Origin of the sequence: Halorubrum sp. SD626R (assembly GCF_001261915.1) — an archaeon.
GTDB lineage: Archaea > Halobacteriota > Halobacteria > Halobacteriales > Haloferacaceae > Halorubrum.
In genome coordinates this window covers 1-52,105 of the sequence record NZ_CVRT01000053.1, presented here as the reverse complement: position 1 = coordinate 52,105, position 52,105 = coordinate 1, and the positions used below count along the sequence as shown (strand labels likewise).

Sequence of the window (52,105 nt, the reverse complement as noted above, 5' to 3'; positions counted from 1 at the left end):
CGAGCCCGTGACTCGCTAGCGTCTCGTCAAGCGCGATCGGGACCGCGGAGTCGGTGCCCTCGTCGTCGCCGTCGCGATCGCCGCGGTCTCCCCGGAGCGCCGCCGCGCCGTCGAGGTCGTCGGCGGGGAGCGGCTGCTCGACGTACGCGAGGTCCAGCGACGCGAGGCGGTCGAGCGCGTCGCGGGCGGTCGCCCGGTCCCAGGCGCCGTTCGCGTCGGCCCGAAGCGCGACCCCGTCACCGACCGCCTCCCGGACCGCACGCAGGCGCTCGACGTCGGCGGCGAGCGAGCGCGCGCCGACCTTCACCTTCACGCAGTCGAACCCCTCGTCGACGGCGCGCTCGACCGCGGCCGCGGTCGTCTCGGGGTCGCCGTCGCCGACCGTCGCGTTGACCGGGACCGCGTCGGTCGGCGTCGGGAGGCCGCGCTCGGCCGCGAGATGCGAAGCCAGGGACCGGTCCGCCTCGCGCGCCGTGGCGTCCGCGAGCGCGAGCGCGAGCCCGTGGCGCGCCGCCGGGGTCTCGACCGGATCGAGGCGGTCGAGCGCGTCGGGGAGGAGCGCGCCGTCGTCCGTCCTGACAGCCCGCAGCGCCGACTCGCACGCCGACAGCGACTCGGTCCAGCCGGGGAGCGGGGCGGCCTCGCCGAGCCCCGGTGCGGAGACACCGTCGCCGTCGACGCGGTCCTCGGATCCCACGCCGACGAGGAACCCCTCGCGCTCCGCGATATCGCCGCGGGCCGTGCCGAGCGGCCTCGTCAGACCGACGGCGAAGGGGCGGAGCCGCACGGTCAGAGCGCGAGGCCGACGGCGAACGCGACGGCGTACGCCGCGAGGAGCTTCCCGGTCGACTCCAGCGCGGGGTTGAGCGCGTCGCCGGCGGTCTCCGTCAGGACGGTGCGCGCGACGGCGGCCGCGAGCGGGAGCGTGACGAGCGGGAGCAGCACCGCTGGGCCGTCCCCGCGGGCGAGGAACCAGACGGGAGCGAGGTAGGCGAGCGCGAGGAGCCCGACGTACTGGGCCCGCGAGAACCGGTAGCCGAACCGGACCGCGAGGGTGCGCTTGCCGGTCGCCGCGTCCTCCTCTAAGTCGCGCACGTTGTTGACCACGAGGATATTCGTCGACAGCGCGGCGATCGGGAGGCTGGCGACGACGGCCGCGAGCGTGACCGTGCCCCCCGGGAGCCACAGTGGGAACGCCTCGCCGACGAGGGCGGCCGCCTGCACGTAGTAGGTCCCGGTGACGGCGATCACGCCGAAGAAGACGAAGACGAAGAGATCGCCGAGGCCGTGGTAGCCGAGGGGGTACGGCCCGCCGGTGTAGGCGATCCCCGCGGCGACGGACGCCAGGCCGATCACGAGGATCGGGACGCCCCCCACGTAGACGAGGTACGTGCCGACGAGGATCGCGGCCGCGAACGTCAGCCACATCGCCCGCTTCACCTCGGCCGGTTCGATGAGGCCGCTGGCGACGACGCGGGTGAACCCCTCGCGGTCGTCCGTGTCGGCCCCCTGGATCGCGTCGTAGTAGTCGTTCGCGAAGTTGGTGCCGACCTGGATCAGCGCCGCGCCGACGAACGCCGCGAGCGCCGGGAGCGGGGCGAACGCGCCGGTCCGAAGCGCGAGACCGACGCCGACGATCACCGGCGCGGCCGCCGCGGGCAGCGTCTGCGGCCGCGCGGCGATCACCCACGCCCGCCGCCGCGACACCTCGGTGCTCATTGGAGGAGTTAGGCGCGTCGCATCCCTTAACCTTGCCATCCCGGACCGATCCGCGCTCCGAATCGACTCCCTCCCGAACCGATCCGGCGGAGCCGTCCGCGACACCCAGAGCTATCCCGACCGACGACGACTCCCCCACATGGCCCGCGTTCCATACGTCGACGCGTCGGACGTGGCCGCGGAGTACGAGGAGCTGCTGGAGTCGTCGCTCCAGGGGAAACCGCTCCACGTCTACCGGTCGCTCGGAAACAATCCACAAGTGCTCGCCGGGCTGCGCTCGTTCCTGAGCTCGCTGTGGACCGACAGCGGGCTCTCGGAGCGCGACCGCGAGCTCGTGATCCTCGCCGCCGCGAGCGAGACGCGCAACCGCTACGAGTGGCACCAGCACGTCAACATCGCCCGCGGCGTCGGGATCGACGACGAGGTCATCGCCGGGATCGGCACCGACGACCTGTCACCCCTCGATGGCGACGAGACGACGCTCGTCGACTACGCGATCTCGGTCGTCCGCCGCGAGGTCGACGCGGTCGCTCACGACGAGATCGCCGCCCTGTACGACGACGAGACGATCGTCGGGATCGCGGCGCTCGCGCAGGGGTACGCCGGGCTCGGCGGGATGATCGACGCGTTCGACCTCGAACTGGAGACCGGCGGCGAGTTCCACGGCTGGGACCCGCGATAGGGCGAGACGACGGATCCCCGCCCCCGTCCCAGTCACCGCCCTCGACGACCGACAGATACGACAGGCATCGGTCCCTACCCGAAGTATGACCGATACGACGGCCGACGGGGAGGCCGACTCGGAAGGGGTCGAGGCCGAGTCCACCGAAGCGGAAGCGAACGGGATCGCGGCGCGCTACGAGGTGGCCGACGGCGAGCGGCGGATCACGTTCTCGACGGGGGGCGACGAGGCCACCGTCGCACAGAACGTCGAGGGGTACGCGATGCTGAAGGTCCGACCCGGGCCGACCGGCGACGAGCTGGAGCGGTACTACGGGTTCGACATGGCGCTCGACCACGCCGCGGAGCTGCTCGGCGTCGCCGTCAACGACCTCCCGGTCCCCGACGCGGCCGCCGACATGGGGATGTGACAGGGCTGGCTACGACTATTCATAAGTAGAATGCGGTGGCGTGCGCCTGCGAGCGCCCGGTAGGGCGCGAGCAGCCCGCACGAGGGAGCCCGCGGCCGCCGCCGGCCGCGGCAGCGAGGCGCGAAGCGCCTCTGGCAGCCGGCGCACAGCGCCGGCGACGAGGCTGGGGCTTTGGAGGGCTTCACTGTCGATCCCTTGTCGATTGTATATGAACGATCGGCTGTGCCTTCGGAGATGTGTCTGACTCGTCCAGCGTCGACTGTTTATAAACGAACACCGAAGACGAACGTTTATTCGCTCACTTCGACCGTAATCTCGTCGCGCTCGACGGCGAGCTTGAACGTCGGGACGGTCCGGTAGACGACCTCGACGACGTTCTTGCGTTCGAGGGTCCGGAGCGCGCGCCGCACCTCGTCGACCTCGGGGTCGACGTCGAACGCCTCGCGGACGGCGTTGAGCACACTGACGACCGACTGCGAGCGCTCGTCGGGGCCCGCCACGACCTCGGACACCTGTGCCACGAGCTCCGGGACGCGGATCGTCTCCGGCGCGCCGCCCTTCGCCACCGCGTCGGCCTCGATCCCGGGCTCGACGTCGACGAGGTCGTTCGCCTCCGCCGTCGATCGGATCAGGCTGTCGTCGTCGCGGTAGTAGTACTCCTTCAGATGGTTCTGCAGGTACTGGTGCACCTCGCTGCCGCCCTCGAGCCCCCACGCGTCCTGCAGCTCGCCGTTCTTCGTCGGCTGGAGCCGGACGATGTCGGCGAGCCGGCTCCGCTCTTCGTCGGTCAGCGCCATACCTCCCCGTTCACCGGGGCGGGTATGGACGTTCCGGATCGCGCTCCGGGAGCCGGAGCGGCGACTCGCTCAGGTACGCGGCCCGGTCGGCGCGCTCGACCGGTCCGCCTCAGGAGCCCGTCGGCTCGCCGCCCGGCCTCCCGCCGTCCGACTCATCTTCCGATCCATCGCCGTTCGACTCGCCGCCGTCCGCCGCTCCGAACTCGTCGGCGACGCCCCACCGCTCCTCGATCGAGTGTCCCTGCGAATCGGCCGCGTCGATCCCGGTCGCGGACCGGTCGGATTCGCCCTCGGTCGTCGCCGTCTCGTCGCCGTCCGCGTCGTCCCCGCGACCCTCCGCCGATTCGGGCTCGATCACGCGGTCGGCGACGAGCGTCGAGAGCGGGTCGACCGTCACGGTCAGCCGCGCCGCGACGAAGACGAGCGGGACGAGCGACGCGACCAGGAACGCGGCGTCGTACGCCCACGCGAACCCGTCGGGCAGCGGGACCACGGCGCCGGCGAACCCGCGGTGCGCGACCAATACGGCCGCGAGGACGACGAGCCAGTAGGCCAGCGCGGCGCCGTTCTCGGCGATGCGCTCGACGCGCTCCGCGGCGTCCGTCCGGTAGAGCGCGGCCCGCGTCAGCGAGGCGACCCTCGGCGCGGCGAACAGGAGGAGCGCGACGACCGCGGCCGTCGCCACGGCGCCCGCGACCGCGGCGAACGTGACCGGCGTGAGCGGGACCAGCCGGTCGACGCCCGGCAGCAGCGTGAACAGGGACAACACGCCCACCAGCGCGAGCGCCGCGACGGCGACCCGACTGGCGGAGCGAACGGTCTCGCGGTCGAACGCGTCCGTCGCGGTCGACTCGGATTCGGTCATGGTGCGCCCGGGAGAACGGGCGGGAGACACAAAACCGGGCGAGACGCTCAAGTCGGTTTAACGTGGATTAAAAGCCGTCGACGGCGGCCCTCAGCTGGCGTCCTCGACGGCGCTCGCGGCCCGGATAACCGTCTCCTCGTCGAACTTCGACCCGACGAGCTGGAGCCCGACCGGGAGCCCGTCGGCCTCGCCGGCCGGCACCGATACGGCCGGGAGGTTCGCGAGGTTGACCGGGGTCGTGTTCGCGTCCGCGAGGTACATCCGCAGCGGGTCGTCGAGACTCTCGCCGAGCTCGAAGGGGAGCACGGGCATCGTCGGCGACGCGATCACGTCCACGTCGGCGAAGGCGTCCTCGAAGTCCCGCCGGACCCACGCGCGGGCGTCCTGCGCCTTCTGGTAGTACTTGTCGTGGTAACCCGCCGAGAGCGCGTACGTGCCGAGCAGGATACGGCGCTTGACCTCCGCGCCGAACCCCTCCTCGCGCGTTTCCGCGAACGACTCGTTCCAGTTGCCGTCCGACTCGGCGCGGTTCCCGTAGCGCACGCCGTCGAACCGCGCGAGGTTCGAGGAGGCCTCCGCCATCGCGATGACGTAGTACGCCTGGACCGCGTGCTCGACGGAGGGCAGCGAGATCTCCGTCGTCTCCGCCCCCCGCGCCTCCAGGTCCGCGATCGCGGCCTCGACCGTCTCGACGACGCGCTCGTCGGCGCCCTCGAACAACTCGGTCGGGACGCCTATCGTCAGCCCGTCGACGTCGCCGTCGGCGGCCGCGGCGTAGCTCGCGTCGGGATCGGCGCCCTCGACCTCGCCCAGGTCGCGGGTCGTCCCGTCGTGCGGGTCGGGGCCCGCGATGGCGTCGAGCGCGGCGGCCGCCTCCTCGACGGTGCCCGCGATCGGCCCGATCTGTTCGAGGGAGTTCGCGTACGCGACGAGCCCGTACCGCGAGACGAGCCCGTACGTGGGCTTGATGCCGACGACGCCGCAGAACGCGGCCGGGCAACGCACCGACCCGCCCGTGTCTGAGCCGAGCGCGAGATCGGCCCCGCCCGCGGCGACCGCGGCCGCCGACCCGCCGGAGGAGCCGCCGGGGACGCGCTCCGGATCGACGGGGTTCCGCGTAGGGCCGAACGCGGAGGTCTCGGTCGTCGTCCCCATCCCGAACTCGTCCATGTTCGCCTTGCCGACGACGGTCGCGCCCGCATCCGTGAGGCGGTCGACGACCGTCGCGGAGTACGGCGGGACGTAGTCGGCGAGCATCTCGGAGCCGCAGGTCGTCCGGATCCCCTCGGTGGAGATGTTGTCCTTGACCGCGACGGTCGCGTCCGCGAGCGGCCCCTCGGCGTCCGCGTCGCCCTCGATCGTCGCCTCCGTAATGAAGGCGTTGTGGTCGGCCGCCATCTACGACACCTTCGGGCCGACGAAGTAGCCGTCCGCCGTCTCCTCGGCGTTCGACAGCGCCTCCGCCTGCGTGAGTCCCTCCTCGACCTCGTCGGGGCGCATCACGTTGACGAGGTCCTCCTCGCGCTCGGTCTCCGGGACCTCGTCGAGGGCCTCGAAGTACTCCAGGATGTCGCCGAACTGCGCCGCGAACTCGTCGACCTCGTCGTCGTCGAGCCGGACGCGGGCCAGTTCCGCGACGTGACGGACCTCCTCGGCGTCGACTGCGGTCGCGTCCTCCCCGTCGTTCGACGCTGCGGTGTCGCTCATACCCGAACGTACCACGCGGGCGGCGAGTAAGGGTTTCGGAAGGGGGTCGACGACGGAGCCGCGTGGCCTCCGGGTCGCCCTACAGCAGGTCGTTCGAGACGAGCCGGTCGACCGCCTCGCGCAGGCGCTCCTCGTTCGCGGCGTACGAGATGCGGGCGTGACCGGGCGCGTTGAACGCGCTCCCCGGGACGCACGCGACGTACGCCTCCTCGATCGCGGCCTCGCACCACGCCTGGTCGTCCTCGTCGACCGGGATCATCATGTAGAAGGCGCCGTCGCCGACGTCGACGTCGACGCCGTGCTCGTCGAACAGGTCGACGAGGAGGTCGCGGCGGTCGGCGAACGCCCGCCGCATCTCCTCGACCGACTCGTCGGTGTTCTCCAGCGCCTCGACGCCCGCGCGTTGCACGAAGTTCGTGGCGCAGGAGACGGAGTGCGAGTGGAGCTTCCCCGCCTGCCCGACGAAGTCGTCCGTGGCGTGCAGGTAGCCGAGCCGCCACCCGGTCATCGAGAACGCCTTCGAGAAGCCGTTGATCGTCACCGTGCGGTCGGCCATCCCGTCGAGGCTCGCGAGCGAGACGTGCTCGGCGTCGTAGATGATGCGCTCGTAGATCTCGTCGGAGATCACGGCGACGTCGTGCTCGACGGCGAGGTCGCGGACGCCCTCCAGCGCGGTTTCCGAGAAGACCGCGCCCGTGGGGTTCGACGGGGAGTTGACGACGAGCAGCTCGGTGTCGTCCGACACCGTCTCCGCGAGGTCGTCGAGCGCGGGCTCCAGCTGGAAGCCGTGCGGCGCGAGGTCGACGCGCGAGAGGTCGCCCCCCGCGAGCTTCGCCATCGCCTCGTAGGAGACCCACGCCGGATCGAGGAGGACGACCTCGTCGCCGTCGTCGATCAGCGTCTGGAACGTCTCGTACAGGGCCTGCTTGCCGCCGGGGGTGACGATCACCTCGTCGGCGTCGGCGTCGATCCCGGTGCCGCGGAGCTTCTCGGCGATGGCCTCCTTCAGCTTCGGGATCCCGTTCGAGGAGGTGTATCCCGTGTGGCCCGCGTCGAGGGCCTCTTTGCCCGCCTCGACGACGTTTTCCGGGGTGTCGAAGTCGGGTTCGCCGACCGAGAGGTCGACGATGTCGGCGCCCTCCGCCTCCTTCTCGGCCGCCAGGTTCGATATCGCCAGCGTGGCGCTGGGCTCTACGCGTCCGATCCGCTCTGAGAAGTCGTATGCGTCGCTCATTGTCGTTGGGTCCGTCTGTCGTCTCCACCGCTCATTCGAGCTCCTCCGCGAGGTCGATCGCGGCGGTCGCCGCCTCCGCGCCCTTGCCGATCCGCTCGCGGGCCTCCGCGCCGGACATCCCCGGGCCGCTCACGCCGAACGTGACCGGGGTGTCGCGGTCGAGGCTCACCCGCGTGAGCTGTTCGGCGGTCGCGCTCGCGATGACGCGGTCGTGGTCGGTGTCGCCGGTGACGATGGCGCCGACGACCGCCACGGCGTCGACGTCGTCCCGGCGCGCGAGCCGGTCGGCGGCCAGGGGGCTGTCGTACGCCCCCGGCACGCTCACCTCGTCGACGACGACCGCGTCGCGGTCGGCGGCCGCCTCGCGGGCGGCCTCGGCCATCGGCTCCGTGACGGAGTCGTTGAACCGCGCCACCACCAGTCCCAGCGAGACCATACTATCGGTCGCACCGGGGGCGGCAAAGGTCTACCGTTCCGGGGCCGGGTCGCCGGGCGAACTGATTCGGGAATGGTGGGGAAACGGGTGATTGTTGCTTATAAATGGCCGAGGCGGTGGCGCGCGCCTCCGAGCGGGCCGAAGGCTCGCGAGGTGCGCGTGCGAGGGAGTCGCTGGCGCCGACGGCGCCAGCGACGAGGCTGGGGAGGCGTGAGGTGCTGTGCGGGGCGGTCGGGTGGGACTCAAAGGGGCAGTCGCGAGGACGAAGCACGACGACGCAAGCACCGCAGGAACGAGTGGAGCGAGTGACGAGGAGCGCAGCGAGGCGCGCGAGTCCTCGCGGCTGGGGCTTTGACGGTGTTCACTGCAGGGTCATCGATCACGCATCGCCGAGCGGCTGGGGCTTTGACGGTGTTCACTGCAGGGTTATCGATCACGCATCGCCGAGCGGCTGGGGCTTTGGAGGCCTTCGTCACCGATTCGATCTCTGCTACTTATAAGCGATTGACTGGGGCTTCGGAGCTGTCCACTGACCTACTCTCGACGATCGCCTATAAACAGTCGTTCTGGACCTCGAACTCGCAAACCTCTTACTTCGCGACCTTCGCCTCGAACTTCTCGCGCACCTTCTCCATCTTCGGCTTGGCGTGGAAGGTGCAGTAGGAGTCGTTCGGGTTCTTCGCGAAGTAGTCCTGGTGGTGTTCCTCGGCGCGGTAGAACGTCTCCAGCCGGTCGAGCTCCGTCACCACGTCGTCGTCGTACTCCTCGTCGAGCGCCTCGATGTAGGCCGCGGCGGCCTCGCGCTGGGCCTCGCTGTGGTAGAGGACGATCGAGCGGTACTGGCTCCCCACGTCGGGGCCCTGTCGGTTGAGCTGGGTCGGGTCGTGGATCTCGAAGAACGCTTCGAGCACCTCGTCGTAGGCAATGGCGTCGGGGTCGAACTCCACCTGCACGACCTCGGCGTGGCCGGTGTTGCCGGAGCAGACCTGCTTGTACGTGGGGTTCTCGACATCGCCGCCCGCGTAGCCGGACGTGACCGACTCGACGCCGGCGAGCTGTTCGAGCGCCGCCTCGGTACACCAGAAGCACCCGCCGCCGAGCGTCGCGGTTTCGAGTTGATCGGACATATTCGATGTAAGGGCTCGGAGACGTATTAATGGCGCGCGCTTATGAGGGAGACGTGGTCTATCCAGCGGGACCCCGTGTATAAATCGTCGAGACAGAATCGGTGAACACCTCCAAAGCCCCAGTCGTCGAGGCGGGCGCACGCTCGCCTCGACGGCTGCCCCTTTGAGTCCCACTCCGCACCGCAACCGCAGCCTCACGCCTCCCCAGCCTCGTCGGTCGTCCTCCGCGTCGCTCCGGACGACCGACTCCCTCGCACGGCGCTCCTCGCGAGCCTTCGGCCCGCTCGGAGGCGCGCGCCACTGCGATCAACTTATAAATGCCATCTGCACACTCAGTTTTTAAACGGCTGAGCGCCGACCCGACCGTATGAACGAACTCGCGGATCTGACCGAGAAACTGGTCGCGATCCCGTCGCACGAGGACGAGGCCGCCGCCGGCGACGCGATCGAGGAGTGGCTTCGCGCGGAGACCGACGCGCGGGTCGAGCGCGACGAGGTCGGCAACGTGATCGCCCGGAAGGAGGCCACAGGAGACCCCGACGCCGACGCCCTCGACTTCGTCGGCCACCACGACGTGGTCCCGCCGGCCGAGCGCCAGACGACCGGCGACGGCAACGCGGGCGACTACGTCGTCGAGCGCCGCGACGGCCGGATCCACGGCCGGGGTGCGGCCGACATGAAGGGCGCGGTGGCCGCCTGCATGCTCGCGTTCCGGGACGCGGAGCCGCCGGCGGGCCGCGAGCTTGCCTTCGCGTCGTTCGTCGGCGAGGAGGTCGGCGGGGAGGGGGCGCGCCACGCGATTAGCGAGGGGTTCGCCCCCGACCGCGCACTCGTCGCGGAGGGGTCGACGAACTACTCGAAGCCGGGCGTGACCGATGTCGTCGTCGCGCACAAGGGCCGGCGAGCCTCCACGCTCGTCGCGCGCGGGACCGCGGCGCACGCCTCCGAGCCGGAGGCGGGAGAGAACGCGATCTACCGCGCGAGCGACGCGATCGACGTGGTCCGCCGACTGGACGCTCCGGGGGCGACCGTCTTCGGCGAGTCGGTCACCGGGTCGCTCGCGGTGACGATGGTCCACGGCGGCGAGACGTGGAACGTGGTCCCCGAGCGCTGCGAGGTGACGATCGACGAGCGGACGGTCCCGGGAGACCGCGCCGACCTCGCTCGCGCCGCGGATGCGGTCGCGGGCGTCGAGTGGGAGGTCGAGCAGGACCTCCCGCCGATGGCCTGCGGCGACGACGCGTTCGCGGAGGGTGCGCTCGCGGTCGCCCGCGAGGCCCACGACGAGCTCGGCCTCGACGCCCCCGAACACGTCGTGAAACCGCACGCGACCGACGCCGGCTGGCTCGCGGAGGCCGGAACCGAGACGCTCGTCTGCGGGGCCTCGGAGCCGGGGGAGGCGCACACCGACACGGAGAGCGTCGGGATCGACGTCCTCGACCGGTGTTACCGGATCTACGCGGGCGTCGCCGAGCGGGCGTTCTGACCGGACGGGTCCGGGTCGATTTCGAGCCGTCGGCGCCGCGAGCGACGCTGTATGGAAGGGGTTTTATGCGCCCCGCGGAAACTGTGGGCTACTATGGGAGACAAGTCGAAGGCTCAGAAGAAGCGTCTGGCGAAGGCGGAGCGCCAGAACACCCGCGTCCCCGCGTGGGTCATGATGAAGACGGACATGAACGTGACGCGAAACCCCAAGCGGCGCAACTGGCGCCGGAACGACCTGGACGAATAGATGAGCACCAGCGACTTCGAGGAGCGCGTCGTCACCATTCCGCTCCGCGACGCCAACGACAAGCCGGTCCAGGAGCGCGCCGACTTCGCGATGCGGATCGTCCGCGAGCACCTCGCGCAGCACTTCTCCGTCGACGAGGACGACGTCGTTATCGACACCTCGGTCAACGAGGCCGTCTGGACGAACGGGCGCCAGAACCCCCCGAGCAAGGTCCGCGTCCGCGCCGCCCGGTTCGTCGAGGACGGCGAGCCCGTCGTCGAAGCCGAGTACGCCGAATAACGTGTTACGGGCGACCTTCACCGGCTCGTCGTACGTGGGCGTGTTCGCCCGCGCCATCGACGACCTCCTGTTGGTCCGGCCGGACGTCGACGAGGAGCTCGCCGAGTCGCTCGGCGAGGAGCTGGGCGCCGAACCCCTCCTCACGACGGTCGGCGGCGCCAACACCGTCGGCTCCCTCGCGACGGGCAACGAGAACGGCGTGCTCGTCTCCGCGCGGGCGACCGACCGGGAGCAGTCGCGGATCGCCGAGGCCGCCGACCGCGAGGTGGGCGAGCTCCCCGGCGAGATCAACGCGGCCGGCAACGTCGTCCTCGCGAACGACTACGGCGCCTATGTCCACCCGGACCTCCCGCGCGAGTCGATCGTGACGATCAGGGACACCCTCGGCGTCCCCGTGGAGCGCGGCGACCTCGGGGACGTCCGCACCGTCGGCACGGCGGCGGCCGCCAACAACGCGGGCGTCCTCTGTCACCCCAACTCGACCGAGTCGGAGCTGCAGGCGGTCGAGGAGGCGCTCGACGTCCGCGCCGACCTCGGCACGATCAACTACGGCGCGCCGCTCGTCGGCTCCGGCCTCGTCGCCACCGACGAGGGGTACGTCGTCGGCGAGGACACCACCGGTCCCGAACTCGGGCGCATCGAGGAGACGCTCGGGTTCATCGAGTGAGTCCGATTCCGTCACCCTCCGTCGTCTCCGAACCCGGTCTCTCCCGCGTCGATCCGAACCAGTCTGATGTCGCCGACGGCGCGACTCCTCCGGCCGTCGCTTCGCCGCTCGCGTGCTTCGGTGCCGATCGCGTATCCCCTCCGTATTCCGGTCGTAACCCCCGAACGAGGCGGATTCGGTCCGCGACTCGGCTCCTCGCTTTTTAGGAAGATACTTCCCTGTCCCTGCCGGATCGGAGAACATGAGTACCTACACGGTGAGTGGACGGTTCCAGAGTCGAGGCGACTACCAGCCGTTCACGAAGGAAGTCGAGGCCGAGAACGAGGACCTCGCCCGCGAGCGCATCTACACCACGGTCGGGAGCCAGCACAACCGGAAGCGCACCCAGATCGAGATCGAGGAGGTGACCGCGGCATGATGGGCGGCGGACAACAGCAGCTCCAGCAGCTCTCCCAGGAGCTCCAGGAGCTCGACGAGGAGATCGAGGTTCTGGAGGAGGAGATCGCCGACTACCGCGAGGAGCAGTCCGACATCGACGACGCGATCGAGGCCATCGAGACCCTCGACACGGGCGCGACGGTGCAGGTCCCGCTCGGCGGCGGCGCCTACGTCCGCGCCGAGGTCCAGGACATCGACGAGATCATCGTCTCGCTCGGCGGCAACTACTCCGCGGAGCAGAACGAGGAGGACGCGATCGACGTGCTCCGGCGCAAGCAGGAGGCGCTCGACGACCGCATCGAAGAGACGGAAGAAGAGGTCGACGAGCTCGAGTCCGAGAGCCAGGAGCTCGAACAGCAGGCCCAGCAGATGCAACAGCAGATGCAGCAGCAGCAGATGCAGCAGATGCAGCAGGGCCAGGACGACGGGGAGTAAGGTAGACCGTGTTCGACGGACTGAAGGACAAGCTCTCGGGGTTCCGCGAGGACGTCGAGGAGAGCACCGACGTCGAGGAGCCCGCCGAGGGCGACGAACCGGACGCGGACGAGACGCCCGCGAGCGACGGTGCTGACCCCGGAGGCGAGGGAGGCGCCGCCGCGTCGGCGGCGGCCGAGCCCGAGACGACGGACGACACCGCGGACGATTCCGACGACGAGCCCAGCACCTTCCAGCGCGCGAAGGCGTTCGCGACCGGCCGGATCATCATCGAAGAGGAGGACTTAGAGGAGCCGCTGTGGAACTTGGAGATGGCCCTCCTCGAGAGCGACGTGGAGATGAGCGTCGCCGAGCGGATCCTCGATACCGTCCGCGAGAAGATGCTCGGCGAGTCGCGCAAGCAGGTCGAGACGACGGGCGAGCTGGTCGAGTCGGCGCTCCACGACGCGCTCCTCGACGTGATCGCCGTCGGCCAGTTCGACTTCGAGGAGCGGATCGCCGAGGCCGACAAGCCCGTCACCATCGTCTTCACCGGCGTCAACGGCGTCGGGAAGACGACGAGCATCGCGAAGCTCTCCGAGTGGCTCGCCGACCGCGGCTACTCGTCGGTGCTGGCGAACGGGGATACCTACCGGGCGGGCGCGAACGAGCAGATCGCGGAGCACGCCGACCGGCTCGACCGGGAGCTGATCTCCCACGACCAGGGCGGCGACCCCGCGGCCGTCATCTACGACGGCGTGGAGTACGCCGCGGCGAACGACGTCGACGTCGTGCTCGGCGACACGGCCGGGCGGCTCCACACGAGCGACGACCTGATGGCGCAGCTGGAGAAGATCGACCGCGTCGTCGACCCGGACATGACGCTGTTCGTCGACGAGGCGGTCGCGGGCCAAGACGCCGTCAACCGCGCGAAGGAGTTCAACGACGCCGCCGAGATCGACGGCGCCATCCTGACGAAGGCCGACGCCGACTCCTCCGGCGGCGCCGCCATCTCCGTGGCGTACGTCACCGGGAAGCCGATCCTCTTCCTCGGTACCGGACAGGGGTACGACGACCTCACCCTGTTCGAGCCAGAGGCGCTCGTCGAGAGCCTGCTGGACGAGGAGTGAGCCGGCTTTTCTAAGCTACCCCTCGCCGACCATCCGCTCCTCCTCGTCCCACTCGCGCTCGCGCAGCTCGTACTTCTGGATCTTCCCCGTCGCCGTCGTGGGGAGCTCGGCGACGAACTCCACCTCGCCCGGCGTCTTGTAGTCGGCGACGCGTTCGCGCACGAACGTCTTGAGTTCCTCGGGCGTCGCGCCCGGGTCGTCGAGGTCGCCGCTCTCGGGGACGACGAACGCCTTCGGAGTCTCGCCCCAGCGCTCGTCTGGAGCGGGGATGACCGCGGCGTCTGAGACGGCGTCGTGCTCGAAGAGTGTGTCCTCTAACTCGATCGAGGAGATGTTCTCGCCGCCGGAGATGATGATGTCCTTCTTGCGGTCCTGGATCGAGACGAAGCCGTCCTCGTCGACGACCGCCAGGTCTCCCATGTGGTAGTACCCCTCCAGTCGCTCCGAGAACGCCGCCTCGGTGGCATCGGGCTTGTTCCAGTAGCGGTCCATCACCTGGTTCCCGCGGACGACGATCTCGCCGATCGTCTCGCCGTCGGCGGGCACGTCCTCCCCGTCCTCGTCGACGACGCGCACGTCGGTGCCGAGGTAGCCGATCCCCTGGGTCTTCTTCACCGCGAACCGGTCCGGCGAGTCCGCCTCGAAGTGCCGCTTCGCGTCCGAGGTGGTGATCAGCGGGCCGGTCTCGGTCGCGCCGTAGACGTGTTTGAGCTCCCAGCCGAACTCCCCTTCGACGGTGCGGATCGTCGCCTCCGGCGGCGCCGCGCCCGCGGTCGCGACCCGCACGTCGCTGTCGCCGGTCGTCGCGCCGCCGTGCTCGGCGTGGTGGTCGCCGAGCATGTTGAGCACCGTGGGGGCCGCACAGAAGTACGACACGTCCTCCTCGCGGATCCGGTCGAACGTCTCCGCCATGTCGACGCCGCGGGTACAGATGTGGCGGGCACCCATTCCGGTGATCGCGTAGATGTGTCCCCACCCGTTGACGTGGAACATCGGGAGCGTCCAGAGGTAGACGTCGTCGTCGGTGATCTCTTGATGGATCGAGATGAGGTACGCGTGGAGCGTCTCGGCGCGGTGGGTCCGACAGACGCCTTTCGGATCGCCCGTGGTCCCCGAGGTGTAGTTGATCGTGATCACGTCGTCCTCGTCCATCTCCGGGCGCTCGTAGGCGTCGGGGTCCGCGTCCGCGAGCGCCGCGTCGACCGACTCCCAGTCGCCGTCGACCGCGTCGACGTCGTTCGTGAGGAACGTCTCGGTCGGCACCTCCTCGCGGACCGCCTCGATCCGGTCGGCGTACTCGGCGTCGGCGTAGATCGCGTCGACGCCCGCGTCCGAGAGCATGTACGCGAAGTCGTCGGGCGTGAGGCGGTAGTTCAGCGGGGCGTGGACCGCGCCGACCTGCATCGCGCCGTAGGCCGCTTCGAGGTGGTAGTGTGTGTTCGGATCCAACACCGCGACGCGGTCGCCCTTCTCGATCCCGCGGGCCTGCAGGGCGGCCGAGAACCGATCCGCGCGCTCGCCGAGCTCGGCGTACGTGTACCGCGTTCCGTCTGTCGCGAGGACGGCCTCCTCGTCCGCGTAGTGCCGGCGGGCCCGGTCCAGGAAGTCGGTCGTCAGTAGCGGTTTTCGCATCAGTTTATCACTATTTATGATTGATAAAAGCGTTTGCGGCCGACGCAAGCAAGCCACGGGACGGCGTCGTGGTTTCCCTCGTCCGGCTCCGGCGCCCTCCGTCTCGGCGACTCGGGGTGTGGGGTCGGTGTTCGGAGCGTCGGGGCTCGGCACCTCGCCCCGGGAGCGGGGGTTTACACGGCGCCCACGCTACAGGGAGACCATGAGCGACGGATCCGGTCGGACGACGTTCGCCGAGGAGTACGTGGTTCCCATCGCGGGGCTGATGGCGCTGCTGTTCGCCCTGATGGCCGGACTGACCGCCGGTCGCGCGATGTCGGGCGACCCCGCCGACGCCGCGCTCCCCGTCGCGTTCGCCATCGGTGCGCTCGCCGCGATCCGGATCCGCGGGCGATACGCCGCCGACTGACGCGAACGTCGTCGCCGTCAGGGCAGAGGACCCCGCCGAATTCGGGGGATTCCGCCGCGATCGGTATATAAGTCGCGCGTGGCCGAATCGCATACGGGCGACGGGATCAGAACCCTTAACAGTCGCAACGGGTTTTGATATGATAGCGGGATGGGATAGCCAGGAGATTCCGCCGGGCTCATAACCCGGAGATCGGTAGTTCAAATCTACCTCCCGCTACTTCTGGCAGGTCGTTGCCCTCGTAGCGTCACCGCTCCCGTTCTGACCCGCCGTCACCCCGAACCCGGAAGCGATTTCCGTCGCGCTGTCGTTTCCTCGCGTATGGATTACGAATCGAGCCTCGACCGCGCGATGGAGGAGGTACCGGACCTCGGCGGCTCCGACGAGCGGCTGTCGGTGCCCGACCCGGAGACGCAGAAGGACGGCGCGTTCACCCGACTGACGAACCTCTCGGCGATCGCCGACGCCCTGAGCCGCGAGCCAGAGCACGTCCACTCGAAGATCCAGCAGGAGCTCGGGACCGCCGGCCAGTACGAGTCGGGACGCGCCCGCTACAGCGGGAACTTCCGCGAGCGTGACTTCCAGGCCGCGGTCGACTCGTACATCGAGTCGTTCGTCACCTGCTCCGAGTGCGGCCTCCCCGACACCCGGCTGGAGACCGAGAACCGCACTCCGATGCTCCGGTGTGAAGCCTGCGGGGCGTTCCGACCGGTCGCGAAGCAGAACACCTCGAACACGCAGCGTCAGGAGGAGGCCATCGAGTCCGGGAAGACGTACGAGCTCGAGATCGTCGGCACCGGCCGCAAGGGCGACGGGGTCGCCGAGCGCGGCGAGTACACCGTCTTCGTTCCCGGCGCGCAGGAGGGTGAGACGGTCAAAGCCTACATCAAGAACGTCTCGGGGAGCCTCGCGTTCGCCCGCCGAGAGGACTGAACGACCGGGCCGATCCGGCTTAGGCGCGGCCTAGACGCCGCGTCCACGCGAACGCGGCGTGAGCTACCTCACGCGCCCGATGACGACCCGGTGTCCGGTCTCCTCGGCGTGTGTTCGCTCCAGCGCGGTCGCGTCGTCGCCGGTTCCGAACAGGCGTTCGACTGGACACTCCCGACAGACGACGTGGTACTTCGGTTCGTTCTGTGCGGATCGCATGAACGTCGCCACGGCCTTTTCCGACGTAGTTACACGCACCGTACCCGCGGTTAAACGAGACGTTATCCGGCGGTATCGGGACGCTCGCCGCCGAGATCGACCGGAGCCGCCAGCGCTCAGTCGCCGCCGGCTCGGCGTTCGAACCGATCGAGCGCGAGTCCGAGCATGTCCGGGCTCACGGGCTGGTACTCCTCGCGCTCGTGTTCCGGGAGGTACTCTCGGACGCTGTTCCACGACTCCCGGGCGTACCGCGCGTCGAGCAGGACGCGAACCCCGCGTTCCTCCGGGCCGCGGATGACCCGACCGACGGCCTGTCGGGCCTTCCGCACCGCCGGCACCGTGAGCGCGGTCTCGAACCCGGAGTCGAACCGGCGGTCGTAGGCGGTTATCACGGCTCGGGTCCGCGGTCGCGCCGTGTTGATGATCGGGACGCCACAGACCACGGCGGCCGACAGGCGGTCCCCGCGGTAGTCGACGCCCTCCGTGAGCGTCCCGCGGAGGCTCGTCACGAGCACCTTCCCCTCGCCGGCGAAGAAGTCGTCCTTCAGCGACTCCGTGGCCCGGTCGCCGGAGGACTCGTCGAGCAGGACGGGCTTGTCCAGCCGCTCCGCGAGCGACTCCGCCATCCACGTCGCCTCCGCGTAGCTCGGCGTGCCGACGAGGACGTTACTCTCGTGGGCCGCCACCGTCGCCGTTGCGTCGAGGTACGCGAGGCGGGTGTCGTTCTCCTCGTCCGGCGCGCCGCGGTTCTGGTGGGTGAATTTGGGCGCGTCGACCGCGAAGCTCGCGCGGTTCGGTTCGGGGAAGGATAGGCCGTACGTCCGCTCGACGACGGGCCGTCCCCGCGCTTCGAGGTGGTCGAGCCCGGTCACCTCGCGGAACACGTCCATCGGCTCCAGCGTCGCGCTCATGAGGACACCGCCGCCGAACTCGGCGAGCCGGTCGCCGATCGGCTCGCTCGGGAGGCAGTTGTACAGCGCGAGGCTCGCGTTGTACGCGCGCCGCCACGAGTCCGGCGGTTCCGTCTCGTCCCACGTCCGTTCCAGGTCGATCGCCCGGAAGAACTCCTCGTGGTCCTCGCGGTACCAGGCGTTGAGGGTGCGCCCGACGCCGGGCGCGGCCCGCTGCTTGTCCTCCTCCTCCAGCGAGTCGAGCGCGCGCTTGACGACCGCGCCGACCTGCTGTGCGCGCGCCCAGACGCGGTCGCCGTACCCCTCGCGCTTCGCCCACGCCGTGATCTCGTCCTCGGCCGGCTCCTCCGGGTCCCGGAGGGCGATCTCGTCGTCGTCGAGTTCGCGCATCGACGCCCGCCAGTCGGGGCGCTCGCGGTCGAGCCGTTCGGTCACCCGCCTGTCGAGCTCGCCGCGGAGGTCGGCGTAGAACTCCCGGACGGAATCGATCTCCTCGACGGTCACGTCCGCGTCTTCCAGTTCGCCGCGCACGAGTTCGGCGTCGTCCGACTCGGCGCCTGCCGATTCGAATGAGAGCGGCTGGACGACGCGGGTGAGTTCGTTCTCGGCGTCGCGGAGGCTGGCGTCGGCGACCGCGTCGCTCACGAGGTCGCGGACGCGCGGTTCGAGCATGTGCGCCTCGTCGCAGACGACGAACGTCGCGTCGTCTAAGAGCGCACCGGTGAACGTGCCGGTCGTCACCGGGTCGAACGCGTGGTAGTAGTTGCCGATGACAACCTCGACCTCGGGGACGAGCGCGCCCATGATCGAGTGCGGACAGGAGCCGTGGCCGGCGGCGAGCCGGACCAGTTCGTCGCTGTCGACGTGGCCGAGCTCCGTCACGTCGAACGGGACGGCCTCCGCGGGATCGCCGTCTTCGGGGAGGTCATCGAGGAAGCCGGCGTAGAACGGGCAGAACTCGGTCCCCTCGAACTCCTCGGTGTCCGGCCGGTAGGGGGTCGGCTCGCCGTCCACGGAGAGGTAGTCGGCGGCGTCGGCGTCGTCGCCGGGCGAGCCGGCATCGCGTCCCGAGTCCATCAGTCCCACCTGCTGGCTCCGCGCCTCGCTCACGAGGTTCGACGTCGTCGTCGCGCCGCCGTCGCCGACGAGGTTCCGGGTGCGCTCGCGGAGCCCCTCGCAGCGCTCGTACACGTTCTCGCGGTCGATCCCGCCGCGGTTCTCGCGGGCGTAGGGGCAGACGTCGGCCTTCCCGACTAGCGTCAGGCCGGAGACCGGGTCGAAGTCGCTCGGGAGGTCGTCGTTTATCGTCCGCAGGTCCGTCTCGAACTGTCGGAGCTGCTGTTTGACGCTCGTGAGGACGAAGACGCGCTCGAAGTCGGAGTCCGGATCGCGGACGCGGTCGAGCCCGGCGGTGAGCGCGAGCATCGTCTTGCCAGTCCCGCACGCGCCCTCCAAGGCGAGGAAGCCGCCGTCCTCGGCGGCGTCGACGGCGGCGTCGATCCCGTCGGCCTGCTCCGGATACGGCTCTGCGTGGCCGAAGATGTCGGCCCACGGCGGGGGGTCGGTCACTGTGACGCCGTAGCTCCCCATCGGAGTTAAACCTTGAGAGAGCGGGGCGGCCGCGGGGCGTTCCGACCGACGCGCGTCGGTCGATCCCGCCTCACCCGACGATGTCGTGCAGGTCGGAGAGCCGCTCGATCTCCCAAGTCGGCCAGACGTTCAGCTCCCAGTCGCGGCGGTGGGGGCGACGGATGAACGCGGAGTCGATCCCGGCGTTCTCGGCCGCGCGCACGTCGGACTCGTTGTCGCCGACGAACAGGGCGTTGCCGGCGTCGAGGTCGCCGAGCGCCTGCTCGATGTAGTGGGGGTTCGGCTTGCGGAGCTGGAGCGAGTGGATCGTGGGCTCGCGGCCGTAGGCGGCACCGAACCGCTCGAAGCCGTCGAAGTGCTCCACGAGGAAATCGACCGTCGCCTGCTGGTTCGAGGAGACGATTCCCATCTCCACGTCGAGGTCCTCCAGCTCGTCGAGGTCGTCGTACGGGGTCTTGCGCCCCTCGCGCGCCTCCTGCTGTTGGGCCTTCGAGACCACGTCGTCGCGGGTCCGCCAGAACGACCCCGGATCGAGGTCGTACGTCTGACAGACGGTCCCCACGCTGCCGGGGGTCGCACCGATGGTCATGCGCTCTACGTCGTCCGGATCGGGCTCCTCGATGCCGCACTCCTCGAACGCGTTCCGGGTTGCGTCCCGGAGCACGTCGAAGCGCGTGCGGCCCACGAGGACACCGTCGTTGTCGAACACGACGGTATCGTACGTCATACAGTCCGGAGTCGCCCAGCAGTTAAAAGGGTTTCACCACCGCTCCGTCGTGACCGTCGGCTCTTTTATATACATCCGCCGCCCGTCCCGCGGTATGCGCGTCAGCGTCATCGGCGGCAGTTCGGTCTCGTCAGCGACGGCTGCGGTCGCCGAAGATCTGGGAACAACGCTCGCGAACCGGGGCCACGCGGTCGTCTGCGGCGGCCTCGGCGGCGTGATGGAAGCGGTCTGTCGCGGGGCGCGGGAGGCCGGGGGGGAGACGATCGGCATCCTCCCGACCGACCGTCGGGCGGACGCCAACCCGCACGTCACGGTACCGATCGCGACGGGGATGGGCCACGCGCGCAACGCGCTCGTGGTCATGAACGGGGACGCCGCGGTCGCGGTCGACGGCTCGCACGGCACGCTCTCGGAGATCGGGATGGCGCTCGCGCAGGGCCGCCCGGTGGCGGGGCTCGACACGCACGACGCGGCCGGCGTGGAGGCGGTCGAAACCCCCGTCGAGGCGGTCGACTACGTCGAGGACGCGGTGCGGTAGAAACGGAACCGAGCGGCTGCGGCCGCGCTACCAGGTGTCGTGGAACGTGTCGAACTCGATCGAGTCGAGCGGCTTCTCGCCGATGGCGGCCTCGTACTCGCCGGGCGTCAGCATCGGCTTGTGGAACCGCGGGCCGTCGTCGGTCGTGATCCGGGGGCAGCCGGTGTTGACGAACGCGTCCATGTCGAAGTTCCGGAGGCGGTCCGGCGTCACCTCGTCCATCGTGATCAGGTAGGCGTTCTCGTTGTTCTCGACGATCTCCTGGGCCGTCTCCCAGCGTCCCTGCCCGATCTTCGTACAGAAGATGACGCCCCACTTCTCGGCGCCCATCGCCTTGTGGACGGAGGCGTAGCGCTGCTTGAGGAACTGGTCGTGCTCGGCGACCGAGACCGCGTTGTTGACGGGGTCGGCGATGACCACGCGCTTCTCCGGGTGCTCCATCGCGAGCCCGACTGGGTGGAACTTCCCCCCGCCGACGTACAGCACCTGATCGGCCGGAATATCGGCGGAGGCGTAGTTGCAGCCGAGCACCTGCCCCTCCTTGGTGAGCCGGTCGTCGCCGCGTCGGGTGTGGACCTCGTAGCCGCGCTCTTCTAACCAGTCGGTCATCTCCTCGAACCGGTTCATATGCTGGGCCGTGGTGACGAGGCCGACATCGGGGTTCTCCTCGGGGTCGTCGAGCTCTTCCGCCAGCGCGTCCTCCATGATCGGGAACGGGTCGACGTTCGAGAACAGCGGGACGTAGACGATGCTGTCGGACTCCTTCATCGGCGTGTGGCCGAAGTGGACGAACACGTCCGTCCGGCGCATCAGGTAGGTGTCGAGGTCGCAGGCGCCGTAGCAGGGCTGGCCGGAGAGCATGAAGGTGACGTCGTCGGGCGCGACCTCTCGGAGGTCGTCGGCGACCTTCGGGCCGCGGCGCTTGAGCCCCTCGGGGAACTGGAGGCCGACCTTGGAGGCGTCGCGTTCCTCGATGGCCTCGACGATCCGGTCGAGTTCGTAGTCCCACTCGCGGTCGTGTTTCAGGGCCATCCCCGTCTTGGTGAGGTCGCCTTCCGTGGAGCCGCTCATGAACTCGATTTACGCGGGGGGACGGTTAAACGGCGCGCTCGGCGGTCATTCTCGTGATCGTTCGGGATCGAGTGCGGTCGAACCCTGCCGCGGCCGACGGATACAACCCCCGAGCCGACGAACCGGGGAGCCATGAGCGACATTCCGCTGGAACACGTCCACGTCGCCCCCGACGACGCCCCCGAGAACGCGCCCGCCGTCTTCGTGCTCCACGGCCGCGGCGCCGACGAGGAAGACCTGCTGCCCGTCGCGCGACACCTCCCGGACGACCTGCACGTGATCAGCCTTCGAGCGCCCGACCCGCTGCAGGGCGGGTACACGTGGTACGAGCTCGACCTCTCGGCCGGCGGCCTCGAATCGAGTCAGCCGGACGCGGCCGACTTCCGACGCAGCCTCAACTTGGTCGCCGAGAGCGTCGACGCCGCGACGGAGGCGTACGCCCTCGACCCCGACCGGATCGGCCTGCTCGGCTTCAGCCAGGGCGCGATCACGAGCCTCTCGCTCGTCTTGGAGGCGCCGGACCGCTACGCGTGGGTCGTCGCGCTCCACGGCTACCTCGCGGACGCCCACGCCGACCTCGAACCCGACGGGATCGAGGGCAAGCCGGTGTTCGTCGGCGCCGGGGCCGGTGACCGCGTGATCCCCGAGTCGCGCTCGGCCGCCGCCGCCGACCGCTTCGAGGAGATTGGGGTCGCTGTCACCCGCGGCAGCTACCCGGGCGGCCACGGGATCGGTCAGGAGGAACTGACCGATGTCGTCGCGTTCGTGGAGTCGCAGATCGAGTGAACGAGCCGGAAGACCCGGGACCGATCCCGGGGAGCGCCCCCGGCTCCGGCAGGTTGAAACCGGTTCGTCTCGAAGAACAGCCATGAGCGTCGAACACGCCTCTCCCGACGAACAGGCGACTATCGAGGACCTCGGCCGCCAGCTCGGCGATCGGATCGCCCAGACGCAGGAGTACGAGCGATTCGAAGAGGCGCGCGAAGCGGTCCAGCGCGACGAGGAGGTTCAGGCGAAGATCGACGAGTTCGAGCAGCTCCGCGCGGAGTTCATGCAGGCCCGAGAGACCGGACAGGCGACGAACTCGGGGCTCCAGAAGGTGCAGGCGGCGCAGGACGAGCTCCACTCGATGCCGGTCATGCGGGAGTTCCTCGACGCGCAAGAGGAGCTGAACGACACCCTCGAGACGGTCAACGAGGCCATCTCGGAACCCCTCGCGGTCGACTTCGGCGGCGAGGCCGGCGGCTGCTGTCAGGACTGACGGCCGACCCGACGGACCGTCGCATCCACTTCTTTTTCACACATAGCGACGCAGTCCGGCGCGTGATCGCAGTCGCCGGCGGCAAGGGCGGCAGCGGGAAGACGACCACGACCCTCGGGCTCGCCCGGGCGCTGTCGCGGCGGGGCGAGCTCGCGGTCGCGGTCGACGCCGACTGGGACCTCCCGAACCTCGCCCGACTGGCGTCCGAGACGAGCGACGGCGCCGCGACCGGCGGAAACGACGGCAGAACCGTCGTCGACGCGGCTCGTGACGGATTCTCGCCGGACCGCTCGGGCCCCGCGGTGATCGCCGCGCCGGACGACGCCGAGACCGTCGACCCCGCCCCGACGTTTGAGGCGCTCCGGAACGCGGTCCCCGACGACGCGCCGACGCTCCTCGACTGCCCGGCGGGCGCGTCGCCGGACGCCGCGGCCCCGCTCCGCGCCGCCGACCGGTCGCTCCTCGTGACGCCGCTCCGGCGGTCGGCCCTGCGCGACGCCGTCAAGACGGCCGCGGTCGCGCGGCGGCTCGACTGTCCGCCGCTCGGCGTCGTCGCCGTCCGCGCGTCGTCCGTCCCGGAGCCGGTGGCCGACCTGCTCGGTTGCCCCGTGCTGGGTCGGATCCCGTCCGCGGCGCCGGCACCGCTCTCGGACCCGTCGGTCGAATCGGCGTACGACGACCTCGCGAGGCGACTCGCTCGCGAGCACGGGGCGGAACGGTGGCGCGTCGCGTGACCGTCGACCTCGACGCCGATCCGCCGATCGGCGGGCACCGACAGAGCCAAACCTCCGGAGACGGCAGTGCTCGTATGGAGCCGCTCCCGACGGGGGTCTCGGTGCTGGACAGGGAGTTCGGCGGCGGGATCCCGAGCGGCAGCCTCGTCGCGCTGACGGCCGACCCCGCCAGTCAGTCGGAGCTCATCCTGGACCGGTTCTCGCGGGTCCGGGAGTGTCGATACCTGACGACGGTGCGCTCGGCCGACGCGGTGGAGGCGAGCCTCACGCTCGACGACGGGGACGACGAGAGGGTCGTCCGGGACGCGACGGGTGACGATCCGTTCGGGACCGTACTGGACGCGGCCGCGGAGCTTCCCGACGAGGGAACGGTCGTCGTCGACTCCGTGGGACCGCTGGAGGCCGGCGACCGCGAGGGGTACGGCGAGTTCCTCGGCGAGCTCCGTCGGCACGTCAACGACGCCGACGGGCTCGCGGTCCTCCACGCGCTCAAGGGCGCGGCGGCGGACCGGAACCGAATCGTCACCGAACAGGTCGCGGACGTCGTTTTCGACCTCCGCACCACCGTGACCGGAACCGAGATCGCGAACCGCCTCGTCGTGCCCAAGTTCCGCGGCGGCGCGGCGTTAGAGGAGCCGCTCAAGCTGAAGCTCACCGACTCTGTGTCGGTCGACACGAGCCGGGACATCGCGTAACGCGGCCGCGCGTCCCTCGCTCCGAATCACAGCGCCGCGCTCGCGGCGACGACCGCCACGCCCGCGAGCACAGCGGCGATTCCCCAGTTCCGCGGCTCGTCGAGCGTCCCGTACGGACCGCCCTTCCGCGAGAAGAGGTAGACGGCGTACACCGCGAGCGGGGCGAGCGTCGGTAGCGTCCCCACCTCGACGACGCCGACGACGCCGGACAGCAGCGCGACCGCGATCGTCGCCGCCCCGGCGCTCGCGGCGACGACAAGGTCGTCGCGCGCGCGTTCGATCTCCATCTCAGCCGCCCTCCGCGTCCCTTTCGGTCGCCCGGTCGCGTTCCATGTCTCTGGCTGGGTCGAGCGTCGTTCAAAAGGGATCGATCTTCCTCGGGTCGGGAGGCCGCGGATCGAGCGTTACTCCTCGTCGAGCTCGTCGACGATCTCGTCGGCGTCGACGTCGACGTCTTCGAGCGCGTCCTCGATGTCGCCCGCGCCGGCGCCGCCCATGCCGCCCATCATACCGCCGAGGCCGCCCATCCCGCCGCCCTCGATGACCTCCTCGACCACGACGCGGTCGAGGTCGAGCCGGCTCATGAGGTCCTGCGCGATCTGCTGTTTCTGGAACATCCACTGCTGGTTCATCTGCATCGCCTGCGTGGCCGTCACGTACAGCACGTCCTTCTCGACTTCCTCGGTCTCGACGGTCTCCTCGCCGTCGTCGTCTTCGGTGACCGTCTCCTCCTCCTCGGTGACGGTCTCGATGCGGACCTCGGGCGCCTCCTGGAGGTGCATCCCGAGCATGCCGGCGGCCTGCTGCTCGCGGTCGTCGATCTTCTCGAGGATCTCGTACTCGTACTCGAGGTCCTCGCCGGCCAGCGGGTGGTTGAAGTCGACCCGGGCGCGGCCGCCGATGATCGTTTCGAGGTACCCCTGCTGGTTGTCGATCTGGACCTGCGCGCCGGGGTACCGGCTGTCCTCGGGGATCCTGTCGGCCTTGACCGTCTCGACCTCGTCGGGGTCGTACGCGCCGAACGCGTCCTCGGCGGGCACGTCGACGACGCCCTCGTCGCCGACCTCGGCGCCGACGAACGCCTCGTCGACGGCCGGGAAGACGTGGCCGGCGCCGAGCGCGATGACGCGCGGCTCGAACTCGTGCTCTTCGGTGTCGATCTCGGCCTCCTCGGCGGTCTCCTCGTCGGTGGTGTCGATGACCCGGCCGTCGTCGGCCGTTCGGATCGTGTACGCGACCCGCACGAAGTCGCCGTCCGCCAGTCCGGCGCTCTCGGTCTCGGCTTCGGTCTCGGCCTCGTCGGCGTCCTCGGCCGCGTCCGCTTGCTCCTGATCGCTCATACCCTGAACGTCACCTGTTACACCCTTAAGGCGCACGGTTCGACGCGGCGGCGGCCGCCTCGCGCCGGAGTCCGCGTCCCGCGGCGCTTAAGAACGCGCCCGGCGGATTCCGGGTATGTTCGAGGTCGAGATCAAGGTCCCGGCCGACGTCGACGCGGTCCGCGAGCGCCTGCGCGAGGCCGGCGCCGAGCGCGTCGACGCCCGCCGCCAGCGCGACGCCTACTACGACGCGCCGCACCGCGACTTCGCCGAGACGGACGAGGCGCTCCGGGTGCGCCGCGAGGCGCCGCTCCCGGACGGGATCGATTCGAGAGCGGCCGAGGCGAACGACCGCGACTCGCCCCCCGAAACGACCAAGATCACGTACAAGGGGCCGCTGCTCGACGAGGAGTCGAAGACCCGCGCGGAACACGAGACCGAGGTGGCCGACCCCGAGGCTGCCGCCGGAATCCTCTCTGGGCTCGGCTTCGAGTCGGCGGCGACCGTCGAGAAGCGACGCGAGTTCTGGGCGTACGACGGGTTCACCGTGACCCTCGACGCGGTCGACGGCGTCGGCGAGTTCGTCGAGATCGAGCGAGCGGTCGACGACGAGGCCTCGATCGAGGCCGTCAGGGACGACGCCCTCGACGCGCTCGACCGGCTCGGGCTCGACGGCGCGGAACAGGTCCGCACCTCCTACCTCGGGCTGTTGCTGGCGGGCGGAGACGCGAGCGACGCGGACTGAACCCCGCCCCGGCTACTCGTCGCCGTCCGGCCGCTTCTCCGAGAGCGCGGTCCGGTCGAACTCGCAGACGAGCACGTCGTCGCCGTCCTCGACGAGCTTGAACGCCTCGACGTGCATCGTGACGACGCCGCGCTCCCCGTCGCTCGTCTCCCGCTTGTCGGTGACGGTCGACCGCGCGCGGATCGTGTCGCCGTGGAACACCGGGTTCGGGTGCTCGACGTTATCGTACGAGAGGTTCGCGACGATAGTGCCGTCCGTAGTCTCCGGGATCGACACGCCGACGGCGAGCGACAGCGTGTACAGCCCGTTGACGAGCCGCTCGCCGAACTGGGTCTCCCCGGCGAAGTCGGCGTCGAGGTGGAGCGGCTGCTGGTTCATCGTCATGTCGCAGAAGCGCTGGTTGTCGGCCTCGCTCACCGTCCGCCGCCGCGCGTGTTCGATCGTCTCCCCGACCTCGAACTCCTCGTAGTAGCGTCCCGTCATGGACCGACCCTCTACCCGACGCGGCAAATCGGTACCGCTCCGGCCGGTCCGGTTACTTATGTCCGGCCGCGAGGATCCCCCGACATGGCCCGACGAAGCCTCTTGTTCTCCCCCGGCGACCGCCCGGAGCTCATGCGGAAGGCGCCGGCGACGGGCGCGGACGTCGTCTGCTTCGACATTGAAGACGCCGTCGCCCCCGATCGGAAGGACGAGGCCCGCGCCGCCGTCCGCGGCGTGCTCGCGGACCCCGACTTCGACCCCGACGCCGAGGTGTGCGTCCGGCTCACGGCGTCGGACCCCGGCGTCGACCTCGACGCCATAGTCGCGACGGACGCGGGGGACGCGTCCGCGCCCGGTCGGGCGCCCCGCCTCGACGCGGTCATGCTCCCGAAGGTCGAGGACGCCGACCGCGTCGAGCGCGCCGCCGCGCTCTGTGCCGACCGCGGGCTCGATCCGGCGGTGTTCGCCTTGGTCGAGACCGCGGGCGGCGTGCTCGCCGCCGAAGCGATCGCCGACGCGGCCGCGACCGACGCCCTGATCTTCGGCGCCGAGGACCTCGCCGCCGACCTCGACGCGACCCGCACCGACGAGGGGACCGAGATATTGTACGCCCGCGAGCACGTCGTTCTCGCGGCCGGAGCGGCCGAGGTCGACGCGCTCGACACGGTGTACACGGATTTCTCCGACACCGAGGGGCTCCGCGAGGAGACGGCGTTCGCGCGCACCCTCGGCTACGACGGGAAGCTCGCGATCCATCCGTCGCAGGTCGACCCGATCAACGAGGCGTTCACGCCGGACCCGGACGAGATCGAGTGGGCGTCGCGCGTGCTCGACGCCCGCGACGAGGCCGATCGCGAGGACCGCGGCGTCTTCAGCGTCGACGGCGAGATGATCGACGCGCCGCTGGTCGCGCAGGCGGAGCGGATCGTCGAGCGGGCGGCGGCCGCGGGGATCGACGCGCGGTAGCGACCCTGTCCGCCCCCGATCGCGCTCGCCGCGTCCCGCTGATCGTCCGTCACAATTAACCCCGACCCCCGGGGAAGTTCCCCCATGACCGATCAGGCGAACCCGTTCGAGAGTCTGCGGGAACAGGTCGACGACGCCGCGGCGCACCTCGACGCCCCGCCGGGCGTGCTCACCCGACTGAAGAACCCGGAGCGGCTGCTGGAGACGAACCTCACGTTCGAGCTCGACGACGGGTCGCTGGAGACGGTCCGCGCGTACCGGTCGCAGTTCAACGGCGACCGCGGGCCGTACAAAGGCGGAATTCGGTACCACCCGGGCGTCACCCGCGACGAGGTGAAGGCGCTGTCCGGGTGGATGGCGTACAAGTGCGCCGTCGTCGACGTGCCCTACGGCGGCGGGAAGGGCGGGGTCGCGATCGACCCGAGCGACTACTCCGAGAGCGAGCTGGAGCGACTGACGCGCGCGTTCGCGACGGAGCTCCGGCCGCTCATCGGCGAGGACCGCGACATCCCGGCGCCGGACGTCAACACCGGCCAGCGGGAGATGAACTGGATCAAAGACACCTACGAGACGCTGGAGAACACGACCGCGCCCGGCGTCATCACCGGGAAGGCGCTCGACTCGGGCGGGAGCGAGGGACGCGTCCAGGCGACCGGCCGCTCCGTCGCGCTCGCCGCGCGCGAGACGTTCGACTGGCTCGACCGCGACCTCGCGGGCGCGACCGTCGCCGTACAGGGATACGGTAACGCCGGCTCGGTCGCGGCCGCCCTCATCGACGACCTCGGCGGCGACGTGGTGGCCGTCTCGGACTCCTCCGGCGGGATCCACGACCCGGACGGGTTCGACCCCCGAGCCGTGAAAGCGCATAAGACGGAGACGGGCGCCGTCTCGGGCTACGGCGACGGCGCGTCGATCACGAACGAGGAGCTGCTGACGCTCGACGTCGACCTGCTCGTCCCCGCGGCGCTGGAGAACGCGATCGACGGCGATCTCGCCGCCGACGTCGCGGCCGACGTGATCGTCGAGGCGGCCAACGGCCCGCTCACCCCCGACGCCGACGACGTCCTCGTCGAGAAGGCCGTCTACGTCGTCCCCGACATCTTCGCCAACGCCGGGGGCGTCACCGTCTCGTACTTCGAGTGGGTCCAGAACCGACAGCGGTTCAGCTGGACGGAGGAGCGCGTCAACGAGGAGCTCGAACGCGTGATCACGGAGGCGTTCGACGGGATCGTCGAGGCGTACGAGGGCCGCGACGTCCGGGACCTCCGCACCGCCGCCTACGTCGTCGCCATCGGCCGGATCGTGGACGCCTACGACCAGGCCGGCAACTGGCCGTAACGGTCCGCGCTCACCCGCTCGGTCGAGCGGTCACTCCAGCCGCGCGCCGCGGACCTCGACGTGGCCGCGGTCCCCCTCCCACACCGCGTCGTACTCGAACTCGATCCGGCGGTCCATATGTGGCCCGTCGACGACGTACGTCTCGAACTCCCCGCCCTCGCCTAGGGGGTGAACCCCGTACTCCTCGCGCAGGTCGAGCAGCTCCGCGAGCGCGTCCGCGTCGTAGCGCCGGCCGAGCCACGACTCGTCGAGCCCGTACGCCGCGACTTGCACGATCCGAATCTCGAAGCCGGCGTCGAACATCGACTCCGCGAGCGCGACCGGGTCCTCGCCCCACAGCGGGGCGAAGAGGTCGATCCCGAGCCGGTCGCACATCGCCCGGATGCGGCTGGTCTGGTACTCGCTCTCGACCGCGCCGGCGGTGACGCCCGCGAGGTCGACGTCGTCGCTCGCCGCGAGCTCCCGGAGCGCCGCCTCCATCGGCTCCAGCTCGGCGTCGCCCTGCGCGCCCGCGTCGTCGACGTCGTCCGCGCCGAAGTCGTCGGGCGAGACCTCGACGAGGTCGATCCCGACGCTCTCGGCCGCGAGTCCGGCGAGCTCCGTCGCCGGCGTGTGGTACATGTACGAGTCGCCCGCGGGGTGGACGGTCAGGAGCCGCGAGACGTCGAGGCCCGCCTCCAGGGCGCGGTACAGCGCCCACGAGGAGTCCTTTCCGCCCGAGAAGAGGCTCACCCAGTCGTCGGTCATTGGCGGGGGCACGCCCGGAGCGCCTAAAGCGTCGGCGGTCCGGGACCGATCTCAGTCCGAGATGAACTCGTTGTCGCGCCAGTTGACGCCGCCGTCGCCGTCGCCGGCGCCCTGCGGGCTCTCGACGACCTCGATGCTCGCGGGCCGCGGCTCACCCTCGACGATCCGCGTCGCTTCGAGCTCGTCGTTTTCCTCGGTGATCGCGGTCAGCGTCCCCTTCTCCGAGAGCTGCGCCAGCTCGCGGAGCACGAGGAACATCGGGTACTGGAGCGCGGAGTTCTGGAGGACGGTCTCGCGGTCGCCCTTGAAGCAGGCGAACTCGACGAGCTCTGACGGGATCTCCTCTTCCTCGTCGTCCATCCACTGCGGGCCGCCCGCCCGCGGCGGCTCCTCCTCCCAGACGCGCGTCTCCGTGACGGACGCCTTCAGCTGGGCGGTCGGCGTGTACTTGCTGATCGACTCGTCGTCGGACAGGGCCTTGATGATGAGGGTGTTATTTCGACGCGTGATATCGATATCGTCAATCTCCGGGGGGAGGTCTGGGTCTTCTTCGAAGTACGTCTCCACGTCTTCGAGGGGCAGTTCGAGCGTCGAATGAAGTCTGAACACGCGGCCTGTCATTGTTGGTTGGGTGAGATGGGTCGAGACGGTCGGCACGGCGGCAGCGGCAACGACTGCACGTGGTTCAATTAGGCACCGTAGGTTTATATGGCCTGCCCTTCGACGCTCAAGATCGGGCATCGACACGCCCGGCGATGGCGCCGGGACCTACTCCGCATCGGGACCTACTCCGCGCCGAGCTCGGCCGCCAGTTCGCCGCGCTCCTCCAGCTCCGCGAGCACGTCGCTGCCGCCGACGAACTCCCCGTCGACGAACGTCTGCGGGATCGTCTCCCAGCCGCTCTCGGCCTCCAGCGCTTCGCGGTAATGGTCGAGCGCGGGTAGCACGTCGACGGTCTCGAACTCCTCGACGTGCTGACCGATCAGCTCGACGGCGCGCTGCGAGTATCCGCACTGGGGCATCAGCCGGTTCCCCTTCATGAACAGGACCACGTCGTTGTCTGCGATGGTGTCCTGGACGCGCGCTTCGATCTCGTCGGTGTCCGCCTCGGACTCGGGCTGGAACGTCATGGGCGTCAGTACGCGCCGCCGCGGCAAATGGGTTCCGCACGGGACGAATGCGAACGGGGGAGCAGAAGCGGGATCGGTCGTCTACGAATCATCGAATGCTGATCAGCGACCGACTCCGAGGTCCTGGTCGATCGGTTATCGGTCGACGCCGGTGACTCGGCGGTGAACACCTCCAAAGCCCCAGTCGCGAGGACTCGCGCGACTCGCTGTGCGCCTCGCTCAGTCGCTGGCGCTCCTTCGCTGCGGTGCTTGCGTCGTCGTGCTTCGTCCTCGCGACTGCCCCTTTGAGTCCCGCCCCACACCGCTCCGCACAGCACCTCACGCCTCCCCAGCCTCGTCGCTGGCGCCGACGGCGCCAGCGACTCCCTCGCACGCGCTCCTCGCGCCCTTCGGGCGCTCGGAGGCGCGCGCCACCGCAGTCGGTGTTTATAAACAATCGCCGCAACTCCCTCGCGGCTCTCTTCTGTGCGTATCCACGGTTCTGAACCGGCTCCCGACGGCGCCGGACAAGGGTAAAGGGTCATCGGCGAGTACGAGGCGTATGAACGACACCGCAGGCCTCCGGCTCACGGTGCGTGCCGCCGAGAAGCGGGACGCGGGCCGGGGGATCGCCAGGCTCCCCGAACCCTCGCGGCAGCGGCTCGGCCTCCTCAGCGGCGACACCGTCGAGATCCGCGGCGAGCGCGTCGCCGTCGCGAAGGTGTGGCCCGGCGGCCCGGACGCGGCGGAGGGCTCCGTCCTCATCGACGCCGACACCCGCGCGAACGCCGGGGTGAAGGTCGGCGACACCGTCACGGTCGCCCCCGTCACCGTCGAGGACGCCGACAGCGTCGTGCTCGCCGCGCCCGCGCAACTCGCCGATGTCGACGTGAGCCGCGAAGTGGTCGAGCGCGCGCTCGCCCGCGACCTCCGGGATCGGCCCGTCACCGAGGGCGAGGCGGTCCACGTCGAGCGGCTCGGCGGCCTCCGGTTCGTCGTCGCCGAGACGGCCCCGGCGGGGACCGTGCGCGTGACGACCCGGACTGACGTCTCGGTGCGGTACGGCGACGGCGAGGGCGACGCCGCCGAGGGCGCGGACGCGACGAGCGGCCGCCGCGACGACGCCGACGGGACCGGCGGGGGGGACCGTAGCGGCTCCCGAGACCGGACCGTCACGCCCGGGACCGACGCCCGTCCGAAAGGCGGTGAGACCGGCCCGCCCGCGGACCACACCGCGGGCGCGACCTACGAGGACATCGGGGGACTAGACGAGGAGCTTGAGCTCGTGCGCGAGACGATCGAGCTCCCGCTCTCCGAGCCCGAGGTGTTCACCCGGCTCGGCATCGACCCGCCGAAGGGGGTCCTCCTCCACGGCCCGCCCGGCACCGGGAAGACGCTGATCGCCCGCGCGGTCGCCAACGAGGTCGACGCCGAGTTCATCACCGTCGACGGGCCGGAGATCATGTCGAAGTACAAGGGCGAGTCGGAGGAGCGCCTGCGCGACGTGTTCGACCGCGCGAGCGAGGCCGCCCCGGCGATCATCTTCTTCGACGAGATCGACTCGATCGCGGGAAAACGGGACGACGGCGGCGACGTGGAGAACCGCGTCGTGGGGCAGCTACTCTCGCTGATGGACGGACTCGACGCCCGCGGCGACGTGATCGTGATCGGCGCGACGAACCGCGTCGACACCCTCGACCCCGCGCTCCGGCGGGGCGGCCGGTTCGACCGCGAGATCGAGATCGGCGTCCCCGGCGAGGCGGGTCGCCGCCAGATCCTCGACGTCCACACGCGCCGCATGCCCCTGGCCGACGACGTGGACCTCGACCGGATCGCGAGCCGGACGCACGGGTTCGTCGGCGCCGACATCGAGGGGCTCACGCAGGAGGCGGCGATGACGGCGCTCCGCCGCGCCCGGGAGTCGGACGCGCGGGCGCTCGACGACGTGACCGTGGGGAAGGCAGACTTCGAGGCCGCCCACGCCAACGTCGAGCCGAGCGCGATGCGCGAGTACGTCGCCGAGCAGCCCGCCACGGACTTCGCCGACGTCGGCGGGCTCCCGGAGGCGAAGGAGAAGCTGGAACGGGCGGTGACGTGGCCGCTGACCTACGGACCCCTCTTCGACGCCGCCGACGCCGACCCGCCGACGGGGGTCCTGCTCCACGGGCCGCCCGGCACGGGAAAGACCCTGCTCGCGCGGGCGATCGCGGGCGAGAGCGGCGTCAACTTCATCCAGGTCGCGGGCCCGGAGCTGCTCGATCGCTACGTCGGCGAGTCCGAGAAGGCGGTCCGCGACCTCTTCGACCGCGCCCGGCAGGCGGCGCCCGTCATCGTCTTCTTCGACGAGATCGACGCCATCGCGGCCGACCGCGACGGCGCGGGCGGGGACGGCTCCGGCGTCGGCGAGCGCGTGGTCTCGCAGCTCCTGACCGAGCTGGACCGCGCCAGCGACAACCCGAACCTCGTCGTGCTCGCGGCGACGAACCGGCGGAACGCGCTCGATCCCGCCCTGCTCCGACCGGGGCGACTGGAGACCCACATCGAGGTGCCCGAGCCCGACCGCGAGGCGCGCCGGAAGATCCTCGACGTCCACACCCGTGAGAAACCCGTCGCGGAGGGCGTCGACTTGGAGCGGCTCGCCGACGAGACGGAAGGGTACTCCGGCGCGGAGATCGCCTCGCTGTGTCGGGAGGCCGCCCTGATCGCCATCGAGCGCGTCGCCGGCGAGTACGGCGCGGCCGCGAACGACCACGCCGACGAGGTCTCGATCACGGGCGACGACTTCGCGGCCGCGCTGGAGGCGGTGCGGCCGGCGACCCCGTGAGCGATGCGCGGCGAGGGGGACCGCGTTGACGGTGACGTCGACGGTCCCGCGAGCGACGGCGATCCCGACGACCCGTCGACCGCCGGCGATCCCGCCCCGCCCACCCTCCGCGGGCTCCTCGCCAGCGTCCGCGCGGCCGCCCGGTCGCAGCCCCCGAGAGACCTCTTCCTGATCGCGGTCCCCCTACCGGCGCTGCTCGTCGCCGTGAGCCTCACGCCTGGGACCGACGCCTGGCGCCTCTCGCTCGCGACGGACGGGGTCTTCGAGAGCCGGTGGGCGCTGTGGACCGCGTTCGCGTCGAGCTTCGTCCACGCGAGCCCGGCGCACCTCATCGACAACCTCGTCAACTACTGGCTGCTCGTCGCGGTCGCGTACCCCCTCTCCGTCGTCGCGGGCTGGCGCGGGCGGCTCCTGGGGTCGACCGCGATATACCTCGCGGTCGTCCCCCTCGTCTCCGCGTGGGCGACCATCGTCGCGCTCGGCGGGCTCACGAACGCGCCGACGGCCGGCTTCTCGGACGTGAACAGCGCGCTCCTCGGGTACGTGGTGGTCGTCTGGTTCGCCGCGCTCGCGACGGAGACGGGCGCGGAGGGCGGTCGTGACCCGGGATCCGCCGCCGGCGTCGACGCCCGCTGGGCGGTCGTGGCCGCGCTCGGGTCGCTCGCGGTCGCGTACCTCGCGCCGAGCGGCGTCGGCTACTTCCCGTCGCTGCCGGCGGTCGGCTCCCTGTTCGCGCTCTGTGCGGCCCTCGTCGCCGCCGGGCTCTACGTCGGTGTCGGCCGACCGCGAGTGGTCGGGCTCGGTCTCGCTCCGGAGCGGGAGCTGCTCTACGTCACCGGCGCGAGCGTCGCCGCCGCAGGGGTGATCGGTTCGCTGGTGGTCGTCCCGTTCGGCAGCAACGTGTTCGCGCACCTCGCCGGCTACGTCGTCGGCGTCGCGGTCCCGCTCGTCGGCGTCGTCCTCGACGGGTGAGTCGCGATCGGGCCTCGGCCCGGGCTAGTCGTCGCCGTGGTCGTGGCCGCCGTGGTCGTGTCCGGCGCCGTCCGGGGTCGCTTCGTCGAGGTCGCCGCCGCCGAACTCGTCGACCGGCGTCACGCTGTAGTCGACGGTGAGCGTGTCCTTCGTCGCCCGGATCTTCCCGACGAACGCCGATATCTCTTCTAAGCGGCCCTCCAACACGAACAGCTCCATGCAGTAGCGGGAGCCGACGTGGTTGTGGAAGTTGGAGGCGACGAGCCCCTCGTGCTCGTGGCGGAGTCGCATCATCCGCTCCTCGACGCTCGTGGTCTCGTAGTCGAACAGCACCGTCACCACCGCCATCAGCTCCCTGTCCTCCAGCTTGGCGTCCTCGAACTCGCCGAGGAGGTTCCGCGAGGCCTCGCGGACGACCTCGCTGCGCCCGGTGTAGCCGTGTTCGTCGGCGAATCCGTCGATCCGCTCCAGTAGCTCCTCCGGCATCGAGACGCTGACGACGGTCATTGTAATAACTCAGGTCCGCGATATTGTTAATCCTTGAGGTCCGGTCCGTCGGCCGCAGTCGACTCGTCGACCGGGGTCGCGTCGTCCGCGGTCGGCTCGGGATCGCCGACGCGGTCCGAGAGCCACTCGTAGTGGTCGAGGAGCGCGCGTTCGCCCGCGTCGGTGAGCGCGTAGACGTCGGCGATTCCCTCGGTCCGGCGGTCGAGGAAGCCCGACTCCACCAACGACCGGAGCGTCGCGTAGAAGGAGCCGGGGTCGATCCGCTCGTCGTAGTGCGACTCCAGCCGGTTCTTCAGCGACTGCGCCCGCAGCTCGCCGGCGTCGTACAGCAGCGCGCAGAGGTCGCGCCGGCGACCGCTGTGGAACCACTTCGTCATGGCCCGCTTAACGCGCGCCGACTCACGACCGTTTCGGTCGCGAGCGGACGAGGCGGAACTCCCCGGGTGTACAGTTCGACTGTTCGAACAGTTTTATGAGAGAAATCGACGCAATCGCTCAGTAAGTGGTAGTATATTCAGAATATCATCTCTTATTACGGATTCATCTGTGTACCTGCGGAAGTTATTTACCAGGTCACGCCGCGACGTGGACACACGATGACGCTCCGACGCCTGATCTGCCGGCACCGGTACGAGCGCCGAGCGGTGGTTATCGACCCCGACGAGGTCGTGGAGTCGTGCGCGAAGTGCGGCAAGGAGCGGATCCGGCGGGACGCCGGTTCCTGACGCCGCACCCGGGTGCGGACCCGGTCACGTCGTCTCTAACAACTCGTCGAGCCGGCCGACGCGCCGGTCGCCGAGCACGCACCGCCCGCGGTCCTCGTGGCCGACGCGCTCGACGTGGACCGCGTCGAGCCCGGCGTTCCACGCCGCGCCCACGTCGCTCTCGCCGTCGCCGACGTAGTAGCCGCGGTCTGCGCGCGGATCGACGCCGAGCTCGCGCATCGCCAGCTCGATCGGCGCCGGGTCCGGCTTCCAGCCCGTCTCGTCGGTGCAACAGATCACGGCGTCGAACCGGCCGTCGAGGTCGACCCGGTCGAGCACCGGCTCGGCGAGGAACCGCTGGCAGTGCGTGACGAGGCCGGTCGGCCCGCCCGCGTCGTCGACGCGGTCCAGCAGCCGGGCGGCGTCGTCGTGGAGGTACGTCGCCTCCGCGCGGGCCATCGGGTCCTCGACCGCGTGGAACGCCGGCCAGAACGCCTCCGGATCGACCCCCATCCCGCGGAGGGTGTCGGCGCGGGGACCGCCCAGCCCGTGCCAGAGGACGCGCGCCTCGCGGTCGGAGAAGCGCCGGCCGAGCCGGTCGCCGACGCGGTCGAACACCGCGCGGGTGTACGACCACTCGGCGTCGACGAGCGTGCCGTCGAGGTCGAACAGGTGGAAGTCGTAGTCGGCGACGGCCATGGAAACTCTCGTACGCGTTAGGCCGGTAAGTGCGTTGTGGGGTCGCGAGAGGCGGTACCACGCCCCGGGATCGCCACGCGTACGGTCCCGACGGGGCCTTCACTCCCCTCGCACGTGGACCGACGATCCGAGGTACTTACGAACGACCTCGTCGACCGAGTCCGCGTTGAACCGGGCGAGGTCGTCGCCGATCGCCGAGCGCAACGCGTCGAGGTGCTCCCGGTCAGTCCGGAGCTCCCGGAAGGACGCCTCGGTGACCTCGACGCCGAGGCGGTCGCTCGCGAGGGTCCGGAACGACGGCTCGTCGCCGATTTCGCCGCGCCAGAGCCGATCGCGGAAGAACAGCCACCCGTCGGTTCCCGGCTCGCCCGCCGGGATCTCCATCGTCGCCTCGAACCGGTCCGGATCGACCGCCGTACCGTCCGGGTCGAGCCGGAATGCGACGGCGAAGACGTAGGCGGCGTCCATCGGTCGCGATCTGCGCGGTCGGAGAGTAAAAGTACATATCCCTCGGTCGTGTCGGTCCAGGTGTATGTTGGATCGACTCCGTGACCTCGGCGAGCGGGCCTACCGCCGCCACCTCCGTCGCGAGATCGACGACGTGCCGGCCCACGTCGCGATCATCCAGGACGGGAACCGGCGGTACGCCCGCGAGCGCGGCGATGACGCGCCCGACGGGCACCGCGCCGGCGCCGACACCACCGAGCGCGTGCTCGACTGGTGCGCCGACCTCGGCGTCGCGGAGCTGACGCTGTACGCCTTCTCCACCGAGAACTTCGGACGCCCCGACGAGGAGCTGGCGCCGCTGTTCGACCTGCTGGAGCGCAAGCTCAGGGAGTTCGCCGACGCAGACCGCGTCCACGAGCAGGGGGTCCGCGTCCGCGCGATCGGCGACGTCGCCCGGCTCCCGCCCCGCGTCCGCGACGCGATCGACTACGCCGAGCGCCGCACCGCCGACAACGACGAATTTACGCTGAACGTCGCGCTCGCGTACGGCGGCCGGACCGAGCTGCTTGACGCCGCCCGGACGATCGCCGCCGACGTCGACGCCGGCGACCTCGACCCGAGCGACGTCGACGCCGAGACCGTCGAGGACCGGTTGTACGACCGCCCCGTCCGCGACGTGGACCTCATCGTCCGGACCGGCGGCGACGAGCGCACCTCGAACTTCCTCCCGTGGTACGCAAACGGCAACGAGGCGGCCGTCTACTTCTGTGCCCCCTACTGGCCGGAGTTCTCGCAGCGGGAGTTCCTGCGGGCGATCCGCACGTATCAGTCCCGTGAGGAGTCGTGGCAGCGCGCCCGCGCGGAGCGGGCCGTCGCCCTCGTCCGGGCGGTCGCCGAGGTGGAACTCGCCGAGGCCCGGACCGTCGCCGGGCGGCTCCGCGAGCGCGTCCCCCGGCTCGACGGGAGCGACCTCTCAGACGACGCCCTCGGGATCGCCGAGGGTGACGCGGTCGGAACGGGCGACGGCGACGCCCGGGAACGGCCGGGGGCGGACTGACCTCGGTGCGGGCGGAGTCACTCCGCGGGGGACGGACAAACCGCGCACTCCCGAGTCGACCCCGCCGTCCGCGAACGCCGCCGTCCGATCTTCCCCGTCCGGTCAGGCCGGGTTCTTCCGCGTCAGGTCGCTGCCGCAGATCGGGCACCGCTCCCGGTTCTCGTCGAACGTGCGGTTGCAGCCGACGCACTGGAAGCGCCACTCGCGCTCCTCCGAGATTCCGTCCCTGGCGATCGGTTCGACGCGCAGGTCGAGCCGCTCGGCGACGTTCTGCATCGCGTAGTCGTCGGTGACGAGCGTCGCGCTCAGCTCCAGCGCGGTCGCGATCAGCCGGGTGTCGGTGTCCGACAGCTCCGCGTCGTCGCCCGAGCCGCGCGCGGCGCGCCGGACGTTGTCGATGACCTCCGGGGCCGGGACGTGGATCGTCATCCCGGACCCCTCCATCGCGTCGAAGCGGAGCGCCCCCTCGCCGGTGAGCTCCTCGTGCACTTCGGGCACCGAGACGACGTCGTCGTCGGTGGTGTACTCGTGGATGAACGCCGAGGTGTCGAGGACTTCCATCAGCGGGCGACGACGATGTAGTCTTTCACCGCCTGCACGTTCGCGACCGGCACCTTCAGTCGGCCCGTCTCGTCGACGTCGAAGCCGAGCCGATCGGGGCTGAGCTGCTCGTGCGGGCTGACGAGCAGGTCGTTCAGCTCCCCCGACTTCAGGTCCATCGTGATGTTGTACAGGTCGCCGAGCTCCGTGCCGTCCGAGCTCATCACCGCCTTCCCGGAGAGGTTCTCCGCGAGGATGTCTACCATGTCCTCACCGTCCGGGGCAACGGTCTTAAACGCCACGGGGGCGTCCGACGGGCGACGGACGCGGATCGGATTCCGCCGCCGGCGATCGCCGCCGATCCGGACCGCCGCGGACGGCGGCGTTTTGAAAGGCTTAACTGACGCCCGGGCGGAACACACGGTAACCGACCTTCTCGGGGCGATCACCCATGACCGACCACACAAACGCGGATACCCTTCGGACGCCGATCGTCGCCGTGTTGGGTCACGTCGATCACGGCAAGACCAGCCTGCTCGACAAGATCCGCGGCTCCGCCGTCAGCGAGGGCGAGGCCGGCGCGATCACCCAACACATCGGGGCGACGGACATCCCGCTCGACACCATCTCCGGCATGGCCGGCGAGCTCATCGACCCGACCGACTTCGATCTCCCCGGCCTGCTGTTCATCGACACGCCGGGTCACCACTCCTTCTCGACGCTGCGCGCCCGCGGCGGCGCGCTCGCCGACATCGCGGTGCTCGTCGTCGACGTGAACGACGGCTTCCAGCCGCAGACCGAGGAGGCGATCGACATCCTCCGGCGCACCGGGACCCCCTTCGTCGTCGCCGCCAACAAGGTGGACACGACGCCGGGGTGGAACCCGGAGGAGGGCCAGCCGATCCAGCAGAGCCTCGGGGCGCAGTCGGAGCGCGCCGAGTCGATGCTCAACGAGAACCTCTACGAGATCATCGGCCAGCTCTCCGACGCCGGCTTCTCGGCGGACCTCTACTGGCGCGTGCAGGACTTCCAGAAGAACATCGGCGTCGTCCCGCTGTCGGCGATCACGGGCGAGGGCGTCCCCGACCTCCTCACCGTCCTGATGGGGCTCTCCCAGCGGTTCATGAAAGAGGAGATGGCGATCGACGTGCAGGGCCCCGGCGAGGGGACGGTGCTGGAAGTGAAAGACGAGCGGGGCTTCGGCGCCACCATCGACACCGTGGTGTACGACGGCGTGGTCCGCAACGGCGACAAAGTCGTCGTCGGCGGGCAGGAGGAACCGATCGTCACCGAGATCCGGGCGCTGTTGCAGCCGCGGCCCCTGGAAGAGATCCGCACGGAGAAGCAGTTCGAGAAGGTGGCGGAGGTCGGCGCCGCGGCCGGGGTGAAGATCGCCGCGCCGGACCTCGACCGCGCGATGGCGGGCGCCCCGGTCCGCGTCGTCCGCGACCGCCCGGAGGCGGAGGTCGTCGAGGAGGTGAAAGCCGAGCTCGCGGAGATCGAGGTCGACACCGCCGAGGACGGCGTCGTCGTCAAGGCCGACACGCTCGGCTCGCTGGAGGCGATGGCGAACGCGCTCCGCGAGGCCGAGGTTCCCATCCTGCGCGCCGAGGTCGGCGACATCGCGCCGCGCGACATCGCGGTGGCCGAGACGGCGAACCAGGACGAGCACAAGGCCATCCTCGGCTTCAACGTCGACCTCCTCGCGAACGCGGAGACGGAGCTGGAGAGCGCCGACGTGAAGCTGTTCACCGACGACGTCATCTACCAGCTGATCGAGGAGTACGAGACGTTCGTCGAGGAGCGCCAGCGCGCCCAGCAGGAGACGGTGCTGGACAAGGTCGTCCGGCCCGCGCGCTTCCGTATCCTCCCCGACCACACGTTCCGCCAGAACGACCCCGCGGTCGTCGGCGTCGAGGTCATCTCCGGCACCCTCCAGAACAACCGCAATGTCGGCGCGTTCGAGGGCAACGAGTTCGACCGCGTCGGCCAGCTCTCCGGGATCCAGAAGCAGGGCGACGACGTCGACGAGGCGCGCGCCGGCGAGCGCGTGAGCATCGCCATCGACGGTCCCACCGTCGGCCGCGGCATCGAGGAGGGCGACACCCTCTGGACCGAGGTGCCCGAAAAGCACGCGAAGATCCTCGAACAGGAGCTGAAAGAGGAGATCACGGCCGACGAGCGCGAGGCGCTCTCGGCGTACCTCGACACCAAGCGGAAGCGGGACCCCTTCTGGGGGAAATAGGTAGCTCATAGGATACTTAAAATCGGGCGTCGAAGTTGCAGTATGGTCTCCCGCGAAAACAGGGTCATCCTCCTTTTTGCGACGGTCGGGCTGGTACTGGGTTACGGAGGACGTGTCGTGACGAACCTGAGCGATACCGTCCTGATTGGAGTACTGATTTTCGTCGGCGTCGCAGCACCGCAACTGCTGAACAACTATCTGGATAACAGGGACTCGGACTGACCCAGACCGTTGTGTTGGTTTTGACCACTCCAGCGACCCCTTCTGGGGGAAATGGGCCGACGAGAACGTCCCCCTCAGAGTGCCTCGCCGCAGCTCGGACACTCCGAGCCGCGATCGCCGTCGACGGGCTCGACCGCGACCCGACAGTTCTCGCACCACCGGCGCGTTCCGCCCTCGTCGCCGGGAACGTCGTTCGTCATGTGATGTCGCTCACCGCGGGAGCGTCCAGTTCACGTCGACGCCGCGGTCGGGGAACCGGGGCGTGGAGACGACCTCGAACGTCCGGTCCGCGGCGCCCTCGGTCGTCGGCGCCGCGGCCATGAGCCACGCCACGTCCGCCCGCGAGACGGTCCCCCACAGCTTCTCGCCCGGCTCGGCCGTCGTGACGAGTCCCGTCCGGCGCCCGTTCGTCAGGACCCCCGGACGAAGTATCGTGTGGCGGATCGGCGCCTCGCGAATCGCGACCTCGGCCTCCGCCTTCGCCTCCTGGAGCGGCCCGATGAACGCGCCGAACGCCGACGCCAGCGGGCTCGCCGGCTCGGGACCGACGCCGATCGCCGACTCCATCACGAACGCGTCGACGCCGGCGTCGACCGCCGCGTCCAGGAGCGCTCGGTTCCCGGCGCCGTCGACGAACGGCGGGCCGCTCCGGACGGCCGACCTGGTGCTCCCGACGGCGCTTATCACGGCGTCGACCCCCTCGACGGCGGCGGCGAGGTCCGACGGGTCGAGGAGGTCGTCCACCGCGACCTCGTCCGCGCCGGCCGCGCGGAGGTCGGCCGTGGCCCCCGGGGAGCGCGTGAGCGCGCGAACCGTGTCGACTCGCGGTCCGGTTCGCCGGAGCACCTCGCGGCCTGTTCCGCCCGTCGCGCCCGCGACGAGGACCGCGTCGATGTCGGTCGGATCCATGTCTCACGTTCGAAGCGGAGCGCAAAGAACGCCCGGGTCGGACCGGTTCCGCCCGCGCCGCGCGGTCGCGCCTTCACTGAGACGGTGTCTCAAAAAGGAGCGCTCGCGTCCGCGGATCGGCGCCGGAGTTCGACGCCGTCGGTTTGCCGCCTTCACACGCCGTTTCAGTCCGGACGCCGGACGGGGGCCTGAGTGCGAAACTACTCGTCGTCCGCCAGCATCTGCCTGATCTCCTCCAGCTTGAAGTAGGACGCCAGCCCGAGTATCGTGACGGGCCAGAAGCCGACGAACTGGCCGCGCTGCTTGTCGCCGCGCACGTAGTAGAAGTACAGTGCGAGGGCGACCGAGCCGACTGATGCCAACACCGCGGGAGTGAGACCGTCAGCACCGATTCCTTCCGCGGCTTCGACCGCCGTGTCCTCAGTTGAGTCGCTCACAGATTCGTTAGGGCGCGTATATGTAAATCAGTTCCCGTCAGCGAGGGCGGGCGAGCCGGATTCGGCGGCCCGGTCGTCGCGCTCTCGCCGCGGAGGTCCTACTCGGAGCGATCGCGCTCCGACCTGCGGACGGCGAGGAAGATGAGCACCGAGAGCGCGATCATGACGACTGCGAACAGTCGATCGTTCCCGTCGCCGCGTTCGTCGTCTGTCGCGGGCATGATGGTAGTCTTTGGACACCCGCGCACATACGTCTTCGTCCCCGAAGCGCGCCGCGGTCGCGATCGGTCGGCCGTTGCGACCCGTATCGAACCGGAGGCCGGTCGCCGCGCGCGGAGACCGATCGCTCCACGGATCGTGGCAAACGATTACACGTTTACGTCCCCTCGTTGGGGTATGGACGATATCGACCCGGACGTGCTGATGATCGCCGTCGGCGTCGCGCTCAGCCTGATCGCCGTGATGGAGCTCTACCCGGCCTGGAAGCGATCCAGGCAGGAGTGACCGCTCCGGCCCGCCCGACGTCAGTCCCGCGATGGCTCGGCGGAGCCGGCGGTCGTCGCGTGTCTCACCAGCCGGGTGGCCGTCGCCTTCCACCGCACCGACACGTCGTCTCCCTCGGTGAGCGCCAGCCGGGACGCGCTCTCGGCAGTGACCAGCACGTGGAACGCCGTGCCCTTGACCGCGACGCGAACCGTGCAGACCGTCTCACCCGCGTCGACGTCGACGACCGTCCCTTGGAGTCGGTTCCGCGCGCTCGTCGCGTCCGGGTCGATGTCGGCGTCCTCCGAGTAGACCGTCACCGCGTCGGCGCCGACTCTGACCTGCACTGCGTCCCCGGCGGTCGCGTGATCGTGGAGTCCCCGAAGCGTGCCGACCGCGGTGTCGACGTCGGCCAGTTCGCCGTCGACGCTCGCGACCGTCCCGTCGAGCACCGTCTCGGGGACGCTCGCGGTCGCGGCGAGCACGGCCTGCAGTCTGTCGTAGCGGTCGAGCAGCTCGCGCCCGGCGTCGGCGAGGCGGCTGCCGCCGCCGTCGGAGCCGCCGCGCCGGCGTTCGACCAACCGGCCGAACGCGTCCTCTAACGTCTCTATCCGCGAGAGGGCGCGGGCCCGAGAGCGCCCGAGCTCCGCGGCCGCGCCCGCGACAGAGCCGACCTCGTGGACCGCCCTGAGGAGCGCGGCGTCGCGCCCGTCGAACTCGGCGTCGCCCTCGATGAGCGCCGCGCTGCCCCGGCCCGCTCCGGCGGCGCCCGCCTCGTCACTCCCGTCCATACCGAAGCCGTCGTCCCGGGAGGTGTTGGCGCTTTCCCTCCCCGGGAGCGTCGACCTCGCCGCCGCCGACGTAACCGTTTGCGGTCGCTCCGCGCTCCGGTCTCGACCGGCCTCGAAACGCGATCGGACACCGTCTCGACCCCGACGGCTCGCTCCGGGTTCCTCGTCCGGGAGCGGGTAACCGCTCGCGATTGACCGATGGCAGAAGCTATATTTGGGGCCGGTCCGTCGGTGTATCTATGCTGATACATCGAAGACGGTTCGTCGCCGCGCTCGGTGCAGGGGCTGTCGCGAGTACCGCCGGCTGCGCCGGCGGGAGTCAGGAGGAGTCGGGCGGCGGCGCCGGCGTGGCCGGCGAGACGCTGACGCTCACGACGACGACGAGCACCTACGACACCGGGCTGCTCGACGCGATCCACGGCGACTTCGAGGAGATGTACGGCGTGACCGTCGACGCGGTCGCCCAGGGTACCGGCGCGGCCTTGGAGTCGGCCCGGAACGGCGACTCCGACGTGGTGATGGTCCACGCCCGCGGGCTCGAAGACGAGTTCCTGCGCAACGGGTACGGAGTCAACCGCCGCGACCTCATGTTCAACGACTTCGTGATCGTCGGACCCGAGAGCGACCCCGCCGGAATTCAGGGGATGGCCTCGGCGACCGACGCGCTCACCGCGATCGCCGACGCCCAGGCGCCGTTCGTCTCGCGGGGCGACAACTCCGGCACGCACACGAAGGAGCTGAACCTCTGGGAGGCCGCGGGCACCGAGCCCGGCGGCGACTGGTACCAGGAGACCGGCACCGGCATGGGCGAGGCGCTGAACGTCGCGAACCAGCAGGGCGCGTACACCCTCTCGGACCGCGGCACGTTCATCTCGCAGCGCTCGGAGATCGACCTCACGATCCTCGTGCAAGGGCCCATCGAGGACGGCCCCGAGATCCTCGCGAACCCGTACGGGATCATGGCCGTCAACCCCGGCGTCCACGACAACGCGAACTACGACCTCGCGATGGCGTACATCGGCTGGATCACGAGCCCGGGGGTCCAGGAGTCCATCTCCGAGTACCAGGTGAACGGCGAGCAGCTGTTCTTCCCCAGGGCGGTCTCGGAGAACCCCGACTTCCAGCAGTACGTTCCGGAAGGCTGGAGTAGCGACTCGTCCGACGAGTAAGCGTGCCGATCGAACCAGTCGCACAGTCGCTTCCCGGAATCGCCCGGGTCGCGGTCGACCTGCCCCTCCTCCTCGACCTCCCGTTCAGGGAGGGGTACGTCTGGAGTATCATCTACGTCTCCCTGTACGTGAGCCTCACGGCGGTGGCGCTGAGCACGCTGTTCAGCATTCCGGTCGCCGTCGTGATGGGCTTTACCGACTTCCCGGGCAAGCAGTTCGTGAAGTCGGTGATCAACACCGGGATGGGCTTCCCGAGCGTCGTCGTCGGCCTCATCGTGCTGTTCGGCGTCTCGAACCAGGGGCCGCTCGGCGCGCTCGACCTGATCTTCACGAAGCAGGCGATGATCATGTCGCAGTTCGTGCTCGCGACGCCGCCGATCACGGCGATCAGCCTCGCGGCGATCACCGGCGTCGACGAGAGCGTCCGCGACGCCGCCCACGTGCTCGGCGGCACGCGCGTCGACGTGGCGCTCGTCGTCCTCAAGGAGGCCCGGTACGGCATCGCGACCGCGATCCTGGCCGGCTTCGGCCGCGCCATCAGCGAGGTGGGCTCGGTGCTCATCGTCGGCGGCAACATCACGGGCGCGGACGGGATCTCGAAGACCCGCACGCTGACGACCGCGATCCAGCTGGAGGCCAGACAGGGGCAGTACGGGACCGCGATGATCCTCGGCGCCGTCCTCGTCGCGCTCGTCCTGGCGGTCAACGCCGTCGTGATCCGGCTCGGCGACCAGGGGGTGCACCGCTGATGCTCCGGCTCCGAAGCGTCTCCCGCTCGTACGGCGACGAGACGGTCCTCCGCGACCTCTCGATCGAGGTCGGCGAGGGCGAGACCGTCGCGGTGATCGGTCCCTCCGGCGTCGGCAAGACGACGCTGCTCCGGACGCTCGCGCTCTCGCTCGAACCCGACGACGGCGCCGTCGCGCTCGACGGCACCGACGCGTGGGCCGCCGAGGAGTCCGAGCGCCTCGCGCTCCGGCGGCGCGTCGGAATGGTGTTCCAGGAGGCGAGCCTCTTCGACGCGCCCGTCGCGCGCAACGTCGAGTACGGGCTGCGGATCCGCCAGCCTTGGACCGACCGGGTCCGGTCCCAGCTCCGCTCGCTGGTCGGGGTACACGAGCCCGCCGACGCCGTCAGCGACGCGCTCGACGTGGTGGGGCTCTCCGAGAAGGCGTCCCAGCGCTCGTCGTCGCTCTCCGGCGGCGAGGCACAGCGGGTGTCGTTCGCCCGAGCGCTGGCGTACGACCCCGACGTCCTCCTCCTGGACGAGCCCACCTCCGACCTCGACCCGCGGAACACCGCCGTCATCGAGGACGCGATGGCGAAGGCCCGCGACCGCGGCATCGGCGTCGTCGTGGCGACGCACGACATGCATCAGGCCGAGCGCGTCGCCGACCGCGTCGCGGTGCTGCTCGACGACGGGATCACGGAGGTCGGGCCGACGGAGCGGATCTTCGACGACCCCTCGGACGAGCGCACCCGGAAGTTCATCTCGGGCGAACTGGTGTACTAACTCGCGTCGTGAGGAGGCGGGAGACCGGTCGAAATTCGGCGATTCGACGGAGACAATCGACGGCTCTGCGAGGGGCACCTCTAAAGCCCCAGCCGCTCGGCTGTACGCGGTTGCCACTGGATTGCCGGTGAACGGGCGGTGTTCAGATAAGGATTGAAACGTGAGGCGGTGCGTTTTCAAAGTGATCTATGCCCGAAAACGACCGCCTCGGCGGCTGTTTAGACGAGATTAACTTAGAGTTTGCGGAGCGAGAAGCAACACCGAAGCTGTTGATGAAGCTCAGTATTCAGCTCCATCTGCCCGGATTGTCGCTTTTGAATACTGTTTACTTCTTGAGGTATTCGGTGTTGATCGGGTTCGATCTACTGTTCGTAACTGGGTACACAAGGCCGATCTGCAGCCGAGCTCTGGTCGGAGTCCGAACCAAGTTGCGGTCGATGAAACCGTGATTCAGCTTGACGATGAACACTATTGGCTGTACGCCGCCGTCGATTCCGACTCAAATGAGTTTCTCTCCTCCCGTACTTTTATTTCGCCGCACGTTTCGTAACAGATACGAACGATCATGTCGACGACACGTGACGCGCCCGCCGAGCGAACGGCGGCGCTCGACGCGGCGGAGGCGCGGCGGACGGTCGCCGGGCTCGCCGACGGAGCGGTCGAGACGGTCGCGGACCTCCGCGTCCGCGGCCGGGCGGACGAGATCGCCGAAGAACTCCGCGAGACCCACCTCCCGGCGCTGGAGGAGGCCGGGTACATCGAGTGGGACCGCGAGGCCGGCACGATCGCGCCGGGCCCGAACTTCGACGAGGCCGCCGCCCACGTCGGGAACCTCCCCGATATCGACGGAGAGGCGGGCGACGACTGAGCCCACGGGGAGCCGGGCGACGACGGAGCCCGAGACGTTTTTACGCCGCCGCGGGGGAGTCCCGGTATCGCATGGCCGAGCCGATCCTGAAGTGGGCCGGCGGCAAGCGCCAGCTGCTCGACGAGCTGTACGCCCGCTTCCCGGCGTCGTACGGCCGGTATCACGAGCCGTTCGTCGGCGGCGGCGCGCTCTTCTTCGACTTAGAGCCCGCGGACGCGACGGTCAACGACGCGAACCCCCGACTGATCAACTTCTACGAGCGGGTGCGCGACGAGCCGGAGGCGCTGATCGAGCGACTGACGGCGTTCGACGACCCCGACGCCGAGCCGGACCCGTCGCTCCCGTTCGCCGAGGAGACGCCCCGCGGCCGCGACGTGGAGAGCTACTACTACCAGCAGCGCGCGCGGTTCAACCGGCGCCCCTACGAGGGCGAGTTCGACCCCCTCGAGGAGGCCGCGCTCCTGTCGTACCTCAACCGGACCTGCTACAACGGGCTCTACCGCGAGAACGCGGACGGCGGCTTCAACGTCCCGGTCGGGCGGTACGCGAACCCCGACTGGGTCCAGCGCGACCGGATCCGTCGGGCGAGCGACGTGCTGGCGGACGCGACGCTCCGCAACGGCGACTTCGCGTACGTCCTCGACGCCGCGGAACCCGGCGACCTCGTCTACTTCGACCCGCCGTACGAGCCGATGAGCGCGACCGCGAGCTTCAACGAGTACAGCGCCGAGGGGTTCGACCGCGACGACCAGCGCCGGCTGCTCGACGTCGCCGGCGAGCTCGACGACGACGGGGTTTGGGTCGTGGTGAGCAACAGCGGCGTGATGTACGAGCCGTACGCCGACGCGGGGTTCCGCGTGGAGCGCGAGGACGCGACCCGCGCGATCAACAGCGACGCCGACGGCCGCGACGCGGTCGACGAGATCGTCGCGACGAACGTGCCGCCGGAGGAGCGGCGGACGGCGGAACAGCGCGAGCTCTCCGGCTTCTGAGCGCGGGCGGCGTGTCGACCGGTGACCGCGGCGCCGACGGGGCCGTCCCCGTCGACCGCATGGGGCGGGCTTTTTGAACTCCCCCGACGAGGTCTCGCGTATGACCGACATCGACATCGACCTCGTGCTCGTTCCCGTCGACGGGAGCGAGGAGTCCCACGAGGCGGTCGACTACGCGATCGCGGTCGCCGCCGAGTACGGCGCGAGCGTCCACGCCCTGTACGTGTTAGACGAGGACGTGGTCCGCGCCATCGACCACGGCGCGGTCGACGAGAGCGACGTTGCCGACGACACGGAGGCGTTCACGGACTCCGTCGCGCGGCGCGCGGAGGCTGCCGGGGTACCCCACAGCAACTCCATCGCGGCCGGCTTCTCGATGACGGTGAAGACGGTCCACCCCGGCAGCGTCGTGCTCGACACCGCCGAGGAGCTGGACTCCGACTTCATCGTGGTGCCGCGCGAGCCAGTCACGGGCGACCCGGGCGAGGTGCTCGGGAAGGCGGCGGAGTACGTCCTCCTCTACGCGAGCCAGCCGGTCCTGTCCGTCTGATGGCCGGCGCGATCCCGTTCCTCCCCGCGGGCACGACGCTGCCCCCGCTCCCGTACCTCGTCGCCGTCCTCCTCGCTGCCGGCGCGGTCGGTGTCGCGCTCCGACGCCGATCGCCGCGGGTGACCGGCCGCCACGTGCTCGCGCTCGGGCCGTGGATGGCGCTCGGCTCCGCGGCCCACGTGCTGTACGTCGTCGACGCGCTCCCGCCCGCGATCGCGCCGCTCGCCGGCTCGCCGACCGTCTACCTCACGGTGGGGTCGCTCGCGGGCGCGGCGTGGCTCGCGAGCGCGGCGCTGTCGGCCGAGCGCGTCCCGACGCTCCTCGCCGTCGCCGGCGCGCTCCTGCTCGTCCCGGTCGTCACGGCCGCGCTCGCGACCGGCGTCTCCCCGGTCGGCGCTCGCTGGTCGACGGTCGCGCTCGCGCTCTCCCTCCCGGTCGCCGGCGTCGCTTGGGTCGGGGTGACCCGGCTGCGCCCGGAGACCGCGGTCACCGGCGGGGTCGGCGCGCTCGCGGTGTTCGGCCACGCCCTCGACGGCGTCTCCACCGCGGTGGGGACGGCGCAGCTCGGCTTCGGCGAGCGCACGCCCCTCTCCCGGATCCTGCTCGGGTTCGATTGGATCCCGCCCGTCCCGGTGCTCGGCGAGGGGTGGCTGTTCCTGCTCGTGAAGCTCGCGGTCGCGAGCGCCGTGGTCTGGCTGTTCGCGGCGTACGTCCGTGAGGAGCCGGCGGAGGGGTACCTCCTGCTCGGCTTCGTCGCGGCGATGGGGCTCGGGCCGGCCGCGCACAACCTCCTGCTGTTCTCCGTGGCGGCGTGAGGGGCGGGCCCGAGCGGCGGGCGCGAGCGGTCGCCTCACAGGACCGCCAGCGCGAACGCGACGGTGACCCCGGCGAGCAGGACGGCCTGGACGAACGCGCTGGCGAGGGCGCCGACCACCGCGTAGGCCGCCTGTCGAGCGGCCTCGCGCGTGTCGCCGTCGTGCTCGTTCAGGGCGGCGAGGAAGACGGTGCCGCCCAGTCCGACGACGAGCCCGATCGGACCGAGCGGGATCAGGAGGACGATCCCTACCAGCGTCCCGACGACGACGGTCCCTGTCGAGGCACCGCCGAGCCGCCCGGAGACCATTCCCGACGCGACGTCCGCGGCGGAGGCCAGAAGGGAGACGAGGACGAGCGCGACCACCACGGCGAGGCTCGGCTCAGCGAATCCGGTGGCGGACGCGTAGCCGACGACGGTCAGCGCCGCGAGGACGCCGCCCGGCACGAGCGGGACGAACGAGCTGGCCGTCCAGACGACGAGCAACGCGATCGCCAGTCCGGCCGCGAGGGAGACCATACGAATCGGACGCTGCGTGCGCTGAAAACGCTTCACCCCGATCGACCCGGCGGGGGCGGGTCCGCCGACGCCGTCAGTCCTCCTCTTCGACGACTTCCGGGTCCTCGATCGCCGACTGCAGGGAGTCGAGCCCGTTGACCCACTCGGAGACGAGCCCGTACTCCAGCTCCTCGACGAGCTCGATGTCGAGCGGCTCGCCGTCGATGACCCGGGTGCCGGCCTGCACGACGTAGCCGAGCGCGGCGTCGAGGTCGTCCTCGGCCTCGGCGTCGGCGGCCGCGCGCACGAACTCGGTCACGTCGCCCTCGACGACGCCGCCGACGACGTACTCCTCGGCCGCGTAGAAGACGGGGACGAGCGAGGTCTGGACGCCGTCGATCAGCATCACCTTGTCCTCGTCGTCGAAGTCGACGTCGGCGAGGACGATGTCGCGCACGTCGCGGATCTCCTCGACCGCGCGGTCCTCGTCGATGCGCTCGTCGTCGAGCGCCGCGAGCACCTTCACGACGGCGATCGCCGCGTCGTCTTGGAGGTTCAACAGGAGCCGCGCCGAGTCCTCGTTCTCAGGGTCGAGGTCCTCCTCCTGTAGCCGGTCGAGCCAGTTCTGCCAGCGGTCGTCGGTATAGAACGCTTCGACGGCGTCGTCGTCGGTCATGTCCCGTACGTCGCCCGGACTACTCAAATGCCTTTCCTATCGATCGCCGCGCGAGAGGGCGTCTCACCCGCTCGACGCCGGGATTCGGGATTTCGGGGTCACGCCTCCCGATCCAGCGTCGCCTCGGTGTCGATCCCGTACACCGCCGCGGGCGTCTGGACGTGCGCGCGCCGGACCGCCTCCTCATACCCCTCCTCCAGCAGCCAGCGCACGCGGCGCGGAACCGTCTTCGGGCCCAGCACCATCCCCGGCTTCTCGGGATCGTCGACGAAGTCCGTCTCCATCAGGAACGGCTCGCCCGATTCGGCGGCGCGTTCGAGCCGGTCCTTCTCGCTCATCACGCTCGGCGTCGGGCCCGCGAGCCGGCCCTCGGCGTAGTGTTTCACGACGTTCGTCGGATCGAGCCCGACCTCCTCGGCGGTATCGGCCAAGTCCGTGAGGTCCTCGCTCGCCTCGGTGTGGAGCTGGACCGCGCAGCCGAGCGCGGCGCCGAGTTCGAACGCGCGGCGGGTGACCGCGTTCGACGCGTCCCAGACCGCGTCGCTCACGTCGTAGTGCGGGCGCCCGGACTTCAGCGCGAGCGCCCGGCCGTCGGCGACGAACTCGCTCGCGACCTCCACCCCGCCGCACATCAGGTCGCGGGCCGCTTCGGGGGCGAACCCGCGCTCGTCGACCAGCCGGCTGATCAGTCCCGGATGGACGCCGAGGACCGGCCACGCGCGGCCCGGGAGGATCTCGTTCGCGGCCGCGACCGCGTCAAGCGTCTCCTCGAAGACCGGCCGGAAGTCGGCCGGCTCGTCCGGCTCGACGCCGAGGTGCCACGAGGGTTTGTTCACAACGAGCAGGTGCGTGCCCCCGAGCCGGACGAAGTCCTCGACCGCGTCCGTGCCGCGTCCGTGGCGCGGGTCGAGATGGAGGTGGTCGTCGAGTACCGGCGTTCCGAGGTCCTCGGTCATACGTGAGGGACGTGGCGGCTGGCGTTTATATACAACGACCGTCCGATCGAGTCCGATTGTGGGTCGTTGGTGCTACTGGCGTGGAGGACGCTTCCGAAGCCCCAGCCGCTCGACTGTACGTGACTGATACCGAATCTCTGGTGAACATCTCCAAAGTCCCAGCCGCGAGGGC

The 52,105-nt window shown here is 70.2% G+C and carries 66 protein-coding genes, 1 tRNA gene and 1 pseudogene (1 of these 68 cut by a window edge); 34 read left to right on the top strand and 34 right to left on the bottom strand.

The window, feature by feature from the left end; translation table 11 throughout:
* Positions 1-787 carry the 5' portion of a mandelate racemase/muconate lactonizing enzyme family protein gene (locus SD626R_RS05210; protein WP_092564446.1) on the bottom strand. The gene continues 326 nt to the left of window position 1, outside the view, so 787 of the gene's 1,113 nt are visible here — the first part of the coding sequence; it begins with the start codon at positions 785-787; its stop codon lies off the left edge, out of view.
* Positions 788-789: 2 nt separating this feature from the next.
* Positions 790-1,719: a 1,4-dihydroxy-2-naphthoate polyprenyltransferase gene (locus SD626R_RS05205; protein WP_092564443.1), complete on the bottom strand. Its 930-nt coding sequence runs from the start codon at positions 1,717-1,719 to the stop codon at positions 790-792.
* Positions 1,720-1,858: 139 nt separating this feature from the next.
* Here SD626R_RS05205 and SD626R_RS05200 point away from each other — a divergent pair, with 139 nt between their 5' ends.
* Both SD626R_RS05200 and SD626R_RS05195 read left to right on the top strand, forming a co-directional pair.
* Entirely contained in the window at positions 1,859-2,401 is a 543-nt protein-coding gene (locus SD626R_RS05200; RefSeq protein ID WP_092564440.1) for a carboxymuconolactone decarboxylase family protein, read from the top strand.
* Between the two features lie 85 nt (positions 2,402-2,486).
* The gene (locus SD626R_RS05195; protein WP_092564437.1) at positions 2,487-2,810 is read left to right on the top strand and encodes a DUF7111 family protein; all 324 of its coding nucleotides are present in this window, start codon (positions 2,487-2,489) and stop codon (positions 2,808-2,810) included.
* A gap of 290 nt (positions 2,811-3,100) precedes the next feature.
* Here SD626R_RS05195 and SD626R_RS05190 read toward each other — a convergent pair whose 3' ends face one another.
* From SD626R_RS05190 to msrA, 7 genes are all read right to left on the bottom strand, one after another.
* Complete coding sequence (locus SD626R_RS05190; protein ID WP_092564434.1) at positions 3,101-3,607, bottom strand: DUF5797 family protein; 507 nt, start codon at positions 3,605-3,607, stop codon at positions 3,101-3,103.
* A gap of 109 nt (positions 3,608-3,716) precedes the next feature.
* The gene (locus SD626R_RS05185) at positions 3,717-4,472 is read right to left on the bottom strand and encodes a hypothetical protein (RefSeq protein WP_092564431.1); all 756 of its coding nucleotides are present in this window, start codon (positions 4,470-4,472) and stop codon (positions 3,717-3,719) included.
* Positions 4,473-4,562: 90 nt separating this feature from the next.
* Positions 4,563-5,870 (bottom strand): Asp-tRNA(Asn)/Glu-tRNA(Gln) amidotransferase subunit GatA, encoded by a 1,308-nt coding sequence (gatA, locus tag SD626R_RS05180; RefSeq protein WP_092564428.1) that lies wholly within the window; start codon positions 5,868-5,870, stop codon positions 4,563-4,565.
* On the bottom strand, positions 5,871-6,179 hold the full coding sequence (gene gatC / locus SD626R_RS05175; protein ID WP_092564425.1) for an Asp-tRNA(Asn)/Glu-tRNA(Gln) amidotransferase subunit GatC: 309 nt from the start codon (positions 6,177-6,179) through the stop codon (positions 5,871-5,873).
* Positions 6,180-6,258: 79 nt separating this feature from the next.
* On the bottom strand, positions 6,259-7,413 hold the full coding sequence (locus SD626R_RS05170; RefSeq protein WP_092564423.1) for a pyridoxal phosphate-dependent aminotransferase: 1,155 nt from the start codon (positions 7,411-7,413) through the stop codon (positions 6,259-6,261).
* 31 nt (positions 7,414-7,444) lie between these two features.
* A complete protein-coding gene (gene ribH / locus SD626R_RS05165; RefSeq protein WP_092564421.1) occupies positions 7,445-7,849 on the bottom strand; it encodes a 6,7-dimethyl-8-ribityllumazine synthase in 405 nt (134 codons plus the stop codon).
* Between the two features lie 590 nt (positions 7,850-8,439).
* Positions 8,440-8,976 (bottom strand): peptide-methionine (S)-S-oxide reductase MsrA, encoded by a 537-nt coding sequence (msrA, locus tag SD626R_RS05160; protein ID WP_092564419.1) that lies wholly within the window; start codon positions 8,974-8,976, stop codon positions 8,440-8,442.
* 367 nt (positions 8,977-9,343) lie between these two features.
* Here msrA and SD626R_RS05155 point away from each other — a divergent pair, with 367 nt between their 5' ends.
* The 7 genes from SD626R_RS05155 to ftsY all read left to right on the top strand — a co-directional run bounded on the left by SD626R_RS05155 (position 9,344) and on the right by ftsY (position 13,636).
* Positions 9,344-10,462, top strand: coding sequence for a M20 family metallopeptidase (locus SD626R_RS05155; protein WP_092564417.1), 1,119 nt, complete (start codon positions 9,344-9,346; stop codon positions 10,460-10,462).
* Between the two features lie 93 nt (positions 10,463-10,555).
* Positions 10,556-10,708 carry a 50S ribosomal protein L39e gene (locus SD626R_RS05150; RefSeq protein ID WP_004050128.1) on the top strand — a complete coding sequence of 51 codons (153 nt, stop codon included), beginning with the start codon at positions 10,556-10,558 and terminating at the stop codon, positions 10,706-10,708.
* The gene (locus SD626R_RS05145; protein WP_092564415.1) at positions 10,709-10,987 is read left to right on the top strand and encodes a 50S ribosomal protein L31e; all 279 of its coding nucleotides are present in this window, start codon (positions 10,709-10,711) and stop codon (positions 10,985-10,987) included.
* A gap of 1 nt (position 10,988) precedes the next feature.
* A complete protein-coding gene (locus SD626R_RS05140; protein ID WP_092564413.1) occupies positions 10,989-11,654 on the top strand; it encodes a translation initiation factor IF-6 in 666 nt (221 codons plus the stop codon).
* A 241-nt stretch (positions 11,655-11,895) separates the two neighbouring features.
* The gene (rpl18a, locus tag SD626R_RS05135; RefSeq protein WP_092564411.1) at positions 11,896-12,072 is read left to right on the top strand and encodes a 50S ribosomal protein L18Ae; all 177 of its coding nucleotides are present in this window, start codon (positions 11,896-11,898) and stop codon (positions 12,070-12,072) included.
* On the top strand, positions 12,072-12,527 hold the full coding sequence (gene pfdA / locus SD626R_RS05130; RefSeq protein WP_092564409.1) for a prefoldin subunit alpha: 456 nt from the start codon (positions 12,072-12,074) through the stop codon (positions 12,525-12,527). The genes rpl18a and pfdA overlap by 1 nt, the downstream gene beginning before the upstream one ends.
* Positions 12,528-12,535: 8 nt before the next feature.
* Entirely contained in the window at positions 12,536-13,636 is a 1,101-nt protein-coding gene (gene ftsY, locus SD626R_RS05125; RefSeq protein ID WP_092564407.1) for a signal recognition particle-docking protein FtsY, read from the top strand.
* A gap of 15 nt (positions 13,637-13,651) precedes the next feature.
* Here ftsY and SD626R_RS05120 read toward each other — a convergent pair whose 3' ends face one another.
* A complete protein-coding gene (locus SD626R_RS05120) occupies positions 13,652-15,268 on the bottom strand; it encodes a long-chain-fatty-acid--CoA ligase (RefSeq protein ID WP_092564405.1) in 1,617 nt (538 codons plus the stop codon).
* Between the two features lie 202 nt (positions 15,269-15,470).
* Here SD626R_RS05120 and SD626R_RS05115 point away from each other — a divergent pair, with 202 nt between their 5' ends.
* The 3 genes from SD626R_RS05115 to SD626R_RS05105 all read left to right on the top strand — a co-directional run bounded on the left by SD626R_RS05115 (position 15,471) and on the right by SD626R_RS05105 (position 16,610).
* Positions 15,471-15,677 (top strand): hypothetical protein, encoded by a 207-nt coding sequence (locus tag SD626R_RS05115; protein WP_092564403.1) that lies wholly within the window; start codon positions 15,471-15,473, stop codon positions 15,675-15,677.
* A 144-nt stretch (positions 15,678-15,821) separates the two neighbouring features.
* Positions 15,822-15,896 (top strand) — tRNA-Met (locus tag SD626R_RS05110).
* Between the two features lie 102 nt (positions 15,897-15,998).
* Positions 15,999-16,610, top strand: coding sequence for a translation initiation factor IF-2 subunit beta (locus tag SD626R_RS05105; protein WP_092564401.1), 612 nt, complete (start codon positions 15,999-16,001; stop codon positions 16,608-16,610).
* Between the two features lie 63 nt (positions 16,611-16,673).
* Here the strand turns inward: SD626R_RS05105 and SD626R_RS16725 are convergent, their stop codons facing one another.
* From SD626R_RS16725 to SD626R_RS05095, 3 genes are all read right to left on the bottom strand, one after another.
* Positions 16,674-16,826, bottom strand: coding sequence for a hypothetical protein (locus SD626R_RS16725; protein WP_176697273.1), 153 nt, complete (start codon positions 16,824-16,826; stop codon positions 16,674-16,676).
* 116 nt (positions 16,827-16,942) lie between these two features.
* The gene (locus SD626R_RS05100) at positions 16,943-19,306 is read right to left on the bottom strand and encodes an ATP-dependent DNA helicase (protein ID WP_092564554.1); all 2,364 of its coding nucleotides are present in this window, start codon (positions 19,304-19,306) and stop codon (positions 16,943-16,945) included.
* Positions 19,307-19,397: 91 nt separating this feature from the next.
* Positions 19,398-20,054 (bottom strand): HAD family hydrolase, encoded by a 657-nt coding sequence (locus SD626R_RS05095; protein WP_092564399.1) that lies wholly within the window; start codon positions 20,052-20,054, stop codon positions 19,398-19,400.
* A 94-nt stretch (positions 20,055-20,148) separates the two neighbouring features.
* Here SD626R_RS05095 and SD626R_RS05090 point away from each other — a divergent pair, with 94 nt between their 5' ends.
* Complete coding sequence (locus tag SD626R_RS05090) at positions 20,149-20,592, top strand: TIGR00725 family protein (protein WP_092564397.1); 444 nt, start codon at positions 20,149-20,151, stop codon at positions 20,590-20,592.
* Positions 20,593-20,619: 27 nt separating this feature from the next.
* On the opposite strand, the gene dph2 is transcribed toward SD626R_RS05090, so the two are convergent.
* A complete protein-coding gene (gene dph2, locus SD626R_RS05085) occupies positions 20,620-21,663 on the bottom strand; it encodes a diphthamide biosynthesis enzyme Dph2 (RefSeq protein ID WP_092564395.1) in 1,044 nt (347 codons plus the stop codon).
* A 132-nt stretch (positions 21,664-21,795) separates the two neighbouring features.
* On the opposite strand from dph2, the gene SD626R_RS05080 reads away from it, so the two are divergent.
* The 4 genes from SD626R_RS05080 (at position 21,796) to SD626R_RS05065 (ending at position 24,353) form a co-directional block, all read left to right on the top strand.
* On the top strand, positions 21,796-22,449 hold the full coding sequence (locus SD626R_RS05080) for an alpha/beta hydrolase (protein ID WP_092564393.1): 654 nt from the start codon (positions 21,796-21,798) through the stop codon (positions 22,447-22,449).
* Positions 22,450-22,531: 82 nt separating this feature from the next.
* Positions 22,532-22,924 (top strand): YlbF/YmcA family competence regulator, encoded by a 393-nt coding sequence (locus SD626R_RS05075; protein ID WP_092564391.1) that lies wholly within the window; start codon positions 22,532-22,534, stop codon positions 22,922-22,924.
* A gap of 62 nt (positions 22,925-22,986) precedes the next feature.
* Positions 22,987-23,658, top strand: a complete 672-nt coding sequence (locus SD626R_RS05070) for a MinD/ParA family ATP-binding protein (RefSeq protein WP_092564389.1) — start codon at positions 22,987-22,989, stop codon at positions 23,656-23,658.
* A gap of 74 nt (positions 23,659-23,732) precedes the next feature.
* Positions 23,733-24,353, top strand: a complete 621-nt coding sequence (locus SD626R_RS05065) for an RAD55 family ATPase (RefSeq protein ID WP_092564552.1) — start codon at positions 23,733-23,735, stop codon at positions 24,351-24,353.
* A 26-nt stretch (positions 24,354-24,379) separates the two neighbouring features.
* On the opposite strand, the gene SD626R_RS05060 is transcribed toward SD626R_RS05065, so the two are convergent.
* Both SD626R_RS05060 and SD626R_RS05055 read right to left on the bottom strand, forming a co-directional pair.
* A complete protein-coding gene (locus tag SD626R_RS05060; protein WP_092564387.1) occupies positions 24,380-24,640 on the bottom strand; it encodes a DUF8049 family protein in 261 nt (86 codons plus the stop codon).
* Between the two features lie 117 nt (positions 24,641-24,757).
* Positions 24,758-25,693 carry an FKBP-type peptidyl-prolyl cis-trans isomerase gene (locus SD626R_RS05055; RefSeq protein WP_092564385.1) on the bottom strand — a complete coding sequence of 312 codons (936 nt, stop codon included), beginning with the start codon at positions 25,691-25,693 and terminating at the stop codon, positions 24,758-24,760.
* 115 nt (positions 25,694-25,808) lie between these two features.
* On the opposite strand from SD626R_RS05055, the gene cyaB reads away from it, so the two are divergent.
* Positions 25,809-26,417 carry a class IV adenylate cyclase gene (gene cyaB, locus SD626R_RS05050; protein ID WP_092564383.1) on the top strand — a complete coding sequence of 203 codons (609 nt, stop codon included), beginning with the start codon at positions 25,809-25,811 and terminating at the stop codon, positions 26,415-26,417.
* Positions 26,418-26,429: 12 nt separating this feature from the next.
* Here the strand turns inward: cyaB and SD626R_RS05045 are convergent, their stop codons facing one another.
* The gene (locus tag SD626R_RS05045; protein WP_342766104.1) at positions 26,430-26,927 is read right to left on the bottom strand and encodes a MaoC family dehydratase; all 498 of its coding nucleotides are present in this window, start codon (positions 26,925-26,927) and stop codon (positions 26,430-26,432) included.
* A 57-nt stretch (positions 26,928-26,984) separates the two neighbouring features.
* Here SD626R_RS05045 and SD626R_RS05040 point away from each other — a divergent pair, with 57 nt between their 5' ends.
* Together SD626R_RS05040 and SD626R_RS05035 are read left to right on the top strand one after the other, a co-directional pair.
* Entirely contained in the window at positions 26,985-27,866 is an 882-nt protein-coding gene (locus SD626R_RS05040) for an HpcH/HpaI aldolase/citrate lyase family protein (protein ID WP_092564379.1), read from the top strand.
* A gap of 84 nt (positions 27,867-27,950) precedes the next feature.
* Entirely contained in the window at positions 27,951-29,204 is a 1,254-nt protein-coding gene (locus SD626R_RS05035; protein WP_092564377.1) for a Glu/Leu/Phe/Val family dehydrogenase, read from the top strand.
* 30 nt (positions 29,205-29,234) lie between these two features.
* Here the strand turns inward: SD626R_RS05035 and SD626R_RS05030 are convergent, their stop codons facing one another.
* The 3 genes from SD626R_RS05030 to SD626R_RS05020 all read right to left on the bottom strand — a co-directional run bounded on the left by SD626R_RS05030 (position 29,235) and on the right by SD626R_RS05020 (position 31,081).
* Positions 29,235-29,951, bottom strand: a complete 717-nt coding sequence (locus SD626R_RS05030) for a diphthine--ammonia ligase (RefSeq protein ID WP_092564375.1) — start codon at positions 29,949-29,951, stop codon at positions 29,235-29,237.
* Positions 29,952-30,002: 51 nt separating this feature from the next.
* Positions 30,003-30,572, bottom strand: coding sequence for a DUF7110 family protein (locus tag SD626R_RS05025; protein ID WP_092564373.1), 570 nt, complete (start codon positions 30,570-30,572; stop codon positions 30,003-30,005).
* 164 nt (positions 30,573-30,736) lie between these two features.
* Complete coding sequence (locus tag SD626R_RS05020; protein WP_092564371.1) at positions 30,737-31,081, bottom strand: glutaredoxin family protein; 345 nt, start codon at positions 31,079-31,081, stop codon at positions 30,737-30,739.
* Positions 31,082-31,622: 541 nt separating this feature from the next.
* Here SD626R_RS05020 and SD626R_RS05015 point away from each other — a divergent pair.
* Positions 31,623-33,884, top strand: coding sequence for an AAA family ATPase (locus SD626R_RS05015; protein WP_092564369.1), 2,262 nt, complete (start codon positions 31,623-31,625; stop codon positions 33,882-33,884).
* Between the two features lie 3 nt (positions 33,885-33,887).
* Positions 33,888-34,856, top strand: coding sequence for a rhomboid family intramembrane serine protease (locus tag SD626R_RS05010; protein WP_092564367.1), 969 nt, complete (start codon positions 33,888-33,890; stop codon positions 34,854-34,856).
* A gap of 24 nt (positions 34,857-34,880) precedes the next feature.
* On the opposite strand, the gene SD626R_RS05005 is transcribed toward SD626R_RS05010, so the two are convergent.
* Positions 34,881-35,363 carry a CopG family ribbon-helix-helix protein gene (locus SD626R_RS05005; protein WP_092564365.1) on the bottom strand — a complete coding sequence of 161 codons (483 nt, stop codon included), beginning with the start codon at positions 35,361-35,363 and terminating at the stop codon, positions 34,881-34,883.
* A gap of 26 nt (positions 35,364-35,389) precedes the next feature.
* On the bottom strand, positions 35,390-35,740 hold the full coding sequence (locus tag SD626R_RS05000; protein ID WP_092564363.1) for a PadR family transcriptional regulator: 351 nt from the start codon (positions 35,738-35,740) through the stop codon (positions 35,390-35,392).
* 219 nt (positions 35,741-35,959) lie between these two features.
* Here SD626R_RS05000 and SD626R_RS17160 point away from each other — a divergent pair, with 219 nt between their 5' ends.
* Positions 35,960-36,088, top strand: a complete 129-nt coding sequence (locus tag SD626R_RS17160) for a hypothetical protein (RefSeq protein ID WP_255310068.1) — start codon at positions 35,960-35,962, stop codon at positions 36,086-36,088.
* Positions 36,089-36,112: 24 nt separating this feature from the next.
* Here SD626R_RS17160 and SD626R_RS04995 read toward each other — a convergent pair whose 3' ends face one another.
* A complete protein-coding gene (locus tag SD626R_RS04995) occupies positions 36,113-36,766 on the bottom strand; it encodes an HAD family hydrolase (RefSeq protein WP_092564361.1) in 654 nt (217 codons plus the stop codon).
* A gap of 99 nt (positions 36,767-36,865) precedes the next feature.
* Positions 36,866-37,234 (bottom strand): LWR-salt protein, encoded by a 369-nt coding sequence (lwrS, locus tag SD626R_RS04990; RefSeq protein ID WP_092564359.1) that lies wholly within the window; start codon positions 37,232-37,234, stop codon positions 36,866-36,868.
* A 64-nt stretch (positions 37,235-37,298) separates the two neighbouring features.
* Here lwrS and uppS point away from each other — a divergent pair, with 64 nt between their 5' ends.
* The gene (gene uppS, locus SD626R_RS04985) at positions 37,299-38,270 is read left to right on the top strand and encodes a polyprenyl diphosphate synthase (protein WP_092564357.1); all 972 of its coding nucleotides are present in this window, start codon (positions 37,299-37,301) and stop codon (positions 38,268-38,270) included.
* 102 nt (positions 38,271-38,372) lie between these two features.
* On the opposite strand, the gene SD626R_RS04980 is transcribed toward uppS, so the two are convergent.
* Positions 38,373-38,831 carry an NOB1 family endonuclease gene (locus SD626R_RS04980; RefSeq protein WP_092564355.1) on the bottom strand — a complete coding sequence of 153 codons (459 nt, stop codon included), beginning with the start codon at positions 38,829-38,831 and terminating at the stop codon, positions 38,373-38,375.
* Complete coding sequence (locus SD626R_RS04975; protein ID WP_092564353.1) at positions 38,831-39,076, bottom strand: PRC-barrel domain-containing protein; 246 nt, start codon at positions 39,074-39,076, stop codon at positions 38,831-38,833. Before SD626R_RS04975 ends, SD626R_RS04980 begins: the two co-directional genes overlap by 1 nt.
* Positions 39,077-39,261: 185 nt before the next feature.
* On the opposite strand from SD626R_RS04975, the gene infB reads away from it, so the two are divergent.
* A complete protein-coding gene (gene infB, locus SD626R_RS04970) occupies positions 39,262-41,055 on the top strand; it encodes a translation initiation factor IF-2 (protein ID WP_092564351.1) in 1,794 nt (597 codons plus the stop codon).
* Between the two features lie 42 nt (positions 41,056-41,097).
* Entirely contained in the window at positions 41,098-41,277 is a 180-nt protein-coding gene (locus SD626R_RS04965) for a DUF7987 family protein (protein WP_092564349.1), read from the top strand.
* 74 nt (positions 41,278-41,351) lie between these two features.
* Here SD626R_RS04965 and SD626R_RS17155 read toward each other — a convergent pair whose 3' ends face one another.
* From SD626R_RS17155 to SD626R_RS04950, 5 genes are all read right to left on the bottom strand, one after another.
* Entirely contained in the window at positions 41,352-41,477 is a 126-nt protein-coding gene (locus SD626R_RS17155; protein ID WP_255310066.1) for a hypothetical protein, read from the bottom strand.
* A 10-nt stretch (positions 41,478-41,487) separates the two neighbouring features.
* Positions 41,488-42,186, bottom strand: a complete 699-nt coding sequence (locus SD626R_RS04960) for an SDR family oxidoreductase (protein WP_137782595.1) — start codon at positions 42,184-42,186, stop codon at positions 41,488-41,490.
* A gap of 200 nt (positions 42,187-42,386) precedes the next feature.
* Positions 42,387-42,623 carry a hypothetical protein gene (locus SD626R_RS04955; RefSeq protein WP_092564347.1) on the bottom strand — a complete coding sequence of 79 codons (237 nt, stop codon included), beginning with the start codon at positions 42,621-42,623 and terminating at the stop codon, positions 42,387-42,389.
* Positions 42,624-42,721: 98 nt separating this feature from the next.
* A complete protein-coding gene (locus SD626R_RS17150) occupies positions 42,722-42,844 on the bottom strand; it encodes a hypothetical protein (protein WP_255310065.1) in 123 nt (40 codons plus the stop codon).
* A 303-nt stretch (positions 42,845-43,147) separates the two neighbouring features.
* A complete protein-coding gene (locus SD626R_RS04950; protein ID WP_092564345.1) occupies positions 43,148-43,897 on the bottom strand; it encodes a TOBE domain-containing protein in 750 nt (249 codons plus the stop codon).
* Positions 43,898-44,136: 239 nt separating this feature from the next.
* On the opposite strand from SD626R_RS04950, the gene SD626R_RS04945 reads away from it, so the two are divergent.
* The 8 genes and pseudogenes from SD626R_RS04945 (at position 44,137) to SD626R_RS04910 (ending at position 49,804) form a co-directional block, all read left to right on the top strand.
* Positions 44,137-45,066: an ABC transporter substrate-binding protein gene (locus SD626R_RS04945; RefSeq protein ID WP_092564343.1), complete on the top strand. Its 930-nt coding sequence runs from the start codon at positions 44,137-44,139 to the stop codon at positions 45,064-45,066.
* Between the two features lie 38 nt (positions 45,067-45,104).
* Entirely contained in the window at positions 45,105-45,815 is a 711-nt protein-coding gene (locus SD626R_RS04940) for an ABC transporter permease (RefSeq protein ID WP_176697276.1), read from the top strand.
* Positions 45,815-46,579 carry an amino acid ABC transporter ATP-binding protein gene (locus SD626R_RS04935; protein WP_092564341.1) on the top strand — a complete coding sequence of 255 codons (765 nt, stop codon included), beginning with the start codon at positions 45,815-45,817 and terminating at the stop codon, positions 46,577-46,579. The genes SD626R_RS04940 and SD626R_RS04935 overlap by 1 nt, the downstream gene beginning before the upstream one ends.
* A gap of 188 nt (positions 46,580-46,767) precedes the next feature.
* Positions 46,768-47,102 (top strand): annotated as a pseudogene (locus tag SD626R_RS04930) (IS6 family transposase); the annotation flags it as partial.
* Between the two features lie 42 nt (positions 47,103-47,144).
* Positions 47,145-47,447 (top strand): DUF7344 domain-containing protein, encoded by a 303-nt coding sequence (locus SD626R_RS04925; RefSeq protein ID WP_092564339.1) that lies wholly within the window; start codon positions 47,145-47,147, stop codon positions 47,445-47,447.
* A 71-nt stretch (positions 47,448-47,518) separates the two neighbouring features.
* Entirely contained in the window at positions 47,519-48,439 is a 921-nt protein-coding gene (locus tag SD626R_RS04920; protein WP_092564337.1) for a DNA adenine methylase, read from the top strand.
* Between the two features lie 100 nt (positions 48,440-48,539).
* Positions 48,540-48,989 carry a universal stress protein gene (locus SD626R_RS04915; RefSeq protein WP_092564335.1) on the top strand — a complete coding sequence of 150 codons (450 nt, stop codon included), beginning with the start codon at positions 48,540-48,542 and terminating at the stop codon, positions 48,987-48,989.
* Positions 48,989-49,804, top strand: a complete 816-nt coding sequence (locus tag SD626R_RS04910; protein WP_092564333.1) for a DUF63 family protein — start codon at positions 48,989-48,991, stop codon at positions 49,802-49,804. The genes SD626R_RS04915 and SD626R_RS04910 overlap by 1 nt, the downstream gene beginning before the upstream one ends.
* A gap of 35 nt (positions 49,805-49,839) precedes the next feature.
* Here SD626R_RS04910 and SD626R_RS04905 read toward each other — a convergent pair whose 3' ends face one another.
* From SD626R_RS04905 to SD626R_RS04895, 3 genes are all read right to left on the bottom strand, one after another.
* Complete coding sequence (locus SD626R_RS04905; protein WP_092564331.1) at positions 49,840-50,322, bottom strand: DUF456 domain-containing protein; 483 nt, start codon at positions 50,320-50,322, stop codon at positions 49,840-49,842.
* Between the two features lie 73 nt (positions 50,323-50,395).
* Positions 50,396-50,977 carry a DUF2150 family protein gene (locus SD626R_RS04900; protein ID WP_092564329.1) on the bottom strand — a complete coding sequence of 194 codons (582 nt, stop codon included), beginning with the start codon at positions 50,975-50,977 and terminating at the stop codon, positions 50,396-50,398.
* A gap of 98 nt (positions 50,978-51,075) precedes the next feature.
* Positions 51,076-51,933, bottom strand: a complete 858-nt coding sequence (locus SD626R_RS04895; protein ID WP_092564327.1) for a TatD family hydrolase — start codon at positions 51,931-51,933, stop codon at positions 51,076-51,078.
* Between the last annotated feature and the right edge of the window lie 172 nt (positions 51,934-52,105).

What these genes read in the sequence shown, in the direction of transcription:
- SD626R_RS05120 (WP_092564405.1), bottom strand. Translation starts at nt 15,268, where the DNA reads ATGCGAAAACCGCTACTGACGACCGACTTCCTGGACCGGGCCCGCCGG.
- SD626R_RS05065 (WP_092564552.1), top strand. Translation starts at nt 23,733, where the DNA reads ATGGAGCCGCTCCCGACGGGGGTCTCGGTGCTGGACAGGGAGTTCGGC.
- gatC (WP_092564425.1), bottom strand. Translation starts at nt 6,179, where the DNA reads ATGAGCGACACCGCAGCGTCGAACGACGGGGAGGACGCGACCGCAGTC.
- SD626R_RS17160 (WP_255310068.1), top strand. Translation starts at nt 35,960, where the DNA reads ATGACGCTCCGACGCCTGATCTGCCGGCACCGGTACGAGCGCCGAGCG.
- pfdA (WP_092564409.1), top strand. Translation starts at nt 12,072, where the DNA reads ATGGGCGGCGGACAACAGCAGCTCCAGCAGCTCTCCCAGGAGCTCCAG.
- SD626R_RS16725 (WP_176697273.1), bottom strand. Translation starts at nt 16,826, where the DNA reads ATGCGATCCGCACAGAACGAACCGAAGTACCACGTCGTCTGTCGGGAG.
- SD626R_RS04950 (WP_092564345.1), bottom strand. Translation starts at nt 43,897, where the DNA reads ATGGACGGGAGTGACGAGGCGGGCGCCGCCGGAGCGGGCCGGGGCAGC.
- SD626R_RS05030 (WP_092564375.1), bottom strand. Translation starts at nt 29,951, where the DNA reads ATGACCGACGACTGGGTGAGCCTCTTCTCGGGCGGAAAGGACTCCTCG.
- SD626R_RS05090 (WP_092564397.1), top strand. Translation starts at nt 20,149, where the DNA reads ATGCGCGTCAGCGTCATCGGCGGCAGTTCGGTCTCGTCAGCGACGGCT.
- dph2 (WP_092564395.1), bottom strand. Translation starts at nt 21,663, where the DNA reads ATGAGCGGCTCCACGGAAGGCGACCTCACCAAGACGGGGATGGCCCTG.
- SD626R_RS04995 (WP_092564361.1), bottom strand. Translation starts at nt 36,766, where the DNA reads ATGGCCGTCGCCGACTACGACTTCCACCTGTTCGACCTCGACGGCACG.
- SD626R_RS04915 (WP_092564335.1), top strand. Translation starts at nt 48,540, where the DNA reads ATGACCGACATCGACATCGACCTCGTGCTCGTTCCCGTCGACGGGAGC.
- SD626R_RS04935 (WP_092564341.1), top strand. Translation starts at nt 45,815, where the DNA reads ATGCTCCGGCTCCGAAGCGTCTCCCGCTCGTACGGCGACGAGACGGTC.
- SD626R_RS04960 (WP_137782595.1), bottom strand. Translation starts at nt 42,186, where the DNA reads ATGGATCCGACCGACATCGACGCGGTCCTCGTCGCGGGCGCGACGGGC.
- SD626R_RS04905 (WP_092564331.1), bottom strand. Translation starts at nt 50,322, where the DNA reads ATGGTCTCCCTCGCGGCCGGACTGGCGATCGCGTTGCTCGTCGTCTGG.
- SD626R_RS04910 (WP_092564333.1), top strand. Translation starts at nt 48,989, where the DNA reads ATGGCCGGCGCGATCCCGTTCCTCCCCGCGGGCACGACGCTGCCCCCG.
- gatA (WP_092564428.1), bottom strand. Translation starts at nt 5,870, where the DNA reads ATGGCGGCCGACCACAACGCCTTCATTACGGAGGCGACGATCGAGGGC.
- SD626R_RS05150 (WP_004050128.1), top strand. Translation starts at nt 10,556, where the DNA reads ATGGGAGACAAGTCGAAGGCTCAGAAGAAGCGTCTGGCGAAGGCGGAG.
- SD626R_RS05000 (WP_092564363.1), bottom strand. Translation starts at nt 35,740, where the DNA reads ATGACGAAGTGGTTCCACAGCGGTCGCCGGCGCGACCTCTGCGCGCTG.
- SD626R_RS04980 (WP_092564355.1), bottom strand. Translation starts at nt 38,831, where the DNA reads ATGGAAGTCCTCGACACCTCGGCGTTCATCCACGAGTACACCACCGAC.
- SD626R_RS05035 (WP_092564377.1), top strand. Translation starts at nt 27,951, where the DNA reads ATGACCGATCAGGCGAACCCGTTCGAGAGTCTGCGGGAACAGGTCGAC.
- SD626R_RS05015 (WP_092564369.1), top strand. Translation starts at nt 31,623, where the DNA reads ATGAACGACACCGCAGGCCTCCGGCTCACGGTGCGTGCCGCCGAGAAG.
- SD626R_RS05040 (WP_092564379.1), top strand. Translation starts at nt 26,985, where the DNA reads ATGGCCCGACGAAGCCTCTTGTTCTCCCCCGGCGACCGCCCGGAGCTC.
- SD626R_RS04920 (WP_092564337.1), top strand. Translation starts at nt 47,519, where the DNA reads ATGGCCGAGCCGATCCTGAAGTGGGCCGGCGGCAAGCGCCAGCTGCTC.
- SD626R_RS04945 (WP_092564343.1), top strand. Translation starts at nt 44,137, where the DNA reads ATGCTGATACATCGAAGACGGTTCGTCGCCGCGCTCGGTGCAGGGGCT.
- SD626R_RS05115 (WP_092564403.1), top strand. Translation starts at nt 15,471, where the DNA reads ATGAGCGACGGATCCGGTCGGACGACGTTCGCCGAGGAGTACGTGGTT.
- SD626R_RS05170 (WP_092564423.1), bottom strand. Translation starts at nt 7,413, where the DNA reads ATGAGCGACGCATACGACTTCTCAGAGCGGATCGGACGCGTAGAGCCC.
- SD626R_RS04975 (WP_092564353.1), bottom strand. Translation starts at nt 39,076, where the DNA reads ATGGTAGACATCCTCGCGGAGAACCTCTCCGGGAAGGCGGTGATGAGC.
- SD626R_RS05190 (WP_092564434.1), bottom strand. Translation starts at nt 3,607, where the DNA reads ATGGCGCTGACCGACGAAGAGCGGAGCCGGCTCGCCGACATCGTCCGG.
- SD626R_RS05075 (WP_092564391.1), top strand. Translation starts at nt 22,532, where the DNA reads ATGAGCGTCGAACACGCCTCTCCCGACGAACAGGCGACTATCGAGGAC.
- uppS (WP_092564357.1), top strand. Translation starts at nt 37,299, where the DNA reads ATGTTGGATCGACTCCGTGACCTCGGCGAGCGGGCCTACCGCCGCCAC.
- rpl18a (WP_092564411.1), top strand. Translation starts at nt 11,896, where the DNA reads ATGAGTACCTACACGGTGAGTGGACGGTTCCAGAGTCGAGGCGACTAC.
- SD626R_RS05055 (WP_092564385.1), bottom strand. Translation starts at nt 25,693, where the DNA reads ATGAGCGATCAGGAGCAAGCGGACGCGGCCGAGGACGCCGACGAGGCC.
- msrA (WP_092564419.1), bottom strand. Translation starts at nt 8,976, where the DNA reads ATGTCCGATCAACTCGAAACCGCGACGCTCGGCGGCGGGTGCTTCTGG.
- SD626R_RS05145 (WP_092564415.1), top strand. Translation starts at nt 10,709, where the DNA reads ATGAGCACCAGCGACTTCGAGGAGCGCGTCGTCACCATTCCGCTCCGC.
- SD626R_RS05200 (WP_092564440.1), top strand. Translation starts at nt 1,859, where the DNA reads ATGGCCCGCGTTCCATACGTCGACGCGTCGGACGTGGCCGCGGAGTAC.
- SD626R_RS05155 (WP_092564417.1), top strand. Translation starts at nt 9,344, where the DNA reads ATGAACGAACTCGCGGATCTGACCGAGAAACTGGTCGCGATCCCGTCG.
- cyaB (WP_092564383.1), top strand. Translation starts at nt 25,809, where the DNA reads ATGTTCGAGGTCGAGATCAAGGTCCCGGCCGACGTCGACGCGGTCCGC.
- SD626R_RS05060 (WP_092564387.1), bottom strand. Translation starts at nt 24,640, where the DNA reads ATGGAGATCGAACGCGCGCGCGACGACCTTGTCGTCGCCGCGAGCGCC.
- SD626R_RS05185 (WP_092564431.1), bottom strand. Translation starts at nt 4,472, where the DNA reads ATGACCGAATCCGAGTCGACCGCGACGGACGCGTTCGACCGCGAGACC.
- infB (WP_092564351.1), top strand. Translation starts at nt 39,262, where the DNA reads ATGACCGACCACACAAACGCGGATACCCTTCGGACGCCGATCGTCGCC.
- SD626R_RS05195 (WP_092564437.1), top strand. Translation starts at nt 2,487, where the DNA reads ATGACCGATACGACGGCCGACGGGGAGGCCGACTCGGAAGGGGTCGAG.
- SD626R_RS05205 (WP_092564443.1), bottom strand. Translation starts at nt 1,719, where the DNA reads ATGAGCACCGAGGTGTCGCGGCGGCGGGCGTGGGTGATCGCCGCGCGG.
- SD626R_RS04965 (WP_092564349.1), top strand. Translation starts at nt 41,098, where the DNA reads ATGGTCTCCCGCGAAAACAGGGTCATCCTCCTTTTTGCGACGGTCGGG.
- SD626R_RS05095 (WP_092564399.1), bottom strand. Translation starts at nt 20,054, where the DNA reads ATGACGTACGATACCGTCGTGTTCGACAACGACGGTGTCCTCGTGGGC.
- SD626R_RS05105 (WP_092564401.1), top strand. Translation starts at nt 15,999, where the DNA reads ATGGATTACGAATCGAGCCTCGACCGCGCGATGGAGGAGGTACCGGAC.
- SD626R_RS04925 (WP_092564339.1), top strand. Translation starts at nt 47,145, where the DNA reads ATGTCGACGACACGTGACGCGCCCGCCGAGCGAACGGCGGCGCTCGAC.
- lwrS (WP_092564359.1), bottom strand. Translation starts at nt 37,234, where the DNA reads ATGGACGCCGCCTACGTCTTCGCCGTCGCATTCCGGCTCGACCCGGAC.
- SD626R_RS04895 (WP_092564327.1), bottom strand. Translation starts at nt 51,933, where the DNA reads ATGACCGAGGACCTCGGAACGCCGGTACTCGACGACCACCTCCATCTC.
- SD626R_RS17155 (WP_255310066.1), bottom strand. Translation starts at nt 41,477, where the DNA reads ATGACGAACGACGTTCCCGGCGACGAGGGCGGAACGCGCCGGTGGTGC.
- ribH (WP_092564421.1), bottom strand. Translation starts at nt 7,849, where the DNA reads ATGGTCTCGCTGGGACTGGTGGTGGCGCGGTTCAACGACTCCGTCACG.
- SD626R_RS05005 (WP_092564365.1), bottom strand. Translation starts at nt 35,363, where the DNA reads ATGACCGTCGTCAGCGTCTCGATGCCGGAGGAGCTACTGGAGCGGATC.
- SD626R_RS05010 (WP_092564367.1), top strand. Translation starts at nt 33,888, where the DNA reads ATGCGCGGCGAGGGGGACCGCGTTGACGGTGACGTCGACGGTCCCGCG.
- SD626R_RS05020 (WP_092564371.1), bottom strand. Translation starts at nt 31,081, where the DNA reads ATGACGTTCCAGCCCGAGTCCGAGGCGGACACCGACGAGATCGAAGCG.
- SD626R_RS05080 (WP_092564393.1), top strand. Translation starts at nt 21,796, where the DNA reads ATGAGCGACATTCCGCTGGAACACGTCCACGTCGCCCCCGACGACGCC.
- SD626R_RS04900 (WP_092564329.1), bottom strand. Translation starts at nt 50,977, where the DNA reads ATGACCGACGACGACGCCGTCGAAGCGTTCTATACCGACGACCGCTGG.
- SD626R_RS05025 (WP_092564373.1), bottom strand. Translation starts at nt 30,572, where the DNA reads ATGACAGGCCGCGTGTTCAGACTTCATTCGACGCTCGAACTGCCCCTC.
- SD626R_RS17150 (WP_255310065.1), bottom strand. Translation starts at nt 42,844, where the DNA reads ATGCCCGCGACAGACGACGAACGCGGCGACGGGAACGATCGACTGTTC.